The organism is Stutzerimonas stutzeri (assembly GCF_024448695.1).
Taxonomy (GTDB): domain Bacteria; phylum Pseudomonadota; class Gammaproteobacteria; order Pseudomonadales; family Pseudomonadaceae; genus Stutzerimonas; species Stutzerimonas stutzeri_T.
Genome location: NZ_JAMOHY010000008.1, coordinates 57224 through 114433, shown reverse-complemented (window position 1 = coordinate 114433; position 57210 = coordinate 57224). Strand labels below are relative to the sequence as shown.

At 62.2% G+C, this 57210-nt stretch carries 54 protein-coding genes and 1 pseudogene (2 of these 55 only partly in view); 23 read left to right on the top strand and 32 right to left on the bottom strand.

Annotated elements, in window-relative coordinates; all coding sequences use genetic code 11:
• The 5 genes and pseudogenes from asnB to NAV32_RS09205 form a co-directional block, all read left to right on the top strand.
• On the top strand, positions 1 to 809 hold the 3' end of the coding sequence (gene asnB / locus NAV32_RS09225; protein ID WP_256052492.1) for an asparagine synthase (glutamine-hydrolyzing). It extends 1045 nt beyond the left edge of the window; only the last 809 of its 1854 coding nucleotides appear in the window; the start codon falls outside the window, past its left edge; its stop codon occupies positions 807 to 809.
• A 54-nt stretch (positions 810 to 863) separates the two neighbouring features.
• On the top strand, positions 864 to 2069 hold the full coding sequence (locus tag NAV32_RS09220) for an MFS transporter (RefSeq protein ID WP_256052491.1): 1206 nt from the start codon (positions 864 to 866) through the stop codon (positions 2067 to 2069).
• 18 nt (positions 2070 to 2087) lie between these two features.
• Positions 2088 to 3003 (top strand): annotated as a pseudogene (locus NAV32_RS09215) (LysR family transcriptional regulator).
• A gap of 74 nt (positions 3004 to 3077) precedes the next feature.
• The gene (parS, locus tag NAV32_RS09210) at positions 3078 to 3542 is read left to right on the top strand and encodes a type II RES/Xre toxin-antitoxin system antitoxin (RefSeq protein ID WP_003298103.1); all 465 of its coding nucleotides are present in this window, start codon (positions 3078 to 3080) and stop codon (positions 3540 to 3542) included.
• Entirely contained in the window at positions 3524 to 4009 is a 486-nt protein-coding gene (locus NAV32_RS09205) for an RES family NAD+ phosphorylase (protein ID WP_336604865.1), read from the top strand. The genes parS and NAV32_RS09205 overlap by 19 nt, the downstream gene beginning before the upstream one ends.
• Positions 4010 to 4258: 249 nt before the next feature.
• Here the strand turns inward: NAV32_RS09205 and NAV32_RS09200 are convergent, their stop codons facing one another.
• Complete coding sequence (locus NAV32_RS09200; protein WP_256052489.1) at positions 4259 to 5167, bottom strand: LysR family transcriptional regulator; 909 nt, start codon at positions 5165 to 5167, stop codon at positions 4259 to 4261.
• 306 nt (positions 5168 to 5473) lie between these two features.
• Between NAV32_RS09200 and NAV32_RS09195 the strand changes: the two genes are divergently transcribed.
• From NAV32_RS09195 to NAV32_RS09180, 4 genes are all read left to right on the top strand, one after another.
• On the top strand, positions 5474 to 5716 hold the full coding sequence (locus tag NAV32_RS09195) for a hypothetical protein (protein ID WP_256052488.1): 243 nt from the start codon (positions 5474 to 5476) through the stop codon (positions 5714 to 5716).
• A 46-nt stretch (positions 5717 to 5762) separates the two neighbouring features.
• Entirely contained in the window at positions 5763 to 6710 is a 948-nt protein-coding gene (locus tag NAV32_RS09190; RefSeq protein ID WP_256052487.1) for an acetaldehyde dehydrogenase (acetylating), read from the top strand.
• A complete protein-coding gene (gene dmpG / locus NAV32_RS09185; protein ID WP_256052486.1) occupies positions 6707 to 7744 on the top strand; it encodes a 4-hydroxy-2-oxovalerate aldolase in 1038 nt (345 codons plus the stop codon). The genes NAV32_RS09190 and dmpG overlap by 4 nt, the downstream gene beginning before the upstream one ends.
• Before the next feature lie 234 nt (positions 7745 to 7978).
• A complete protein-coding gene (locus NAV32_RS09180; protein WP_256052485.1) occupies positions 7979 to 9157 on the top strand; it encodes a multidrug effflux MFS transporter in 1179 nt (392 codons plus the stop codon).
• 50 nt (positions 9158 to 9207) lie between these two features.
• Here NAV32_RS09180 and NAV32_RS09175 read toward each other — a convergent pair whose 3' ends face one another.
• From NAV32_RS09175 to NAV32_RS09060, 24 genes are all read right to left on the bottom strand, one after another.
• Positions 9208 to 11124, bottom strand: coding sequence for a methyl-accepting chemotaxis protein (locus tag NAV32_RS09175; protein WP_256052484.1), 1917 nt, complete (start codon positions 11122 to 11124; stop codon positions 9208 to 9210).
• A 107-nt stretch (positions 11125 to 11231) separates the two neighbouring features.
• Positions 11232 to 12470 (bottom strand): NAD(P)/FAD-dependent oxidoreductase, encoded by a 1239-nt coding sequence (locus NAV32_RS09170; protein ID WP_256052483.1) that lies wholly within the window; start codon positions 12468 to 12470, stop codon positions 11232 to 11234.
• A gap of 36 nt (positions 12471 to 12506) precedes the next feature.
• Positions 12507 to 13286: an alpha/beta fold hydrolase gene (locus NAV32_RS09165; protein WP_256052482.1), complete on the bottom strand. Its 780-nt coding sequence runs from the start codon at positions 13284 to 13286 to the stop codon at positions 12507 to 12509.
• Positions 13287 to 13403: 117 nt separating this feature from the next.
• Positions 13404 to 14129: a hypothetical protein gene (locus NAV32_RS09160; RefSeq protein WP_256052481.1), complete on the bottom strand. Its 726-nt coding sequence runs from the start codon at positions 14127 to 14129 to the stop codon at positions 13404 to 13406.
• Between the two features lie 117 nt (positions 14130 to 14246).
• The gene (locus NAV32_RS09155; RefSeq protein WP_256052480.1) at positions 14247 to 15050 is read right to left on the bottom strand and encodes an SDR family oxidoreductase; all 804 of its coding nucleotides are present in this window, start codon (positions 15048 to 15050) and stop codon (positions 14247 to 14249) included.
• Positions 15051 to 15071: 21 nt separating this feature from the next.
• Positions 15072 to 16202, bottom strand: a complete 1131-nt coding sequence (locus NAV32_RS09150) for an FAD-dependent oxidoreductase (protein WP_256052479.1) — start codon at positions 16200 to 16202, stop codon at positions 15072 to 15074.
• Between the two features lie 124 nt (positions 16203 to 16326).
• Entirely contained in the window at positions 16327 to 17109 is a 783-nt protein-coding gene (gene dmpE / locus NAV32_RS09145; protein ID WP_256052512.1) for a 2-oxopent-4-enoate hydratase, read from the bottom strand.
• A 74-nt stretch (positions 17110 to 17183) separates the two neighbouring features.
• Positions 17184 to 18317 (bottom strand): FAD-dependent oxidoreductase, encoded by a 1134-nt coding sequence (locus NAV32_RS09140; RefSeq protein WP_256052478.1) that lies wholly within the window; start codon positions 18315 to 18317, stop codon positions 17184 to 17186.
• A 38-nt stretch (positions 18318 to 18355) separates the two neighbouring features.
• Positions 18356 to 19189: an alpha/beta fold hydrolase gene (locus NAV32_RS09135; protein ID WP_272890214.1), complete on the bottom strand. Its 834-nt coding sequence runs from the start codon at positions 19187 to 19189 to the stop codon at positions 18356 to 18358.
• 14 nt (positions 19190 to 19203) lie between these two features.
• A complete protein-coding gene (locus tag NAV32_RS09130) occupies positions 19204 to 19647 on the bottom strand; it encodes a lipocalin-like domain-containing protein (RefSeq protein WP_256052477.1) in 444 nt (147 codons plus the stop codon).
• A gap of 20 nt (positions 19648 to 19667) precedes the next feature.
• Entirely contained in the window at positions 19668 to 20558 is an 891-nt protein-coding gene (locus tag NAV32_RS09125; protein ID WP_256052476.1) for an alpha/beta fold hydrolase, read from the bottom strand.
• A gap of 42 nt (positions 20559 to 20600) precedes the next feature.
• Positions 20601 to 21572: a VOC family protein gene (locus tag NAV32_RS09120; protein ID WP_256052475.1), complete on the bottom strand. Its 972-nt coding sequence runs from the start codon at positions 21570 to 21572 to the stop codon at positions 20601 to 20603.
• Positions 21573 to 22005: 433 nt separating this feature from the next.
• Entirely contained in the window at positions 22006 to 22959 is a 954-nt protein-coding gene (locus tag NAV32_RS09115; RefSeq protein ID WP_256052474.1) for a VOC family protein, read from the bottom strand.
• A 63-nt stretch (positions 22960 to 23022) separates the two neighbouring features.
• On the bottom strand, positions 23023 to 23559 hold the full coding sequence (locus NAV32_RS09110) for a VOC family protein (RefSeq protein ID WP_256052473.1): 537 nt from the start codon (positions 23557 to 23559) through the stop codon (positions 23023 to 23025).
• Positions 23556 to 23792, bottom strand: a complete 237-nt coding sequence (locus NAV32_RS09105) for a ferredoxin (RefSeq protein WP_256052472.1) — start codon at positions 23790 to 23792, stop codon at positions 23556 to 23558. Before NAV32_RS09105 ends, NAV32_RS09110 begins: the two co-directional genes overlap by 4 nt.
• Positions 23793 to 23828: 36 nt before the next feature.
• A complete protein-coding gene (locus tag NAV32_RS09100) occupies positions 23829 to 24350 on the bottom strand; it encodes an aromatic-ring-hydroxylating dioxygenase subunit beta (RefSeq protein ID WP_256052471.1) in 522 nt (173 codons plus the stop codon).
• Positions 24347 to 25723 carry an aromatic ring-hydroxylating oxygenase subunit alpha gene (locus tag NAV32_RS09095; RefSeq protein ID WP_256052470.1) on the bottom strand — a complete coding sequence of 459 codons (1377 nt, stop codon included), beginning with the start codon at positions 25721 to 25723 and terminating at the stop codon, positions 24347 to 24349. The genes NAV32_RS09100 and NAV32_RS09095 overlap by 4 nt, the downstream gene beginning before the upstream one ends.
• Positions 25724 to 25758: 35 nt before the next feature.
• Positions 25759 to 28227, bottom strand: a complete 2469-nt coding sequence (locus NAV32_RS09090; RefSeq protein WP_256052469.1) for an efflux RND transporter permease subunit — start codon at positions 28225 to 28227, stop codon at positions 25759 to 25761.
• Complete coding sequence (locus NAV32_RS09085) at positions 28224 to 29309, bottom strand: WD40/YVTN/BNR-like repeat-containing protein (protein ID WP_256052468.1); 1086 nt, start codon at positions 29307 to 29309, stop codon at positions 28224 to 28226. The genes NAV32_RS09090 and NAV32_RS09085 overlap by 4 nt, the downstream gene beginning before the upstream one ends.
• A gap of 248 nt (positions 29310 to 29557) precedes the next feature.
• On the bottom strand, positions 29558 to 30910 hold the full coding sequence (locus NAV32_RS09080) for a DUF1329 domain-containing protein (protein WP_256052467.1): 1353 nt from the start codon (positions 30908 to 30910) through the stop codon (positions 29558 to 29560).
• 36 nt (positions 30911 to 30946) lie between these two features.
• Positions 30947 to 32617 (bottom strand): DUF1302 domain-containing protein, encoded by a 1671-nt coding sequence (locus NAV32_RS09075; protein ID WP_256052466.1) that lies wholly within the window; start codon positions 32615 to 32617, stop codon positions 30947 to 30949.
• Positions 32618 to 32699: 82 nt separating this feature from the next.
• A complete protein-coding gene (locus NAV32_RS09070; RefSeq protein ID WP_256052465.1) occupies positions 32700 to 34175 on the bottom strand; it encodes an NAD-dependent succinate-semialdehyde dehydrogenase in 1476 nt (491 codons plus the stop codon).
• 10 nt (positions 34176 to 34185) lie between these two features.
• Positions 34186 to 35205: a dihydrodipicolinate synthase family protein gene (locus NAV32_RS09065; RefSeq protein ID WP_256052464.1), complete on the bottom strand. Its 1020-nt coding sequence runs from the start codon at positions 35203 to 35205 to the stop codon at positions 34186 to 34188.
• A gap of 22 nt (positions 35206 to 35227) precedes the next feature.
• The gene (locus tag NAV32_RS09060; RefSeq protein WP_256052463.1) at positions 35228 to 36256 is read right to left on the bottom strand and encodes an ornithine cyclodeaminase family protein; all 1029 of its coding nucleotides are present in this window, start codon (positions 36254 to 36256) and stop codon (positions 35228 to 35230) included.
• A gap of 366 nt (positions 36257 to 36622) precedes the next feature.
• Between NAV32_RS09060 and NAV32_RS09055 the strand changes: the two genes are divergently transcribed.
• The 13 genes from NAV32_RS09055 to NAV32_RS08995 all read left to right on the top strand — a co-directional run bounded on the left by NAV32_RS09055 (position 36623) and on the right by NAV32_RS08995 (position 48618).
• Positions 36623 to 38578: a conjugal transfer protein TraG gene (locus NAV32_RS09055; protein WP_256052462.1), complete on the top strand. Its 1956-nt coding sequence runs from the start codon at positions 36623 to 36625 to the stop codon at positions 38576 to 38578.
• Positions 38575 to 39024 carry a CopG family transcriptional regulator gene (locus NAV32_RS09050; protein WP_256052461.1) on the top strand — a complete coding sequence of 150 codons (450 nt, stop codon included), beginning with the start codon at positions 38575 to 38577 and terminating at the stop codon, positions 39022 to 39024. The genes NAV32_RS09055 and NAV32_RS09050 overlap by 4 nt, the downstream gene beginning before the upstream one ends.
• A gap of 35 nt (positions 39025 to 39059) precedes the next feature.
• Positions 39060 to 40010, top strand: coding sequence for a P-type conjugative transfer ATPase TrbB (gene trbB / locus NAV32_RS09045; RefSeq protein ID WP_256052510.1), 951 nt, complete (start codon positions 39060 to 39062; stop codon positions 40008 to 40010).
• Positions 40007 to 40345 carry a TrbC/VirB2 family protein gene (locus tag NAV32_RS09040; protein ID WP_256052460.1) on the top strand — a complete coding sequence of 113 codons (339 nt, stop codon included), beginning with the start codon at positions 40007 to 40009 and terminating at the stop codon, positions 40343 to 40345. The genes trbB and NAV32_RS09040 overlap by 4 nt, the downstream gene beginning before the upstream one ends.
• Positions 40342 to 40614, top strand: coding sequence for a VirB3 family type IV secretion system protein (locus NAV32_RS09035; protein WP_003298112.1), 273 nt, complete (start codon positions 40342 to 40344; stop codon positions 40612 to 40614). The genes NAV32_RS09040 and NAV32_RS09035 overlap by 4 nt, the downstream gene beginning before the upstream one ends.
• Before the next feature lie 8 nt (positions 40615 to 40622).
• Positions 40623 to 43049, top strand: a complete 2427-nt coding sequence (trbE, locus tag NAV32_RS09030) for a conjugal transfer protein TrbE (protein ID WP_256052459.1) — start codon at positions 40623 to 40625, stop codon at positions 43047 to 43049.
• Entirely contained in the window at positions 43046 to 43783 is a 738-nt protein-coding gene (gene trbJ, locus NAV32_RS09025) for a P-type conjugative transfer protein TrbJ (protein ID WP_152419917.1), read from the top strand. Before trbE ends, trbJ begins: the two co-directional genes overlap by 4 nt.
• Positions 43780 to 43995, top strand: coding sequence for a hypothetical protein (locus NAV32_RS09020; protein WP_003298115.1), 216 nt, complete (start codon positions 43780 to 43782; stop codon positions 43993 to 43995). The genes trbJ and NAV32_RS09020 overlap by 4 nt, the downstream gene beginning before the upstream one ends.
• Positions 43992 to 45143, top strand: coding sequence for a P-type conjugative transfer protein TrbL (trbL, locus tag NAV32_RS09015; RefSeq protein ID WP_256052458.1), 1152 nt, complete (start codon positions 43992 to 43994; stop codon positions 45141 to 45143). The genes NAV32_RS09020 and trbL overlap by 4 nt, the downstream gene beginning before the upstream one ends.
• Positions 45144 to 45154: 11 nt before the next feature.
• Entirely contained in the window at positions 45155 to 45847 is a 693-nt protein-coding gene (gene trbF / locus NAV32_RS09010) for a conjugal transfer protein TrbF (protein WP_256052457.1), read from the top strand.
• Positions 45848 to 45858: 11 nt separating this feature from the next.
• Positions 45859 to 46866 (top strand): P-type conjugative transfer protein TrbG, encoded by a 1008-nt coding sequence (gene trbG, locus NAV32_RS09005; RefSeq protein WP_256052509.1) that lies wholly within the window; start codon positions 45859 to 45861, stop codon positions 46864 to 46866.
• Complete coding sequence (locus tag NAV32_RS09000) at positions 46863 to 48074, top strand: TrbI/VirB10 family protein (protein WP_036998431.1); 1212 nt, start codon at positions 46863 to 46865, stop codon at positions 48072 to 48074. Before trbG ends, NAV32_RS09000 begins: the two co-directional genes overlap by 4 nt.
• A 172-nt stretch (positions 48075 to 48246) precedes the next feature.
• Positions 48247 to 48618: a helix-turn-helix transcriptional regulator gene (locus tag NAV32_RS08995; protein WP_003298121.1), complete on the top strand. Its 372-nt coding sequence runs from the start codon at positions 48247 to 48249 to the stop codon at positions 48616 to 48618.
• Positions 48619 to 48631: 13 nt separating this feature from the next.
• On the opposite strand, the gene NAV32_RS08990 is transcribed toward NAV32_RS08995, so the two are convergent.
• The 7 genes from NAV32_RS08990 to NAV32_RS08960 all read right to left on the bottom strand — a co-directional run bounded on the left by NAV32_RS08990 (position 48632) and on the right by NAV32_RS08960 (position 55998).
• Positions 48632 to 49156: a helix-turn-helix transcriptional regulator gene (locus tag NAV32_RS08990; RefSeq protein WP_003298123.1), complete on the bottom strand. Its 525-nt coding sequence runs from the start codon at positions 49154 to 49156 to the stop codon at positions 48632 to 48634.
• Positions 49157 to 49160: 4 nt separating this feature from the next.
• Complete coding sequence (locus NAV32_RS08985; protein ID WP_003298124.1) at positions 49161 to 49436, bottom strand: hypothetical protein; 276 nt, start codon at positions 49434 to 49436, stop codon at positions 49161 to 49163.
• A gap of 60 nt (positions 49437 to 49496) precedes the next feature.
• Positions 49497 to 50753, bottom strand: coding sequence for a tyrosine-type recombinase/integrase (locus tag NAV32_RS08980; RefSeq protein ID WP_003298125.1), 1257 nt, complete (start codon positions 50751 to 50753; stop codon positions 49497 to 49499).
• Between the two features lie 301 nt (positions 50754 to 51054).
• Positions 51055 to 52635 (bottom strand): glutamine-hydrolyzing GMP synthase, encoded by a 1581-nt coding sequence (guaA, locus tag NAV32_RS08975; RefSeq protein WP_256052456.1) that lies wholly within the window; start codon positions 52633 to 52635, stop codon positions 51055 to 51057.
• 116 nt (positions 52636 to 52751) lie between these two features.
• A complete protein-coding gene (guaB, locus tag NAV32_RS08970; RefSeq protein ID WP_256052455.1) occupies positions 52752 to 54221 on the bottom strand; it encodes an IMP dehydrogenase in 1470 nt (489 codons plus the stop codon).
• Positions 54222 to 54320: 99 nt separating this feature from the next.
• Positions 54321 to 54878: a sugar ABC transporter ATPase gene (locus NAV32_RS08965; protein WP_256052454.1), complete on the bottom strand. Its 558-nt coding sequence runs from the start codon at positions 54876 to 54878 to the stop codon at positions 54321 to 54323.
• Between the two features lie 133 nt (positions 54879 to 55011).
• Positions 55012 to 55998 (bottom strand): diaminopimelate dehydrogenase, encoded by a 987-nt coding sequence (locus NAV32_RS08960; protein ID WP_256052453.1) that lies wholly within the window; start codon positions 55996 to 55998, stop codon positions 55012 to 55014.
• 158 nt (positions 55999 to 56156) lie between these two features.
• Between NAV32_RS08960 and xseA the strand changes: the two genes are divergently transcribed.
• A protein-coding gene (gene xseA, locus NAV32_RS08955) for an exodeoxyribonuclease VII large subunit (RefSeq protein WP_256052508.1) crosses the window boundary here: on the top strand, positions 56157 to 57210 show its 5' portion. 323 nt of this gene lie beyond the right edge of the window; the window shows 1054 of its 1377 coding nt (coding positions 1–1054); it begins with the start codon at positions 56157 to 56159; its stop codon lies beyond the right edge, outside the window.

Genomic DNA, 57210 nt, shown 5'->3' with positions numbered 1-57210 from the left:
GTGCGCTCGATTTGCCTCCGGCTTACTGGGGCGACATGTGGCCCTCTCTTTACCGACTGTTTCAGGAAGTGCGCAGGCACTCGACCGTTGCCCTGTCCGGCGAAAGCGCCGATGAAGTGTTTGGCGGCTATCGCTGGTTCCATGATCCGGTCGCGATCAAGGCCGAGACCTTCCCATGGCTGGCCTCCGTGACGGGCAAGTATTTCGACGGCAAGACGCTTTTCGACTCCGTACTGCTGCGACAGCTGGACATGCCGGGGTTTGTCGCCGACAGCTACCGCCAGGCAATCAGCGACGCACCGACGCTCCCAGGTGAAGGCCCGGTCGAGCAGCGCATGCGCCAGATGAGTTACCTGAACCTGACCCGTTTCGTGCAGACCCTGCTCGATCGCAAGGACCGCATGAGCATGGCCGTCGGGCTTGAGGTCCGGGTGCCGTTCTGCGACCACCGGCTGGTTGAGTACGCCTTCAACATACCGTGGGATATGAAGGCGTTCGACGGGCGCGAGAAAAGTATCTTGCGGGCAGCAACCCGCGACCTGCTTCCCGATTCGATCGCTGAACGGATCAAGAGTCCCTACCCGTCCACACAGGACCCGGCCTACGAACAAGCATTGCGCCGTTCGCTGGCCGCGATCATGGCCGACCCCAACGCGCCCGTGCGCGAACTGCTCGATGCGTCCCGTGTGACGGAAACGCTCGACCGCCCCCTGTCGAGCACCTCACCCATGTACGACCGCATGGGCATGGAGCTCGCCGTCGGGCTGAACACCTGGCTCATCGAGCAGGACGTCAGCCTCGCCCTATAACCTTCGGGCGCGGTCCTGCCGGACCGCGCCGCTCCTTTCATTGGAGTGTCATCCATGCGTCACACAACCTCCAGCCAGCTGCCCATCTACCTGATCGCCCTTGGCGCGTTCGCGCTCGGAATGGCGTCCTACGTGACGGCCGGGCTTATCCCCATGATCGAATCGTCGTTCTCGGTTTCAGTGGCCGTCGCTGCGCAACTGGTCACCGCCTTCACCCTGGCCTATGGGCTCGGATCTCCGATCTTCGTGGCCTTGACGCCACCTGACCGGCAACGAACCGGGCTGCTCGTCGCCCTGGGTCTGTTCGTAATCGCCAACGCCGCAAGCGCCTTGTCGGACAGCTTCAACACACTCATGATCTGGCGCGCCGTGGCGGGCATCGGGGCAGGTGTTTACCTGGCCATGGGCATCGGCGCTTCGGCCGCGCTGTCGACACCCGAGCGGCGCGGCAAGGCGATCGCCATCATCATGGGCGGCATGGCCAGCGGCGTGGTGCTGGGCGTCCCGGTCGGCCTTATGATCGCCGACCAGATAGGCTGGCAGGCCGCACTCTGGCTGGTCACGCTGCTGGGTTTGCTGGCCTTTTCCGGGTTGTCGATCCTGCTGCCGGCCCTGCCCGCAGCACCTACCAGCAGCCTGCGCCAGAAGCTGGCCATCCTGGCCGATGGGCATGTCGTGACCATTTTGCTGGTTTCCCTGCTGGCTGCGATTGCGAGCCTGGGCATGTATACCTTCATCGCGCCGCTGCTGGCCGATCCGGCTTACGGCGCGGTCCGCTCTGTGACGCCGTACCTGTGGATCTGGGGCATTGGCGGTGTACTGGGCAGCTTCTGCATCGGTCCGGTGGTGGATCGCGTACGAGGTCCAGTGCTGGTCCTGGTAATCATGCTGATGCTGTGTGCCTCGCTGTTCATGCTGCCGTTTGCCGCCGCGCTGGGTACCTGGCTGGCCATGCTACCCATCGCGATATGGGGCGCGGTTGGCTGGGCACTGCAGGTGCCGCAGAACAATGAGCTGATCCTGGCGCGTCAGGCCCAAGGAGACGGCAACCTGGCCATCGCACTGAACGAGTCAGCCTTGTACCTGGGCAGCGCCATCGGCGCCGCCGCCGGCGGCTTCGTCCTGCTGCTGCACATGCCGACCTGGACGCTGGCCGCCTGCGCAGGAAGCGTTGCCCTCATCGGTGCCGTGCTTCAGCTCGTCAACCTGCGGCGCCCGGCAGGTTCTCCAGGCACAGCCCAGCCCGCCCCTCATCACTGATCGACATGGGAGAGAAACGTGGAGCTTCGTCACCTTCGCTGTTTCGTCGTGGTAGCCGAGGAACTGCATTTCGCGCGCGCTGCGGCGCGCCTGCACATCGAGCAATCACCGTTGTCACGGATCATCAAGGACCTGGAGTATCGACTGGGCGTGCAGCTGTTTGAGCGAACGACACGTCGCACGCGGCTCACCTGGGCCGGCACCGTGCTGCTGGAGGAGGCGCGCCGCCAGCGTGCGGGGTGCTGCAACCGGCTATCGCGGACGACTGCGCGTGGCGCTGTCGGACGGCGTCCCCCAATCCCGATTGGCTGCCCTGCTCGCGCAATCCCGACAGCAGGACCCGGAGGTCGATATCTGCCTGTACGAGATGCCGTCCTCAATCCAGATAAAGGGGCTTGAAGAGGATCTCTACGATGTAGGCCTGACTCAAATCGCCCATCAAGGCGAAGGTCTCGTGGCAGTTCCCGTCTGGCAGGATCCGCTCGTCGTCGCTCTGCCCGCCCGGCATCAACTGCTGGCGTATCGTCAGATACCGCTGGAGGAAATCGCTCGACACCCGCTCGTCCTATGCGAACCTCAAGTCTGCGAGGGCTTCTGGCACCAGCTGCAGCCTGTGCTCAAACCGATCGAATCGCAGCTCATCGTCGCTGAACGTGTTCCAACGCTCGACCTGATGATGGCGCTGGTGGCGGCCGGCTATGGCTTGGGATTTTCCAGCCTGGCGCGGATTGCCGAACTCAACAACCCGGACGTCGTAACGCGACCTTTGGAGGGTGACACGACCATGCTCACCACCTATCTGGTTCGGCGCGAGGTCGAGCCGTCCGAGCAACTGCTTCGATTCATCGACAGAGTCATGCACGTCTCCCATGACGTTGCGGCGCCCAACGTTTCTGACTTGGTACCCGCGCAGGTTCAGGAGATACGGTCATAACCACGCCGGCGGAAAAGGCCTTCAAACGATGCTATCATTTGACGCATGATAGTACGTCATTTGAGGGCTACCACATGAGCACCGTCGCGAAACAGCCGATTAAACGATCCGCTAGCCGCCCAATAAAGCCCAATTTCTGGAGCATGGCGCATGAACTGGCGGCCTTCACCGAGCATGAGCGACTTGTCCGGATTCGGGTGGGGTTCGAGCCTTACTGGCTGGTGGCGACCAAGTCAGCGTTCGGCCTGACCATGCCCATGATTGCCGGCATCGCGAATGTCTCGGCATCGACGATCGAGCGCAGGCTAAAAAGTGACGAGGCCTTGGACTCGGTCGCCTCGGAGCGACTCGACCGCCTGGCCCAAGTGGCAGTGCTGGCCGAAGATGTGTTCGAGGACAAGGACGCAGCCAGCACATGGATGGCGACACCAAACGACGCGCTCGGTGGACAAACACCGCTCTCGCTGTGCGAGACGGAGCTTGGCGCACGGCAGGTACGACGGGTTCTTCATGCAATCGAATGGGGCGGCGCGGTCTGATGCGAGCCTGGCGTATATCCAAAGCCAAACGCGCCGAGGACCTGTCGGGGATGGGGGCCGCGCTTGAAGGGGGGCGCTGGAACGACGCCGAAGTGGCAGCCGTTTACCTTGGCCTATCGCCTGCCATCTGTTGCCTCGAGACGTTTGTTCATCAGACCCAGCGCCCGGTGATACCCATGAAAATCACCGAACTGGAATTGCCCGATGAGCAGGGGCTTTACCTTGAGCCCGATGTGAAAAGCCTACCGGTGGGTTGGGCGTCCTTGCCAGCAGATCGGCCCAGCATGGCCTTTGGTACAGCCTGGCTCATAAGCGGCTCCCATCTGGGGCTGATCGTGCCTTCTGCGGTGATGCCGCTGGAGCGCAACATCGTGCTCAATCCCAATCATCCCGCAATGGGGCATGTCAGGATCAGCCGGATACTGGACTTCGCCTATGACGACCGGCTGTTTGCCATACGGACGTGACTCGGTTGCAGCCATGGTGATTCTGGTGCCGTGGTTGTGTCACTCGCCCTCTCTGATCCAGGCATCCGGCTATGAGCATCCGTACAGCTAAAGCTCCTGATGACGTTCGTTGGGGTGGAAGATCAAGCGAACCATAAGAATTCGATTTCACCACCTCATGTGCAATGCGCTGCACTCGCTGTCGTAGTCGCCCTCGACGTTCCTTTCGAGCGAAAGAAGTGGCATGCGCTGGACTAGAAGAACCAACCGTCAGCTCAGCTGCCTCAGCAGTTGCGGGGCCTCCTGCTCAAGCATTTTCTGAACCGCCCGGGTGGCAAGGGTGTTGGGTCGGCGCAGTGAGCTGTTCAGGACAACGCTTCTTAACAGTTCGGGATTGACGATCCTGGACGTCGCCAGACGAGGATCATTGATGCGCTCAAAAATTCCCGATGTAATGGCGTAGCCACCGCCAGCCGCAACGATTTCCCACTGCAGACGAATCGAGTCGGCCTCAATTGCGTAATCAAAAACGAGGTTATGCGACTTTGAGAGCTTCTCAAGTCTTATCCGTAACGGATGCGGCTTGGACGGCAGCACCAGGGGTAGATTTTCCAGTTGAGCAAACTCGATGGTAGAACCAGCGACGGCGGGATCATCGCTGCGCCCGACGAGCATCAATCGTGGCTGCACGACGACGAATTCCTCGCTAGCTGACACATCTCCCTCACGGAGGAGGATGGCCATATCGATACGGCCCTCATTGATCAGCTCTTCCAGTTGCGAGCTGGTGCCCTCGTATAAGTGAAGTCTGATCCGGGGATAGCGCTCACGTACCAGGGAAAAGAACTTGCCCGCGAGGGGTACGACAGCGGACGGCAACAGCCCGACCCTTACCTCACCGACCGGCACACCGCCGGAAGTCCGGATGATGTCGGCCAGCTCGTCCGCCTCGTCGGCCAGTTCCTCGATGCGTGGCAATAACTCGCGGCCAAAATCAGTGAGCGTCACGCCCCGCCCGGTCCGGTTGAACAACCTTACGCCGCACGCCGTCTCAAGCTGAGAAATATGTCGGCTGATCATCGACTGGGGCACATCAAGCGCCACAGCCGCCTGAGTCAGGCTGCCCAGCTCAGCCACTTTGATGAAAACGTGCCACTTGGAATCTAGAATCGACTGCAAAACCTTTTTCTCCCTAAATCACCGCTCTCGCGAGTGGTCGCATTGGTCTTGACGACCGGCCCACGTATTTCCTTCACCCTTTTCGTTCGTAGCTCAACGCTACCCGCCCGCAGCAACCGGGCCGATTCTATCGGTGCTTTGTCTAGCGACAAGCAAGAGAAACCTGCCGTATTCAGAATCGCGATAGCTGCTTTGAGCGATTGCGTCTGGCTCGCAATCGAGCTGCGTTCCTAAGCTGATGGCACAGCATACCGCCACAGGCTGTAAAGGCGGCAACTCGAAAGTACACAACAAAAAGAGAAACCTATGAACCCCGTATTGAAAGAAGCAATCTCGGCCGGACTGGTCGGTGGCGCCATCGCTGCAGCGCTGTCTTTTGCGGTCAACATGTTCCTCACCCCTATCCCAGTCACGCTTATCGAGCACTCGCTGGGCAACGGCCTCAGTGGCTTTTTCAGCGGCCTGATGAGCGGCTTTATCGGCGTTTACCTGGCGCTGAAAAAGTTCTCGGCCAGCAGCCGGGCAAAATCCGAAACGCAGACCATCTAGCCCACCCATGAACAGGGCGCCTTCTCATGCATGCCCGAGGTTTTTCATGAAAAAACTCAAAGCCGCGATCATCGGTTCCGGCAACATCGGCACCGACCTGATGATCAAGATCCTGCGCAATTCGCAGCACATCGAAATGGCAGCCATGGTCGGCATCGACCCGGGCTCCGACGGACTGGCGCGTGCAGCGCGCATGGGCGTAGCCACCACCCATGAGGGCGTCGAAGGCCTGACGAAGATGCCGGCATTTGCCGATATCGACTTCGTCTTCGATGCCACATCGGCCTCAGCCCATGTGCAGAACGATGCCTTCCTGCGCGCGCTCAAGCCGGGCATCCGCCTGATCGACCTGACCCCGGCAGCCATCGGCCCCTACTGTGTGCCGGTGGTCAACCTCGAAGCGCACCTGAACCAGCTCAACGTCAACATGGTCACCTGCGGCGGCCAGGCCACCATTCCCATGGTCGCGGCGGTGTCGCGCGTGGCCCGGGTGCATTACGGTGAGATCGTCGCCTCGATTGCCTCGAAATCCGCCGGTCCCGGTACCCGCGCCAATATCGACGAGTTCACCGAAACCACTTCCAAGGCCATCGAGGTCATCGGCGGCGCGCAGAAAGGCCGGGCGATCATCATCATGAACCCCGCCGAGCCACCGATGATCATGCGTGACACTGTGTTCGTCATGTCCGAGCGGGCCGATCAGGCCAGGGTTGCCGCCTCCATCGAGGAAATGGTCGCCGCCATCCAGGCCTATGTGCCCGGCTACCGCCTCAAGCAGCAGGTGCAGTTCGACGTGATTCCCGAGTCGGCGCCGCTGAATATTCCCGGTGTCGGCCTGCGCAGCGGGCTGAAGACCTCGATCTTCCTCGAGGTCGAAGGCGCCGCCCACTACCTGCCCGCCTATGCCGGCAACCTCGACATCATGACCTCCGCCGCGCTGGCCACCGCCGAGCGCATGGCCCACTCCATGCTCACTGCAGGAGGTGCCGCATGAGCTTCGATCCGCAACGCAAACTCTATATCTCCGACGTAACCCTGCGCGACGGCAGCCACGCCATCCGTCACCAGTACTCGATCCAGAACGTGCAGGACATCGCCCGTGCGCTGGACAAGGCGAAAGTCGACTCCATCGAAGTAGCCCACGGAGACGGCCTGCAAGGCTCTACCTTCAACTACGGCTTTTCCGCGCACACTGACCTTGAATACATCGAGGCCGTGGCGGATGTAATCGAGCACGCGAAGATCGCCACCCTGCTGCTGCCCGGCATCGGCACGGTGCATGACCTCAAGGCCGCGTATGAGGCCGGCGCGCGCGTGGTGCGCGTGGCCACCCACTGCACCGAGGCGGATGTCTCCCGGCAGCACATCGAATACGCCCGCGAGCTCGGCATGGACACCGTGGGCTTTTTGATGATGAGCCACATGATCCCGGCCAAGGAGCTGGCCGCCCAGGGCAAGCTGATGGAAAGCTACGGCGCGACCTGCATCTACATGGCCGACTCCGGCGGCGCGATGAACATGCAGGACATCCGCGAGCGCATGCGTGCGTTCAAGGACGTGCTCGCTCCGGCGACCCAGACCGGCATGCATGCGCACCACAACCTCAGCCTGGGTGTGGCCAACTCCATCACGGCAGTGGAGGAAGGCTGCGACCGCATCGACGCCAGCCTCGCCGGCATGGGTGCCGGCGCCGGCAACGCGCCGCTGGAGGTGTTCATCGCTGCCGCCGAGCGCCTGGGCTGGAACCACGGCACCGACCTCTACACGTTGATGGATGCTGCCGACGACATCGTCCGCCCGCTGCAGGACCGTCCGGTGCGGGTGGACCGCGAAACCCTCGGCCTGGGCTATGCCGGCGTCTACTCCAGCTTCCTGCGTCACGCCGAAGTGGCCGCCGAGAAGTATGGCCTCAAGACCCTGGACATCCTCGTCGAGCTGGGCCGCCGGCGCATGGTCGGCGGCCAGGAAGACATGATCATTGATGTGGCGCTGGACCTGCTGGCCGCACGCAAGGCCTTCAACGCCTGATCACCAGCTGCGCGACGCAGGCGCTGTTGCGGGAGCGGGCTTGCCCGCGAGCTTTTGCCCACTGACTCCGTGCTGAGTCACAAAAGCAGAGCTCGCGGACGCGTCCGCCACCGTGTGGCCGGCCCAGATCGTGAGCCCGGCAACACATAACCTGAACATAGCCTTTCGAAACCCGTTCCCCCGCCGGACGCAAGCTCCCGACGGCGCTCCCCTGCTCCCGAGAAAGGAATATCGATGTCCACCACACTGGCAAAACCGGTTTCCGCCCCGCTACTGATCCTGCTTGGCAGCCTGGCCGCCATCGCTCCGCTGTCCACCGACATGTATTTGCCGGCCTTCAGCCTGATCCGCGAGGACTTGGGCCTTGCCGCCGGCGATGTCGAACTCAGCTTCGCCTCCTATTTCGTCGGCATGCTGATCGGCATGCTCTGTTACGGCCCGCTCAGCGATGCAGTCGGACGTAAACGCCCGTTGCTGTTCGGCCTCGGACTCTATGTGCTGGCCGGGTTCGCCATAACGCTCAGCGAAGGGCTGTCTGACCTAGTGTTCTGGCGCTTTATCCAGGGGCTGGGCGGCTGCGCCGGTGCGGTGCTGACCTTCGCCATCATCCGTGACCGCTGCGACATGCAGCAGAGCGCGCAGACTCTCTCGCTGATGATCCTGATCATGGGCGCCGCTCCGGTGATCGCGCCGCTGCTGGGCAGCCTTGCCCTGAGCCTGGCCGACTGGCGCAGCATTTTCCGCGTTCTGAGCGTGTTCGGCGTGGTTTGCTTCGCCTGTGCGCTGCTGATCCTGCATGACCTGCCGGCCAGCGAGCACGGCGTCGCGCCGCTCGGCTCGGCCCTGCAGCAATACCTGGAGCTGCTTGGCAGTGGCCGCTTTATGGTGTTCGTGCTGGTGCAAGCATTCGTCATGGGCGCGATGTTCGCCTATATCGTCGGCTCACCGATGGTGCTGCTGGATATCCACGGCATCGCCCCGGAGTATTTCGGCCTGTTCTTCGGCACCAACGCCATCGGGGTGATGATCGCCGGCCAGCTCAACCGCAAGCTGTTGCAACAGCATGCCCCGCAAACGCTACTAAAAGCCGGGTTATGGCTGCCACTGGCTGGCGGCCTGCTGCTGATCATCGACAGTCTGCTACCAGCCAGCAACCTCTGGCTGGTAGTGCCGGGTTTCTTCATTGCCGTATTCAGTGTCGGCCTGGTCAACCCCAACGCCACCGCATTGGCCATGCACGATCAGGCGCGGCGTGCCGGCAAGGCCTCGGCGATTCACAACAGTTTCACCTTCGGCCTAGGCATGCTGGCCGGCGTGCTGATCAACCTGCTGCACGACGCAAGCACCGCACCGGTGGCCTGGCTGATCACAACTTTTGCCATTCTCGCGCTTCTGGTCGGACGCAGGCTCTGACAGCAAACGGTGGACCGGGCACAAACCTACGGGTCCACCGCCGTTACCGATCAGGTACGGAAATCGCCCACCGCAGCACCCAGGGTTCCGCCCATCTGTTCCAGCTCACGCACAGAGCCTTCCAGCAAGCCGCTGGCCTGGCTGCTCTGCTCAGCCACATCCCGCATCCGCTGCATGCTCTGGCCGACCTGTTCGGCCACTGTGCTCTGCTGCTCAGCTGCGGCGGCGATTTGCTGGCTCATGCGCTCGACGACGGTCACGGCCTCGGCAATCTCGCGCAAGGCTTGCGAGGCCTGGGTCGCCAGCACAACGCTTTCGCGGGTCAGGGCCTGACTGCCCTGCAGACGCCCGGCGGCCTGGCTCGACAGCTGTTGCAACGTCTGGATGATTGCTGCAATTTCCTCGGTGGAACCCTGGGTGCGACGTGCCAGATCGCGGACCTCATCGGCCACCACTGCGAAGCCTCGGCCATTATCTCCAGCCCGTGCGGCCTCGATGGCTGCATTCAGTGCCAGCAGGTTGGTCTGCTCAGCCAGAGCCTTGATTACATCCAGCACTTTGCCAATGGCCCCACTCTCGCGCAGCAGCGAGTCCATGGCTTGCGCGCAACCGCCCATTTCCTCGGCCAGATGATCGATCTTGCCGCTCACCAGACGTACCAGCTCGTCCCCTCTACGCGCCTGTTCCCCGGCCTGCTCGACCGCATCACGGGTATCGCCGGCGTCACGGGCGACAGCCTGCGCAGTCGACGCCATCTGCTGCATGGCGGTGGCGGCCTGCTCGGTTTCGCTGCGCTGTTGCTCGACGCCCTGACTGGTACGCTCGGTTACCTGCACGAGACCACCCGCAGCACTGTTCAACTGACCCACCCCCTGACCGATCCGCCCCACCAGCCCGCGCAGGCTGTCGAGCATGCCGCCCACGCTGGCCAGCAACTGACCCAGCTCATCACGCCGCCCCTGGGCATCGATGATCGCACTGAGATCGCCGGAGGCCACGTCGCGGGTGAGCGATACCACCTGACGCAGCGGCTGCAGGATTTGCTGGCGAATTAGCAGGCCTGCCCCCAGGCAGAACAGCAAAGCCAGCACGACGATGCCGACCAATAACCGTGAGACCCGCAGGCTAAGCGCCTGCCATTCCTGCGCCTGGGCCGCGTTGACTACGCCCAGGCCCTCACTGACCCGCTCGGCAGCACTGCTCATCTGCGTCTGGCTGGCCTGAGCCTGGAGGCGACTGGCAGCGAAATGCTCGAACGCCTGGCGATAAGCCTCCAGCGCTTGCCGCGCCTGCTCCAGGGACTCCTGTTCACTGTCGACGAGCTGCCGTTCCAGCCCCCCGATATAGGCGCCCATCTCGGTCATCCGCGTTTCCCAACCATTTTGTGCCTGAGCGCTGCCATCGAGCGTGTAATACAGCTCGCTTTCGCGTAGGTCGGCCAGTTTGTCGCGCAGCATCGACGCCTGCTCAAGCAGGGACATGCGCAGCGCATCAGTCGGAAGCGCCTGTTCCGACAACAAACCGACGGCGTCCAACTGATCGAGCAGCACCGCCGTGAAGCGCTCACCCACTGCCTGCGCCTGCTGTTGCATGAGGATTCGCGCCTGCCGCGCCTCTCGCTGTGCTTGAGCATAACGCTCGAATTGCGCGAGGTAATGCTGAGCCGTGTCAACCGAATCGCTGCTGCCCTGCTCCTGCAGAGCAGTCAGCATCTGACTGGCAATAGCCGTCACTTGCTCGGCGGAAGCCGGTGCCAGCGCCAGACCAAACTCCTTCTCGGCCACCCGCGCTTGCAGCATCATCGAGCGAATGCTCCCCAGCTCGCGGATGGCCTCGCCACGGGTTTCCAGCACATGCAACGCATAGAGCGCCGTTGTCGCGACACCCAGGGTCGAGGCCAGCACCAGTGCGAAGCCGAGCGACAGTTTGATGCCAACGGAGAGGTTGCCCAGCACACGAGTCGACATGAGAACACCTGTTCAGGTAAAAGAGGAGCGCAACTGTCCAGACACGCTTCGGCAAACCCAAAGCGGGCGCTACGGGCTACCGGTATTAGGTAGCCAGCAGCCATGCATCAGCCCAGCAGTTGCTTGAGATCGGTGGCGGGATCGGCAATCAGCGCCTTGTCCGGAGAGATGCCGTTGCTCAGCAGCTTGCGGCTGTTGATGTGATCCATCGGCTGGTTGATGGAATCCACCGCAATCAGGGTCTCATCGCGGTAGTGGAAGACTGAAAAACGTCCCTGCGCCGGGTCGCCACGAGTGACGCAATCGGTACGCCCGATGGACAAACCGACCATCTGCAAGCGGATGTCGCCCTGATCGGACCAGAACCAGGGCACGCTGTGATAGCGGCTTTCGGCACCGCTAAGCACTTGCGCGACTACACGCGCCTGGTCGTTGGCGTTCTGGATCGACTCCAGGCGAATGCGCACCTTGCCGGCATAGTCATTCTCGTGGGCGGCGCAATCGCCGATGGCGAAGATGTTCGGCACCAAGGTGCGCATCTGTTCGTCGACGATAATGCCGTTGGCGCAGGCAATGCCCGCTGCCTCGGCCAGCTCGCTGTTAGGCACCGCACCAGCGCCGACGATCACCAGATCAGCCGGCCACTGCCGCTCGCCGCAGCGCACCGCCGTTACCCGCCCATGCGCGCCGATGAAGGAATCAACACCGGCGCTCAGCTCGATGGAGATGCCATTTCCACGGTGTCTGGCAAGGATGTATTCGGAAGTGACAGGCGCTACGGAACGCTCAAGAAGCCGTGATGCGGTTTCAAGCACTCGCACCTCCTTGCCCAACTGATGCGCTGTGGCTGCGACCTCCAGGCCGATGAAACCACCACCCACCACCAGCACTGAATTGCAGCCGGCGAGCCTTTCACGCAGGCGACGGGCGTGCACCAGGGTACGCAGTACCTCGACGCCTTCCAGATCGCTCCCGGGCAGCTGCAAGGTGCGCGCGCGCGAGCCGGTAGCCAGCACCAGATGCCCGTATTCGAGGCGCTCACCACTGTTCAGCAGCAACACATTCTGGGCAGTCTCGATGGATTCGGCCTGTGCATTGAGGCGCAAATCGATCCGGTTGTCCTTCCAGAAGCATTCGTTCTGTAAGTAAAGCTTGTTGTCGCCCCCATCCTGCCCCTTGTTGCTCATGAACGCCTTGGACAGCGGCGGGCGGTGGTAGGGGTAATCCGCTTCGTCACTGATCAGGGCAATGCTGCCCTCGTAACCGCTAGAGCGCAGGGCGGCGGCCAGGCTGCAGCCGCCATGGCCGGCGCCCACGATCACCACGTCGATTCTTGTTGTTGTCATTGGTATTCCTCCAGCCGCTTGCCAGCTGTATCGCGATCAGCCCTGAAAGAAGGCGTCGAGTATCCGCGCCACCTGCTCGGGCGCTTCGTGATTGCATATATGCCCCACCCCTTCAATGATCCGCAGCGAGGTGTTGGGGTTACGTTCGACCATTTCGCGCATTGCCGGCACTGGCCCACCGCCGTGATCGTGTTCGGCGGCGACCAGCAGGGTCGGCACGTCCAGGGCGGCGAAGGCCTCTTCCAGATCCATCTCGATAAAGGCGTTCACGTAGGCCAGATAGCCTTCCAGACTGGTGCGTTTCATCATCTGCCGCAGGGCCAGGTCGGTCTGCGGATGCGCAACACGGAAGGCCTCGCTCAGCCAGCGATCCACAGTCATGTCGGCCAGTTTGGCAATGCCCTGGGTCCGTGCCAGCTCGAGGCGTGCGCGCCAGAAATCACGCCGATCATCCGGCTGGCGCGGGCGACAGCAGAATGCGGCGAGACGGTCCACCCGCTGCGGGTATTCGATACCCAGTGCCAGCCCCAGTGAGCCGCCGAAGCCCAGACCGACCACGCTGCTGCGCTGGATGCCCAAGGCATCCCAGAGGCCGACGATACCCTGCACAATATCGTCGAAGCGGCAGTTCTCGGGGGGATTCGGGCTGTCGCCGTGGCCCCAAGGGTCGAAGCACAGCACCCGGTAGCGCCCTGACAGCGCTTCGGCCTGTTTGCTCCAGAACGACGCGTCATTGCCGATGCCGGGAATGAATGTCAGCCAGGGCGCATTTTCCGGCCCGCTGATCAGGTGATGGAAGCTCGGCAAGGTCTTCATTGAATCCTCCTTGTTGTTGTTGCGTCCGAGGATATGGAGTGCCGGCCATCCCAAGCCAGACGATGCGAACGAATACAGCTATGCAGCAGATGCATGGCTGATACGGGTATGCCTGCGTTAGCGATCGGCGGCCAGTTTGTCCAGCCGAGTGAGATTCTGCACGAGATAGAAATGCACGCCATAGGCGGCAAAGTCGTCACTGACCTCGAAGAACTTCGGTCGGACGAAGCGGTAGTTGCGCTGCACCGACTCGATCCCCGGCAACTCAGCCATGGCCTCCATACCCGCCACGATGCTGCCATCCAGGGACGTGAGCGTCTGCTCGTTGAGCTGCACACCGGGGTACATGACAAGGCCGCCGTAGGGACGCATCTGATAGAGCAACAGCATCCTCGCGCTGGCCAGGCTCAGCGCGTGCAGCCTGCTTTTGACACCCGCCGCATCCATCCCCGGCTGCACCGCATAGAGCTGGCTGGCACTTGCCAGCAATTGCGCCTGGCTCTGCAGCAGTTGGTTCAGCGCAGTCATCGGTATCTCGACGGGACTGGCATCCAGCTCGCGCACCGCCGTCGCAAATACCGTGAAATCGGCACGGATCGACGACAGGGGCTGGCTGTCGATGTTTTTCACCATGTCATCCAGGGTGCTCAAGTAATCACCGCTTCTGGCACGATCAAGGGTACGGGTGAAAGGATCGAAACTCAGCAGGATGGTGGACACGACCCGCACGCTGTCGCTGCGCAGCGACTGGATCCGGTCATGGACTCCATCACGGGCGCTCGCTCCAAAGCACGCGAACATCAGCAAAAACGTCATCAACTTGTATGCAATATTGTTTTTCATCGCAGATCCTTTCCGTGGTTTTTGTTGTTGTCATGGAATAGGTGCGCAACCAACCCCCGAGGGCTGGTTGAAAAGGAGGCCTTCGGCTCGCCGACCTCCCCGCCGGCGAGCAATGCGCTAACCCTTGAGGACTGCCCGATTAAGCAACCCCTGATCGGCCACCACGGTCTGCCCGGTCATGATCCGGTTGGCCTTTGAGGCAAGGAAGGCATACAGCGGTCCGTGGTCTTCCGGGGTCGGCAGCTCCTGCAACAGGCTCAGCGAACGGAACATCGAGAGAAAAGCTTCCTTGGGAATGTCTGACTGCTTCTGCTCGTCCAGCCCCAGCGCTTTCGGCCCCTTGAGCTGGCTGTTGGCGATGCCCGCAGGAGCCACTCCGTTGACCCGTATATTCGGCGCGCACTCGAACGCCAGCTGGCTGACCAAACTGCGAATCGCACCCTTGCTGGCGGTATAGAACACCCCGCCACCATCGGCGGCATAGGCTGCGGTGGAAGTGGTCAGCACAATAGCGCCCTGGCTTGTCTGCAAGAGGTCGAAGAACACCCGCGCCGACAACAGGTAGCCCTTCACGTTGACGTGCAGGATCTCGTCGAACAACGAATCCAGCCGTTCTTCCGGCACTTCACGCAGCGGTACGTTACCGTCGAAGATTCCTTGCACACCGATTAATGCATCGAGCCGCCCGTAGCGCTGGACGATGGCCTCGCGGCAGGCGCGCAGGTCCGCCAGTTTGGTCACGTCGCCCTGCATCGCCAGCACCTCGGAGCCGAATTCAGCCGCCAGCTGTGCGACCTTTTCCGCCGAAACATCGACGATCACCACTTCCGCGCCTTCGGCCCGGCAATGGCGCGCCACGCCAAGCCCCAGCCCGGAACCGCCTCCGGTCACCAGCACCACATGATCTTTAAGCAACTGCATTGGCCAATTCCTTGTATTGGGTCAGATGGGCTCAACCAGCGCGGCGAAGGAGTCATGCATGAGGCGTGCATGCTCGGCCTTGTCACCGCCCTGGATCTCGATTTCACCGAGACGCGCCGAGTTCTCCACCACCATCCGGCAACGCTCCCAGCGCCGCTGCTGCCACCCCTGCAGCGCCGCCTCAACGGTCGTCGCGCGCGCCAGTTCTTCAGCAAGGACAATCGCATCTTCGATGCCGATGCAGGCACCCGAGGCCAGATGCGGTGTGGTGGCATGCACGGTATCGCCAATCAGTACCACGCGCCCCCGATACCAGGGTTCAGGCACCAGCAGCCCTTCCAGGGGACGGAACACCACCAGCGAATGCGCATTCAGCTGCTCGCTGGCATGACGGATGTCCGGTGCGGAAAACGCTTCAAGCAACCCACGCAGACGGCTCAGAAATTCCTCGGGCGGCACAAAGTCATTGACCAGGCGGTCTTCGTTGACGAACAGGTACATCTCGCTCTGCGATACCGGGTTCAGCCCGACCTTCAGATGTTCGCCGATCCAGAGCATGGTTCGTTCTATGTGAGCCGGACGCGGCAACACGGCGCGCCAGACACCCTGCCCGCTGTAGCGCGGCTTCGGCGCATCGGGCAGCAGGGTCTCACGCATCTTCGAGTAGAGGCCGTCGGCACCGATGACCAGGTCGTAACGACGCTGACTGCCGTCGGTGAATTCGACATCCACGCCGTCGGCATCCTGGCGAAAGCCAGTGAAGGTACACCCCAGCCGGACGTCAGCACCTGAAGCACGGGTGGCATCGGCGAGGATCTTCGCCAGCACCGGGCGCATCACCGCACCGCTGCCAGGAACATCGTCACCCGCGATATGCGGCGTCGGGATCTGCGCCAGCAGCTGTCCGCCGGACGCATGGATGTCCAACCCGTCGCATGCATAGCCTTCTTCGAGGAAGCGCTCAAGAATGCCGAGGGTGCGGAACGCTCGCAGCGTCGGTCCGCCGATGCTGATCCCGGCACCGTAGCTGCGCCAGCCGGCATCGATTTCCACCAGATCGACGGCAATCCCCAGCTTGCGCAGCTCGATGGCCGCCGACATGCCGGAAAAACCGCCACCCACGATCAGGGCATTGCGAAGGGGTTGAGTCATTTTTTCCGTACCTCTTTATTGTTCTTTTCGGTTGATTCAGCCGTGTTGGGGTATGGCTTTTCAGGTTCGCCGCAAGTCCGCCCAGTGGTTCGCCACCCGGTGGATCGGAGAAGCATGATCCACCCTACGTGAAACGAACCGAGCAACTGCCAATTCCATCAATAGATACCCGCAGGTTGTCGCCCACCCCCACCGGAATCATCGGCCCCAACGAGCCGGAGAGGATCACTTCACCTGCCTTCAGCGGCATGCCCAGGCGACCCAGCATATTCGCCAGCCAGGCCACAGCGACCGCCGGCGAGCCCATGGTTGCCGCGCCAGCGCCCGTGGCGACGACCTCGCCATTCTTTTCCAGCACCATGCCGCACAGGGTCAGGTCCACTTCCTGTACCGGCACCAGCCGGTCGCTGAGGACGAACACGCCGCAGGATGCATTGTCGGCGACGGTGTCCTGAATCTTTATCTTCCAGTCGCGAATCCGCGAGTCGACGATCTCGAAGCACACCATCACGCCTTCGGTGGCGCGCAGCACATCGGCCACGGTTACGCCCGGCCCGACCAGATCATGCTTGAGCACGAAGGCGATCTCACCCTCGGCCTTGGGCTGAATCAGCGAGGCCGCAGCAATAGCCTGGCCGGAGTTGTAGGTCATGGCATCGGTGAGAATGCCGAAATCGGGCTGATCGACGCCGAGCAGACTCATGACCGCCTGGCTGGTCACACCGATCTTCTTGCCGACCACTCGCTCGCCGTCCCGCAGGCGCTTGGCAATCAGGCTCTGCTGGATCGCATAGGCATCATCGATGCTCAGTTCGGGATAACGCGTGGTCAGTGGCTCAATGGACTCAGCCTGGCGTAGCGCGTGGTAAAGGTCGTTGCTGATGTCGTGCAGCATCGATTGATCGATAGTCATCCGCTCAAGGCTCCATTGTCATTCAGGTTGGTGCGCCACTATGAGCACCGCCATGTACACGCAGGCCGTCAGATAGGCTCGCTAAGTTTGAGCAGCGCATGCTCAACCACTGCCGTCTGCGCTTCGACCGGGGCACGCTCCTGCTCCAGTCGTCCCAGCTCCATTGAGCTGCTGGTCACCAGTCGGCAACGCGGCTCGCGGCGCTCCATATAGCGCGCAATAACCTCTTCGAAGTTATCGGATAGGGCCAGCTCCTCGGCCAGTACCAGCGCATCCTCGATCCCCATGCCAGCACCGGAAGCCAGTTGCGGCGTGGTCGGGTGCGCCGAGTCGCCGATCAGCAGCACGCGGCCCTTATGCCAGGGCGCCGGCAGGATGAAAGCTTCCAGGGGGCGGAAATTGATCGCCGGATTGTCCTCGACACTCAGCGACTCGCGAACCTTGGCCAGTACGCCACCGTAGCCCTCCATACGCTTGGCCAGTTCACTATAAAATTGATCCGGCTCGATGAAGACCTGCGGCGTGCGCTCCAGTAGGAACATGTACATGTGCGTGGCCGAGACCGGGGTGAAACCAACCTTATGTGGTCCACCGAGGAAGTAGGTGCGCCGATCAATGCTGGCCGGACGTTTGAGGAACAGACGCCAGCAGCTCTGACCGGTATAGGTGGCCTTGGGTGCATCCGGGAAGATCATCCCGCGTATCTTTGAGAACACCCCATCCGCGCCCAGCACCATGTCGTAGCGGTCCTGGCTGCCATCGCTGAATGTCACATCGACGCTGGCGCCATCCTGCTGCAGCGCATCAACGGTCAGCCCCAGACGGATCGGCACCCCGGCAGCTCTGGCATGCCGCGCAAGAATGTTGTGTAGAGTCGGGCGCATGATGCCGCCACTGCTTTCGGTCGGCGTATCAGCCGGCATGGGCGTGCTCAGTCTGCGCAACGGCTGACCCTGGGTATCGCAGACTTGGATACCTTCACCGACATAGGCCTCATCAGCCATATCCGGGTAGACCCCGAGCTGATACAGCGCACGCAGGGTCGGACCGGTAATGGTCAGGCCAGCACCCAGTGCGCCCCATTTGGGGTTGTTGTCGATCAGATCGACTTCGATGCCGATGCGTCTCAAGGTGATGGCCGCCGACATGCCAGCCGTTCCAGCGCCGACGATCAACACTTTCTGTGCGGCTTTAGTAACCATGGTGCTATGTCCTTTTTATTGTTGTTGAGCGGTATGCATTAGTCCGCCTTGAGAAAGTTCGAAGCCAGCTGGCAGAAGGCTGCCGCGTGCTCGATCTGGGTCCAGTGGCCGCAACGGCCAAAGATGTGCAGTTGGCTGTTATCAATCCATTCGAGCATCGTCAGCGAGGTAGATAGTGGGATCACCTTATCGTCGCGGCCATGCACCATCAGCGTCTTGTGCTTGATGCTGCGTACATCCGCTTCCGGGTGCGCCATCGCCTGGACCCAACGCTGGCGTGGTGCCGGAAACATGCTCGAATAGGCTTCCTGCACACCCGTACGCTTACTCGCCTCATAACGCATGCGCACCAAATCGTCGCCGATCAGCGACTGGTCATAGGCGAAGATGCGCATGATGGCGCGCATGTTGTCTTCGGAAGGCTCGTAGCCCCACACCGCATCAAGACCAGGTGTCAACTCGAAAGGCACGCCGACGCTGCCCATCAGAAGTAGCTTGTTGACGCGCTCGGGATGATGGATGGCCAGTGCCAGCGACATCGAACCGCCAAAGGAATTGCCGATGACATCGACCTTTTCCAGCCCCATGGCGTCGAGGAAGTCCACAATCTGCTTGAGCCAGAGCTGGCGAGAGTACTCGATGCCGTCTGGCACCTGGGTATAACCAAACCCGGCTAGATCCGGTGCCAGTAAACGGAAATCGCCCTGCAGGCTCTGGATCGGTAGACGCCAATTGGCCCAGGCACTCACGCCCGGCCCCGAGCCATGCAGCAGCAGCACTGGCGTGCCGCTGCCAACATCGTGGTAGTTGGTGACGATTGCACCGGTCTGGATACGCTGACCGATTTCGGGATTGTTTGCCAGGGCATTCATGGATTACTCCTTCTTCAGTTCGTGGCGGCACGGCGCCAGACCAGGCGAGCGGTACGGGCTTGGGCCGTGTCCTCTTCCAGGCGGGCACTCAAAGTCAGGGTTCCATCGGCGTTGACCTCGCAGCGCCGCTTCTGCACACCGCCCTTCCAGTTGGGAAACATGCTGATCTCGACCTTGTGGCTGATCACATCACCGTCCACTTCATAGCTGCCGCCATAGGCCAGCATGCTGGTGTAGGCACCGGCCTTTTCAGCGTCGCTGGCGTTCCACTGCCCGCCGGTAACGAAGTTGGCGCGCTCGGCCCGTGCCAGCATGCAAGCCATGCCGCCATCCTCGGTGTACTGGATGAAGCCGTGCAGAGCGTCGCCCATCGGCAGTTCACGCCGACCATCATCAAAGGCTTGCTCCCAGGAAATGATTTCCCAGCGCCCGACCAGATCGTTCTTGCTTATAGACATGTTGAGTTTCCTTGACTGATTCAATCCTGAGCCCTGAGAAAGTCGCTCACGACCCGGTTGTGCTCCGCCGCGCTCTCGTACTGCGCCCAGTGCCCGGTGTCGCTGGCGCAATGAAAGCTGCCGTTCTGTACGGTGGCGGCGATGTGCTGACCGAGCGCAGGTGGTGTACGGTTGTGGTCGCCCCAATAGACCAGGGTCGGCTGGCGGATACCGCGCGCCATGGCATCGGTGATCCGTTGCCGGGCAATGCTGCTGCCTGACAGGTATTCGGTGATGAACAGCCGCTGCACCTCGGCCAGCTCAGGTTGCTGGTACAGCGCCTGGCGCACCATCACAGCCTCATCGGTCAGCCGCTCGGGCTTGGCTAGAATGCGTGCCATGCGGGCATGCACGTTGTCGAAACCGGGGTCGCGCAGCACCTCCAGCGAGCTCGGCAGATTGGCTGCCCAGTCCGGCTCGACGTAACCGGCCACTGCCCCTTCGTCGGGCGTGTAGCCCATAGGCGTGGTCAGCACCAGCGCCCGCACCCTCTCGGGATGGCTCAGCGCCAGCTGCATGGCGACCCAGCCACCCATGGACTGGCCCTCCAAGAAGGCCCGATCCAGCCCCAACTGGTCCATGACATCGACGACCTGATCGACCAGTGCCGGAATCACACGTGGGTCGTAACCCTCGGTCTGTGACTTGCCATGCCAGAGAAAATCCAGCGCCACCACATGGAAGTCCTTCGCCAGCGCGGCAATATTGCGTGCGTAATTTTCCGCATGGCCGCCGGTACCATGCAGCAGCAGCAGCGCCGGCCCTGAACCCGCCTCGATGATGCGCGTGCGATACTTACCCTGAATCTGGCGCACCTGCGCATCAATCAGCTCAATCCAGTAAGGTTTTTCAGCAGCATTATTCTCGGACACTTCGCCATTCCTTAGTTATCAGCCAGGCCGTTCAACAACCCGTCAGAGCTTCTGCGCCTTGCTGGCGGAAATCGGCCCCTTGAGGGTGCCGTCTGATTTATCCAGACCGAAGGTCCATTCCGAGAAGATGTGCGAGGTGGCGGCGAAGTCTTGACACTGCCACTCATCGGTAACCATGTCCTCATCGGCGGCGTACTCCCAGGCACCGCCGAAGGGCGACAGGAAGTACCAAAAACAGGCCGAGGAAATGATGTGGCGACCAGGACCGGCGAAGGTTTGCCAACCTAGCCCGTCGAGGTGCTGACCACCACCGATCACTTCATGGATATCGCGTACCTTGAAGGCCAGATGGTTGAAGCGGGTGCCCGGCACCTTCGCATTCATGAAGAACACATGGTGATGGTTGCCCATGGGCGAGCAGCGCATGAAGATGCCGCGATCGGCGTAACGGTCGGAGATGATGAAGCCTAGGCGCTGCGTATAGAACTGCGCGGCAAAACCGGCATCATCGACGCCGATGGCGATATGGCTGATTTCCCGTGGCGCGGCGGCGGTATAGCGCGGTGCTCTTCGATTGAGGCGATCAGGATTGCCCGGTGCGTTGTAGCACGTCAGGTCATAGGCTTGGCACTGGCGCCGGGTAACCCGGAAAGCCAGGCGAATACCCAGGTCATCGATACTGTGCAGGACGCCTTCGGCATCGAATTCAGCGCTGCGATCCTTGCGCAGCTCGGCAGCCAGCTCATCCAGCACGGCGCTATCCTCAACCCCCCAGATCACTTCACACAGGCCGCTGCCTCCACCGATGGGCGTCGTCTCGGAGCATGTCTCGTCAGACTGGACAATTTGCACCTCGGAACCATCGACGGCACGGAACAGCTGTACGGCGGGATCACTGGAAGCCACTACCGCCAACCCCCAGTCACGGGCGAAACGGCAAGCATCATCCAGGTTCTCTACCGCAAACCTGACGCCATCGACGCCTGTGAAGCGAAAGCGATTATCCGTTCCCATAGTTCTTCACCTTTATCGTCTGTCTGGAAACCTAGGCACTTACCGCACCAGGTAGCGGCACTGCCGCCCCTCACTGGAGCCTGACGCTCAGGCCTCTGTTGCAACCGATTCTATGAACTCGCTTGCCGCGCACCTACCGATGCAGAGGTAATACAGCTATCCGTAATACGTATGACTGGGCACATGTAATCCCGACTGAATTGCACAGCTATCGCGATCGAAACGGACGCATCAACTGGCTTTCCGGCTGCGAGCGGATGGACGGAACCCGGTATCGAGCTGGCAAAAGATGGGAAGTGAACGGAAGGCTCGGTCAGTGACCGCCAGGCCGCTTTGCACAACCTGGGAAAAAAGCCGGAAGCGCGGAACGCGCTTCCGGGTCGCTCAATGTGTCCAACGAGGGTTGCAGCGACAAGGCATTCGTATGGACTGCTCAGGCGGCGGGTTTGCTACCAGATTTCGGACCATCGAAGGGTGCCCAGTTCTTGCTGAGCATTTCCATCAGATAGGCTTGGGCGTTGTCGGCATGCAGCGGCATCTCGCGCGGCACCCAGTTGTCGTCGTGCTTGTCCATATCGGCGTCGTACTCGAAACGGCAGCCCAGCGGGCTGTCGAAGTACCAGAACCAGTTGGAGCCGAAGGTATGCCGGCCCGGGCCCCAGAAACTCGCATAGCCTTTGTTACGGAAACGATTGCCAGCCATCATCACTTCACTCGGCCCACCCAGGTGGAAGGCGATGTGTTCGATACCCTTGAGCTGCGGCGGCGCCTGAATAAGGAACTGGGTGTGATGCTCGTCCGAGCCCTTGCAGCGCATGAACGGCCCACCACCGAGGCGGTCGTTGACGCGAAATTGCAGACGCCCGACGTAAAAGGCCTCGGCCTTGGCCGCATCCGGCACGAACAGGGCGAAATGGCCCATATTGCGCGGCTGGATCGGCGCGTCGAGATCGACGCCGACGCAGTTGACTGGTCGCTGCAGTGGCGCACCGGGGGCGTTGACCTTCTCGGCCGGCATGTCGATGTCGCGGCGGCGGGTCAACTGAAATACCAGCGGGATGTCCGAGTCATCCAGCGCCTCGCAGCTGCCATCGTCGAACAAGCGTACTTCGCGGTCCTTGCCTAGCTCGGCAGCAATAGCCTTGAGGCTCTGCTCGTCGGCCACACCGTAGACAATCTTGCGCAGCTTGTTGGTCGGGCTGAGCGCCGGTGACGTGCTCGGGTCATTGGCGTCGCAGATGATCACGCCGGTGCCGTCGAGGGTCTCGAACAGCTGGCCGTGACGGTTTGTGCCGGCATCACGCAGGCCGTAGTCGAGCATGTAGCGGCTGGTAGCCTGCAGGTCTTCGGTCGCAAATACCAGCGCGTCCGGTCCGATAATGTTCATAAGTGTCACTCCCTCGAATAGTAAGGTCGTGGCCTGCCCGGCATGCGCCGTGCAGACCTGAAATCAGGAGGTAATGCTGACGTTTTGGCCGCTGCGCAAAGCCTGCATGCGCTCGTTCAGCTCACCATCGACGTAGTACAGCTCGGTGTAGAAGCCGATCTGTGCACGGGTATCCCAGTAGCTCCAGCGGCAGTTGCCGAAGGGGCCTTCGAAGAAGCCAGCCATGGCCTTTTCGATGCCCATCGTGCGGTAATGCACTTCGGCCTGGGCATACTCGTCAGCATCGCTCTGGCGGAAGCCGATGTGATGCGGGCCATAACCGCGCTCGTCGACCCAATCCTTGTAGAGGCTGCGCCCGCCATCGTGGCGTGCCAGCTCGATCAGGGTGTCGCCGGCGAAGCCGTAGGCACAGCTGAACTGGAAGTCACCGGGCTGGCCACGGTATTCCTTCTGGGTCTGCTCCTTTGCCAGGTCGTAGGCGACGTTCCATACTTGAACGCCGTTGGTCTTCTTCCACATCTCGATGGCAGCCTCGATATCAGGCACCACAAAGCAGATTTGGTCGAACTTGCGGCCAATCAGCTGGCTGGCAATGCTCATGCCTGTTCCTCCTCGGACGCAGTGGCCACCACCCGGCAGGAAATCGCTCCCGCCGGGCAATCGCGCACCAGTTGTTGCATTTCATCGAGCCGTGCCACGTCGACAAAACGCTTTTTCAGCACGGCCAGGGTGCCGCTGCTATCCATCTCGAAAACATCGTCCGAACCCAGGCATAGGCCGTAGCCCTGGCACTTCTGGGCATCCAGCACGACTTCAACTCTCTCGTCAGACATGATTTCGTCCTCTTCTTGTTCTTGCAGGGCCAGCGGTTACAGGAACACGCCCAGATTGGGGGTATGCAGCACGGTTTCGGTGATCAGCGCGCGGCGCTTGAGCAGCTTCACACCGCCATCGGTGATCTTCAGCAGGTCGTGGCGGCGCACCGGGATCACGTCGCCGAGATCATCACTGCCGCGCTGGCGGTAGAGGATCATCGCGCTGATCACCTCGATCACATCCGGCCGCTCGGTAGCCTCGACCAGAATGCTGCCGACCACGCGCAGGGTGCGTGATGGTGGAATCTCGGCCCAGGCGTGATCGCTTTCCAGGCGCAGAATGCGGTTTTCGATATGCGCCCAGGCGTCGTTGATGCGGTACGCCCCCTCGGGGAACTCGTCGGCATAGTCGCGCATGGCGATACGCACCGGCACTTCGTACTGGATCTGCTTGTCGAGCGTGGCGAACCAGTCGCGGAAACGGCGCTCATCAAGCAACAGCGCTTCACGGGCGAGGAATTCGGTGGCGATTTCGCGCATTTCGGCGCGTGTGTGGAGACTGGCTGGCTGGCTCATTGGTTGCACCCTCCTGTGGAAGCCGGCTTTTTGTTTTTCATCTCGCGCAACCAACGACGCCAGAACTGCTCCTGGCAGTATTCCCCGTAGATCGAGGGGTGGTATTCACCCGGCCCCTTCCAGTCCGGGTCTGCCCCGCCGCGCTTCTGCTGGTAGTGCAACTGGGTGCCATGGGCACGGTTCCACGGGCTGCTGGCCGCCTTGGCGATGCCCTCCCAGACAGCGGTGTCGTCCTGTTCGAATATGCCGCCCGAACCGAAGCCGAACTGGCCGGCCAGGTAGGCCTTGTCGTGGAACTCCTGCGGCAGGAAGGCATATTCCAGCTCGTAGTTCCACAGCTCCATCACGCCCGGCGCAATCGGCTGCCACATGCGGATGCTGGTGAAGGGAATAGGCATCTCACCGGGCACTGCCGGCTGCGGGAACCGCAGGAAACTGAAGTTGGGGAACAGCGTGCCAATGGTCGGTGGCACGGTCTTGAGCATTTCGATCTGGGTTTCATCCAGGTTCGACAAATCGAACTGATCGCGATACTCCTTCGGATAACCCCAGAACTCGAACATAGGGGCGATCAGTTCCGGCAGAGCGTGACCGATAAAGCTGTTGCCGTTGCCGAAGTCGTAGCCGCTGGCCATGCTACTGACTTGGTTGACCCCTGGGATGAACTCGGAAAGCGCCGCCGACAGGTGGGCGGTACTGACATGGTAGGCGTCGCCACTGAAGTTCTCGGCCCCGCTTTTCCAGTCGGCCTTGACCACGAAACGCTCAGGCTCCTTGAGCACCTTCATGCCATCGGGATGCAGCCCAAAGATGGCGTCCATCATCCATACCGCACCGCCGAGGTGTTCGCGCAGCGTCGGCACGTCCTGAGACAGCGAGGCAAAGATGAAACCGTGCAACTGCTCAACCTTGGCCGCGCGCAGCAGGCCCCATTCCTTCTTGTCCAGCGCGCCGCCGTAGGCGTCCTGGCTGTGCGGCGCACCGGCCCAGTCGCCGTTGTTGCGGTAGACCCAGCCGTGGTAGGGGCATTTGAAGGTACGGGTATTGCCCTTATCGTGCTGGCAGATTTCGGTGCCGCGGTGGCGACAATGGTTGAGCATTACATTGATTTCGCCGCTGTCGTCGCGAGTAACGATGACCTTGTCCAGACCCAACCTACGCAGTACGTAATCGCCCTTGTTAGGGATCTCGGAAACGTGGGCGACAAACACCCAAGTGCGCGTAAAGATGCGCTCCATTTCGGCCTTGAACACCTTGTCGTCGCGGAAGACTTCTACGGGCAGCAGGCCTTCATCCATACCCTTTTCGACACGGTCGCAAAGGTCATCGAGAAACTGGTCGGCATTGCCGGGGTAAATCAGGTCGTAGTTCATTTTCAAACATTCCTTCTATTTATTTTTATCAACAGTCATTGAGCGGCCTGGAGGTTCTGCATTTCCTTGGTCGCTTGTAGCGGGGCGGGGACACTGCCGCCCTTCTCCACGGTTTGCTCGGCGGCTTGCTGCGCGACCTTGCAGGGCTTGAGCAGGAAGTGCGCCAGAGCGGGAACCAGAATCATCGCGCCGAGCATGTTCCAGAGGAACATGAACGCCAGCAGCACACCCATGTCGGCCTGGAACTTGATCGGGCTGAAGATCCAGGTGGCCACACCCAGGGACAGGGTCACGCCGGTCAGCATCACCACCTTGCCGGTGAAGGTCAGCGAGCGGTAATAGGCTTTGGAGAGCGACTCACCTGACTTCAGATGCACCAGCATCACCGACATGATGTACAGCGCGTAGTCCACGCCGATACCCACGCCGAGCGCGATCACCGGCAGCGTGGCCACCTTGACGCCCATGCCCAGTGCGACCATCAGCGCCTCGGCCAGGATCGAGGTCAGCATCAGCGGCAGGATCGCCACGATCACCGCGCGCCAAGAGCGGAAGGTGACCAACGCCAGCAGCGCAACCATGGTGTAGACCAGAATATTCATCTTCATCCAGGCATCGCTGACCACGATATTGGTCGCGGCCTCGATCCCGGCGCTGCCGGCCGCCAGCAGGAACTGCACGTCGTCAGTGTTGTTTTCGGCAGCAAAGGCCTCGACATGCTCGACCACGCGGGTCAGTGTCGCGGCCTTGTGGTCGGCCAGGTAGACATAGAGGGTCAGCAGCGAACAGCTGTCGTCATACAGGCCGCGCGGCGCACCGGCGGTTATCGCGTTGAGCATCGACTGGTTGGGCACGAAGTCGTACCACTTGGGGTTGCCCTCGTTCATCGCGGCAGTCATGCGGCGGTTGAGCAGCGCCAGGGTGTTGGTGCTCTCCACGCCGGGCAGCTGGCGCAGCTCCCACTCCAGGGCATCAACCTTCTTCAGCGTCGAGTACGCCGAGCAGTAACCGGCAGGCGTCTTCACCATGATCGCCATGACATCACTGGCGGCACCGTAGTGAGCGTTCAGATAAGCCATGTCGAGGTTGTAGCGGCTGTCCTGACGCAGCTCCGGCGCGCCCGGATCAAGGTCGCCTACCTGCAGATGGGTGGAAACCGCGATGCCCGCCAGCGCCAGCACACTGGCACCGGCAATGGCCCCGATCGCCCACTTGCGCTGGGTGAAGCGGTCCAGGCAGCGCCACAGCAGGTGCTTGGCCTCACCGGCCTGCTCACCCTTCTCGGCGCGCAGGCTGCGCTGTGCCGCTTTCTGGCCCACGCCGATATAGCTGAGGATCACCGGTAGCAGGATCAGGTTGGTGAAGATCAGCACCGCCACACCGATGGAGGCCGCCAACGACAGTTCGCGGATGGCTTGGATGTCGAATACCAGCAGCACGCCGAAGCCCACCGCATCGATCACCAACGCTGCCAGACCGGCGCCGAACAGACGGCGGAAGGTCAGGCGTGCAGCAAGTTGCCTGCTCGATCCGCGACCAACGTCCTGCAGGATGCCGTTCATCTTCTGCGAGCCGTGGCTCATGCCGATAGCGAAGACCAGAAACGGCACCAGGATCGAATACGGGTCCAGCGCATAGCCCAAGGTCGGCAGCATACCCAGCTGCCAGACCACTGCCACCAGCGATGAGCTCACCACCGCTGCCGTGGAGCGCCAGCAGCGCGTGTACCAGAAAAGCACCACAGCACTAAGGCCCACTGTGATAGCAAAGAACACCAGCACTGCACGCACGCCCTCGATCAGATCGCCTACCAGCTTGGCGAAGCCGGTGATGTGCATGTCATAGCCACGCGCTTCGTATTTGCCTCGCAGTTGCTCCAGCGCCTCGGCCAGCACCGCGTAATCCAGCGGTTTTCCGTCGGCATCGGTGGACAGTAGCGGCACGAAGACCATGCTGGAGGATAGATCGGTCGCTACGCTGCGGCCGATCTCGCCGGAGCGCATGACGTTGGCGGACAGCTGCTGCAGGCTGGCCGACGAGCCGTCAAAACCATCCGGAATCACCGGACCGCCTTCCAGGCCGTCCTCGGTCACGCCGGCCCAGCGCGTGGTCGGCGTCCACAGGGACTTCATCTGCATGCGGTTGACGCCCGGCAGCAGGAAGATCTCATCACTCAGCTCACGCAGCGCCTCCATGTACTGCGCGTCATAGATACTGCCTGTCGGGCTGGCGAGCACGATCCGTACCGCATTGCCCAGGCCGACCAGGTCATTCTGGTGCTTGGCGTAGTTCTGGATGTAGGGATGGTTCTGCGGAATCATCTTCTCGAAGCTGGCCGACAGCTCCAGACGCGACAGCTGGCTGGCGAAGAACACCGTCAGCGCGGCGCACAGCAGCGCAACCACCAGACGGTTGTTGAAAATGCTGCGCTCGACCACCGAACCGGAACGTGGATCGAAATCAGCCGGCGCTCTCTGCGATTTTTCGGGATTTTCCAGCTTCATTTCAGGCTTACCTCCGCATGCTCGGAGAGACGCAACGTAGAAACGCCACGCGTACTCAGCAACACGACCTTCTGATCATTGATGGGCAGTACCGCATTGAGAGCAGGCTGTGGTTTGCTGTTGGTCTGCGCCAACCCACCGCGCGCCCAGATCATGACCCGTCCCGCCTGATCGGCCAGATACAACGTGCCGTCCGCAGCCAGTGAAGAGGCGGTAAAGGAGGCCTGCACGTGGTTCTCAACCTGCGTCCAGCTCTGCCCGCCGTTACGACTGTGCAACAGGCTGCCCTTAAGGCCGGCGACGATCATTTCGTCCCGGGACAGCAGTTCCGTGGTGAAGAAGCTGCCGGCATAGGGTGTTTCGATAGCCGAGAAATGTTCGCCACGGTCTTCGGAACGCAGCAGCAGACCCCGTTCCCCAGCGATGACGATGACCGGCCCACGCTGGCTCACCGAGTAAAGATGCAGGCCTTCGGGGTTGTCCAAGCGGTCCATCCAAGAGGTCCAGGTCTTGCCAAAATCACTGGAAACCAGCGCCAGGCCATAGGCGCCGACTGCGAGAATACGGCCATCTTCATGCAGCGCAACGTCAAGGAAAGGCTTGTCCGGGCCTTCCTCCAGCATCAGCTGCGCATATTCGAGAAGCTCGGGATTTTTGCCGGCCTTAGCGTTGAGCATCACCAGCTCGGCGGCGCGTCGGCCATTGAGGCTCAGCGACCAGCTTTCACCACCATCGGCGCTGATCAGCACCACACCGCCATGGCCTACCGCGACTCCATGCGAGCCGGCGAAACGCACAGCGGTGAGGCTTACGCTGACCGGCACCGGGACCTGGCGCCAGCTTTCGCCGGCATCGTCGGAGAGCACCACCAGGCCACGCTCGCCGACTGCTACCAGACGCCGGTTCTCACTGATGGCCACGCCGAGCAGCACGGAATTTTCCGCGTGCTCGACAGCCAGTGCGGGGCGCCGCAGCGCTTCTACTACCGTGCCAGCAAGGGCTTGTGGTGCAGCCTCGGCTGCAAGGCCTGCCAGGGCCGCACTCAATACACCAAAGCGCAGTGACTTCAGGTTCCAGTTCATGGACGTGCCTCTGGATTTTTTATTCTTGGTTTCAGCCGTTCCCGGAGGGTTTTCCGACTGGTCTGGACCTGAGTGTATGAACTGCCAACAGCACCAGCTACGCGCCATGGCCTATTTCAGATATCTATAAAATGAAGGACTCGAGCGCTGCTGAACCGCAACATCAGCATCCACAAAGATACCCGGCGGAAACGACAAAGGGGCCTTTCGGCCCCTTCGCGGTATTGCGGTGGATCAGTGCTGCAGCATCAGCGAATGCTGCGGCCTGCCAGCCCAGCTGGCGTGAACTGGTTGTCGTCTGGCTTTTCCTTGACGTCATATTGCAGCGGCTTGGTATTAGGCAACTGCGCTACAAAGCCGGTGCCTGATAGAAGATCGTAGTAGCCAAAGCTGGTAATCACTGTGGCCGGCAGTTCCGGTACCACACTGGTCATCGACCACATGCTGCGCCACAGCTCACCATTGCCGTCCCAGCGATCAGCCAGCACGCAGATCCAGGTATCCTCGTCGCAGTAGTAGCGGCTGCGGGCTGCCTGGTGGCGCTGGCCATCACGCACGCTGGCCTCGACCACCCATACGCGATGTTTCTCCCAGCGCACGTGATCGGGGTTGAGATGCCCCTTGCCCAGCACGTCTTCATCCTTTGGCGTCTGCGTCAGGCCGTTGGTGTTGTAAGGAATGTACATTTCCTTCTTGCCAAGCGTCTTCCAGTCGAAGCGGTCCATGCGCCCGGTCCAGGTGTACATCTCATCGAAGGTCATCACCCCGGCGGCGGCAGGCGTCGGCGTATCACAGCAGCCGTTCGGCAGCTTGCGCACGCGACGCTGACCCTTAAGGTAGACCCAGGTCTGCAGCTTGTCGGAGTCCAGATACTCATGGGCCAGCAACGCCTCACCTGCGCGCAGTGGCGGGCCGACATTACGGATCACCAGCTGCCAGAAGGGTTTGCCCTGCTGGTAGAAGTCCTCAATGGTGCTGTCTTGATAGTAGTAGGGCAGCTGCTCGTGGAGCACAGCATCGGTCACCAGTACGGCACGACCGTCAGCCAGGAACTGGTACCAGTTGTTGTGATGCTCGAAAGCCGTACCGCGCCAGCGCAACACGTGGTTCCACATCACCTCTTCGCCACTCTGCGGGATCGCATAAGGAATGCCGCCGTAGACGTTCTGCGGCACGCCCTTCTCCAGAGTGCCGCGGGTGGCGTTCGCAAAGGTGTTGTCGTAGACCCACTGCGGCGCTGCGGCGGTACGGTGGGTTTCGAAAACATCGACACGGAAGCTGTCCGGGTACTTCTTCAACATCGCCTGGGTGCCTTCGGTCAGCTGCTCCGCGTACTGCGCCATGTTCTGCGCGGTGATGGAGAACAGCGGCTTTTCACCCTTGAACGGATCGGCAATACGGATGCCCGAGTCAATGCTGCCGGCCATGCCGCCATTCCAGGCCGGGATGGAGCCATCGGCATTACCGGCCTTTTCGGCACCGAAGGGGGTCAGTTCGCTCTTGAGTTTTTGTGCCTGCTCGGGACTCACCGCCGCCTGCACGCTGGCCACCGTGCTGGCCAAAAGCGCCAGGCTCGCGCCGAGGACAAGTAGTTTTTTCATGAAAGTCTCCTCCATTTTCTTGTTGTCGTAGAGCTGTCAGAAGCTGTGCCGCACGGTGAAGGAAACAAAGTCGCGATCCTTGCGTGCCTGGCGGTAGCTGTATTCGTTGTTGGCATCAAGAAACTCGCCGCCCGGGCCGAAGAAGTTGACGTAGGCCAGGTTGAATTCCCATTCGCTCATGTAGGTCCCGCTCAGGCCGATGGAGAAATCACCACCGCCTTCTGCTGGTACCGCCGAGGAGCCGAGGATGTTGCGCGAACCATTGGGGCTGAAGCCAACGCCCATCGGTATGCCTACATCCCAGCCGGCAAACAGCTGGCGGTAGGTGGGCTCGAACACGGCGCGCATCGACCAGGAATCACGGGTGACGTTGCCGTCGATGGCGTCGCAGCTCTGCTTGCATTTGAGCAGGCGTGTCCAGGCCACTTCCGTGACCATGTTTGCTTCGTTCCAAAGCGGTGTACGCGGCATGCTCCAGATGCTAGAGACGTTGACGTGCGCGGTATCGCCTACGGCGTAAGCCGGGTTGTCCTTGTTATCCGGGCGCGGGATCACGCCTGCTGGCGCAAGGCCCGAGGCGTCGGCGGCATGGGTACTGGCCAGGGACTGATCCTTGCGGATCGAGGCTTCCATTGCCAGGTTCACCGTGCCGAAGCTGCGGCTGACGCTGAATCCATAGAGCGTGGTGTCTTCGTGATAAGCGAGGTAGTAGTTGGTCGGTGCCGGTGGCGCGAAAGGCCCGAAGGGCTGACCCAGGCGCATCACCTGCTGGAAGTCCTTGTCATGGAAACGCAGCGCATAGAAGCCCAGATCGTATTCGCCGAGCAGCCAGCGCACCTGCAGACCGAATTGGCCGGAGTCGCGGGCGTCCATGTCGGAATCGCGCTCGGCGGCTACCTGCCCAGGCACCAGCCACAGACGCTCCGCACCCTCGCCGACCACGTCGGAGAAGGAGAAGAAGCTGCCCGCCGCCGGAATGCGGTTGTAACGATGGCGGAACTGGTAATAACCACCGATCGAAAGGTCCTGGTTGATCTGCAGCTCTGCGGAGATCTGCGGTACCGGCAATACGAATTCCTTGGCCTCGGAAGTTGGGTCATCGAGCAGACGGGTGATGTCGAACGGGCTCTGCGCACCGGCGATGGCGTTATTGGCGAAGAACAGGCTTTCACCCCAAACCAGCGAGTGCTGCCCCAGGCGCACACCCAGCGGCATGCCGGCGACCTCCACGCTGCCGAACAGGAAGGCGTCGCGGATCTCGGCATCGCGACCGTGCTGGTTGCGGGTTTCCTTGGTGAATTCGTCGTAGTCGCGGGTGTTGTGGTTGACCGTGCCGCCGGGGTTGTCATTGTCACGGTTATAAACAGTGTCATACCAACCGAGGGCGCTGACCCGGCCACCGAAACCGTTGTTGGCGACTACGTCCAGCTCCGAATACAGCTCCAGGCGGTTGGAGATCAGGCCGGTGCTGAAATTCTGGTTGCCGTCGTCCAGGTTCGGATTGGCGGTCAGATCGCTGTCGCGGCCACTGACCCTGGCGGCGGCCGAGTAGCGAATCGCATTGCTCCAGTTGACGTTTACACCGTCGACCACCTGCCAGTTGAAGTCCGCATGGCTTACCGTAGGTAGCATCGAAGTTGACAGGAAGGCGGCACCGAGCGCGACATGGTAGCGGCTGTTCTTGTTGTTGTTTTTCAAGCAAAACATGGCTTTCCCTCTGCTCATTTGTCGTTGTTTTTAGTGAAAGCAATCAGATGCAGTCGGGATTGGCTGCACCGTTTCCCGTCTATCAATCCTTTGGCTGCAGGCCGTCCCAACACAGGTATTTGATTTCCAGATACTCATCGATGCCGTACTGGGAACCCTCGCGACCCAGGCCGCTCTGCTTGACCCCGCCGAATGGCGCGACCTCGCTGGAGATCAAGCCGGTATTGACGCCGACCATGCCGGTCTCCAGCGCTTCGGCGGTACGCCAGACACGCTGCGCATCGCGGCTGAACAGGTAGGCGGCCAGGCCGAAGTCGGTGTCGTTGGCCATGGCGATGGCCTCGGCGTCATCATGAAAACGCAGCAGCGGCATCACCGGACCGAAGGTTTCCTCGCGGGCGATGGTCATGCCGAGATGAGCGTCTGCAACCACCGTCGGCTCGAAGAAGGCGCCACCCAGTTCGTGGCGACGACCACCGACCAGCACGCGCGCGCCCTGGGAAACCGCGTCGCTCAGGTGCTCCTGGATCTTGGCCACTGCCGCCTCATCGATCATCGGACCGATCTGGGTCGCCGCATCCAGACCGTTGCCCACCCGCAGCTCGGCGGTGCGCGCCACCAGCCGCTCGGCCAGTTCGTCATAGATGCTGTCGTGTACCAGCACGCGGTTGGCAGCGATGCAGGACTGCCCGGAGTTGCGGAACTTGGCCACCAGAATGCCCTCAACGGCAGCATCCAGATCGGCATCCTCGAAGACGATCAGCGGCGCGTTGCCACCCAGCTCCATGGAGCACTTCTTGATGGTGCTGGCCGACTGTTCAAGCAGGATGCGACCGACTTCAGTAGAGCCGGTAAAGGTGATCTTGCGCACCAGCTTGTGGCTGGTCAGTACGCCGCCGGTGGCTCGGGTAGAGTTGCCGGTGATCACCGAAAAGAGTCCAGGCGGAACCCCGGCACGCAGTGCCAGTTCACCCAGCGCCAACGCGGTCATCGGCGTCTGGCTGGCCGGTTTGACCACCATCGAACAGCCGGCTGCCAGTGCCGGGCCAGCTTTGCGAGTGATCATCGCCGCAGGGAAATTCCACGGAGTGATCGCCGCGCAGACGCCAATCGGCTGCTTGAGGGCAAGGATGCGTTGGCCCGGTTTAGTCGCCGGAATCACGTCGCCGCGTACCCGCTTGGCTTCCTCTGCGAACCACTGCAGAAAGGATGCGGCGTAATCGATTTCGCCACGGGCTTCGCTCAGCGGCTTGCCTTCTTCCAAGGTAATCAGCGTGGCCAGGTCTTCCTTGTTCTCCATGACCAACTGGTACCAGCGGTTGATCACCTCGTAGCGGTGCTTGGCTGTGGTCTGGCTCCAGGCGCGAAACGCCCGGTCAGCAGCCTCAATGGCCGCCTCGGTTTCCGTTTCCTTGCAGATCGGCAACTCGACCAGCACTGCGCCGGTTGCCGGGTTATTAAGGCTGTATGTGCCATGCGGCGTTTCGGTGACCCACTTGCCATCGATGAGGGCACCGGTGCGCCACAGGCCACGATCTTTCAGCAGCTCGACTGACATCATTCAATCCTCAGCAGGGGAAACGGCCAATCAGGAACTGGCGGTCGTCGTCGGAGGTGCACTCAAGCTTCGATGCCACCAGGCCCTGGCGCAGGGTTTTCATCATGCGGTCCGGGATGCGTGAGGTCGGCGCACGCAGTGGGCCGCCGTTGAAACCGGCCAGCCAGTCCATGTACTTCCAGTGGGTGCGGTTGATGAAGTTGGACCCGGCCATGTAGGCACCCGTGGCGGCACCCACGGCGGCACGCGCCGGTTGCGCCTGCCAGTACAGCTCCATGGCTTCTTCCCACCTGCCTTCGCGGGCCAAGTTGAAGGTTTTCGGGAAGTGGTCACCCATCCACTGGGTGTAACTGGTGCCCGAGAACTGCAGATTCATGAACTTCATCAGCGGGATGATGTCGCTCTCGATCGGGCAGCTGATGATCACGTCGTCCTTGAAGCGGTGATAGGACTCCACCAGCCCGCCGATATGCGGGAAGCCCTGCTCGGCCTTGAGCGACACGATGTTGGGGCACTCGTCGATCAGGCGACGGATCAACTCTGGCGACATGCCCTGCGGATGTACGCGTTCGAAGCCCCACAGCGGAATAGCGAAGAGCATCACGGCAAGGTCCGTGGCATCACAGAAGGCCTTGGTGTAGTCGTAGATTTCCTTCTCACTGGTCGGCCAGAAGTTCGACGGATAGGACAGCAGGACGATATCGGCGCCGGCCTTTTCGGCCAGTTTTACGGCTTCGATATTCTCGGCCAGGGTGCCGAAGCCAGCATGGAAGAACAGGCTCAGGTCATTGCCGGTGGTGTCTTTGGCCCAGGCGGTGAACTGCGCGTTCTCTTCCGGGGTGATGTTCACTTCGGTGCACAGCAGGGTCGACTTGAAACCCAGGTCAGCGACTTTCTGGATGTCGTGACGGATGCCCTGCTCGTTCAAGCGCTTGAGGTCAGCGCTGTAGCTGGGGATGGTCACGCCGGAGCAGCCCACCAGGCATTCCCAGGCCCAAGCACGGGCATCTTTGCGATTGTAATTCGCCATTTTCTTTCTCCTTGTATTGTTTTCAGCGGTCGATGGTGACGATGCCGGCAGGAAGCAGTTCGTACTTGTTGCTAGCCAGCGCTTCGCGCAGAAGCATTTCGGCGATCACCACGTCCTGCAGAGCCGTACCGACCGATTTGTAGATAACGATGTCCGTCGGGGAGCGGCGCGCGGGTGCCTGACCGGAAATCACATCTCCCAGACTGACGGTCTTGCCCGCCAAATCGACTCCCTCGCGCACGGCTTCCAGCGCATCACCGGTTTCATGCAGCACTTCTTCAGGCATGTCGGCGATGATGACGTCGGCGCGCTCCATGGCCGCGACGTCGACTTCACGCTGTTCGGGCAAGGTGGAGCCGACCGAGAGGACGACCACACCGGGCTGCAACCACTCACCCAACAGCACAGGTGATTCGTCTCGGCTACGCGCAGCGCAAACGATGACATCCACATCCTTGAGCGCCGTTTGCGGGCTCTCAGCCGCCTCGATGACCAGCGCATGGGAAGCCTTGAAGCTATCGGCAAAACGGTGGCGGCTCGCCGGGGTTGGGCTGTACACCCGGGCCAGCGACACTTCGCGCACCGCCAGAAGTGCAGTCAGAATGCCATTGGCCAATGCGCCCGATCCGATGATGCCAACCCGCAGCGCCCCGCTCGGCGCGGCGGCATTGGCTGCTACCACGGCGGTCGCGGCGGTGCGGATATCGGTGATGCGGTTGCCATCGACCAACGCCGCCAGTTGCATGGTGCGCTGATCAAACAGTGAGATGAGGTAGCTGGCACGCTTGATCTTGGGTGAAGCGGAAATCAGCTTGCAGCCCATGTACTCCCCGGATGGAGATACTGCACACAGGCTGCGCAGCCAGAAACCATCACCACGCGCCATGATCCGCGCCGGAACCATGGCCGGTTTGATCGGTTTTGCATACGCCTCGGCGAGCGTCGTGACAGCTTTCGCCCAGTCGGCCAGATCCGCGACATCCGAGTCGCGGATAAAGGGGGTGGTGATTTCAGTGTCGTTATTGATTTCGATAGAAACTGCCGCGTCCATAGAACTTCTCCAGTAGCGTTGGGCTGGAGTGTATGAACGGCATTACGGCTGAGCTACGCGAGGCGGGCTAATACAGCTATCTAAAAAATGGAGGGCCAGGCGCCTACTGACTTGTCGGAACGCGATGCCGCCCATCCCCTCCTTGCAGCTTATTGACAAGGGTGCCTAAGGGCCTATTGTGCTGCCTAAGCACACGTATTGCCCTACCCCGCAGCGAGCTGGAGCTGGCCCAGACACCTCAAGCTCCACCTATGCCTGCAGAAGCCATAATCCCCGCCAAATCGGTCTTTGATGTCTTTTCGCTGATTACCGACCCTCTCGCTCGCGGCACATTGGCGTGCCGCGCTGACGAGGGTTGGTGCTGCGGTGAAACAGGCGACGAATGTGCTGTACGGACAGGTGACGGTGGTCGTCGGCATCGTTTGCGGTGCTGTCTGGTGTGCTACCCAGTGGGCGGCCCATGCGCTCGACTACCCGCCTTTCCTGGGTGCCCACTGGTTCGAGCTGTCCCGCACGCCGGTCTATTTGCCCTGGCAGGTGTTCGAGTGGTGGCTGCTTTATGGTGCCTACGCACCTCGGGTCTTCGATACAGCAGGTCTGATCGCGGCATCGGGCAGTGGGCTGGCCGTGCTGTTCGCGATTGGCATGGCGCTCTGGCGCGCCCGCCAGTCGGGAACCGTCACCACCTATGGGTCGGCGTGCTGGGCCGACGCACGAGCGGTACGCAAGGCCGGCCTTTGTGCGGCTGACGGCGTTTTCCTCGGTCGATTCGGGAACCGTTATCTGCGTCATGCAGGTCCCGAACATGTGCTGGCGTTTGCTCCGACGCGTTCGGGCAAGGGCGTCGGCCTGGTGGTCCCCACCCTCCTCTCCTGGCCGGCCTCGGCGGTCATCCATGACATCAAGGGTGAGAACTGGAACCTGACGGCCGGCTGGCGATCGCGGTTCTCGCACTGTCTGCTGTTCAACCCGACCGATCCGGCGTCGGCTGCCTACAATCCGCTGCTGGAGGTACGTCGCGGCGTCCACGAAGTGCGCGACGTGCAGAACATCGCCGATATCCTGGTCGACCCCGAGGGCGCGCTGGAACGACGCAATCACTGGGAGAAGACCAGCCACGCCCTGCTGGTCGGTGCCATCCTGCATGTGCTCTATGCCGGTCGTGACAAGACGCTCGGCGGCGTGGCCACCTTCCTCTCCGACCCAACCTGCACCTTCGAGTTGACCCTGCACCGGATGATGGCCACGGCCCATCTCGGTGACGAACCCCACCCCGTCGTGGCGTCAGCCGCGAGGGAGGTGCTCAACAAGAGCGAGAACGAACGGTCCGGCGTGCTCTCCACCGCCATGTCGTTTCTGGGCCTGTATCGCGATCCAACCGTCGCTCAGGTGACGTCGCGCTGCGACTGGCGCATTGCCGACTTGATCTCGGCGCCCCATCCGGTATCGCTGTACCTGGTCGTCCCGCCATCGGACATCAGCCGTACCAAGCCCCTGATCCGCCTGATCCTGAACCAGATCGGGCGGCGCCTGACCGAATCGCTGGACGGTGCGGACGGGATCGAACGCAAGCACAGGCTGCTGCTGATGCTCGACGAGTTTCCGGCGCTGGGTCGACTGGACTTCTTCGAGTCGGCATTGGCCTTCATGGCCGGCTACGGCTTGCGCGCATTTCTCATTTCGCAGTCGCTCAACCAGATCGACAAGGCCTACGGCCAGAACCATTCGATTCTGGACAACTGCCACGTGCGCATCACCTTCGCCACCAACGACGAACGAACCGCCAAGCGAATCTCGGAGACCCTGGGCACCGCCACCGAACTGCGGGCCCAGCGCAACTACGCCGGCCACCGTCTGGCGCCCTGGCTGGGGCATCTGATGGTGTCTCGCCAGGAAACGGCCCGTGCGCTGCTGACCCCCGGTGAAGTCATGCAGCTGCCGGTTGATCAGTCGGTTGTGATGCTGTCCGGCCACCCGCCCATCCGTGCGCTCAAGCTGCGTTACTACGAAGACGCCAACTTCACGCAGCGGCTGCTGCCAGCACCATCGCTGCGGCCTGGCTGCTACCTCGACGCGCCGCCGCCCCGGCTCGATGACTGGGCCGGCCTCGCCGCAACCGCTGACGTGTCCGAGCCCGAATCGCTCGCGGTCACCCAGGACGGCGGGCCGGCCCGCGAGTGGTCAACCGGACCGTTGGCAGCCAGCGACTTCGACCTGCTGGATGACGATGAAACCACGCCTTCCTCCGCCCGGCCTGACATGCAACGGATCGATGCCGCGCGCATGGCCTCGCTTGACCCTGACGACGGAATCATCCTATGAGCCGAGCACGCCTGAACCTGTTCATCGACCCCGAGCACGCCAAGCGGCTGAACGAGCTGGCCATCAAGAAAGGCGTCTCCAAGTCCTCCCTCGTGGCGGCCGCAGTGGCGGCCTGGCTGTCACCTGCCTCCGGCGACCAGCGAGACACCGCGATGGCCAAGCGCCTGGACCGGTTGTCACGGCAGTTCGAACGGCTGGAGCGGGACCAGAACATCCTCATCGAGACCGTAGCGCTGTACGTGCGCCACTACCTGACGGTCAGCTCGCCTATCCCGGAGGCGCACCAGGAAGCGGCCAGGGCCCAGGGCCGTCTGCGTTTTTCACAGTTCATCGAACAGGTGGGGCGGCGCCTGCAGAAAGGCCGCCGCCTGTTCGATGAGGTACAGGCCGATACGGTCCTCGACCCGTCGCGGCCTGAAGCCTTCGCCGAACGCGAGGACTCGTAATGACCGCGCCAATCCTTTCAGATCGGCGCGTGCTGATGTTGCGCACCGCTATGGGCCCGTTGATCGCCGATGCCCTGGACGACCCGGACGTGCTCGAGATCATGCTCAACCCCGACGGTCGGTTGTGGGTCGACAGGCTATCGAGCGGACGCTCGCCCCTTGGCGCCCTGGCCGCTACCGACGGTGAACGCATCATCCGCCTGGTGGCCGCCCACGTGAACAGCGAGGTGCATCGGGCACGCCCCCTGCTGAGCGCCGAACTGCCGCAGTCCGGCGAACGCTTCGAGGGGGTGCTGCCACCGGCATCACCGGCCCCGGCCTTCGCCCTGCGCAAGCGGGCCAGGCACGTCATTGCACTGGAGCAGTACGCGAACGACGGCATCCTCACACCGGCACAGGTCGACCTGCTGCGCGATGCCGTGCGCAAGCGGCTGAACATCCTTGTCGCGGGAGGCACCAGCAGTGGCAAGACCACCCTGGCCAATGCCCTGCTGGCCGCTGTCGCCGAAACGGGTGACCGAGTGCTCGTGCTGGAAGACACCGTCGAGTTGCAATGCGCGGCGCAGGATCAGGTCAGCCTGCGCACACAGGACGGAGTTGTGAGCATGGCGGACCTGGTGCGCAGCACCCTGCGCCTGCGCCCCGACCGCATCGTCGTGGGTGAAGTCCGTGGAGCAGAGGCGCTGGACCTGATCAAGGCCTGGGGGACCGGGCATCCGGGCGGCATCGCCACGCTTCATGCCGGATCCTGCCAGGGCGCACTGCTGCGACTGGAGCAACTTATCCTGGAGGTCGCACTTGCCGCGCCACGGTCGCTGATTGCCGAAACGGTGAACCTCATCGTGTTTCTGGCCGGTCGTGGCCGTGCACGGCGCGTACAGCAAATCGCGCAGGTCATCGGCTACGACGACCAGGGCTACCGGCTGCAGCCGGTCGGCTGCCCTGCCAACCCCACCCTCATCGATATCCATGGAGCCACGCCATGAACCGACACCTGTCCAGCGCCTGGTGCCGAATCTCACCACGGCAAGGCGTGATGCTCGCCCTGTTGCTGATGATTGCCATGCCCGCCCTTGCTGCCGGATCAGGCATGCCCTGGGAGGGCCCGCTGCAGTCAATTCTCGACTCGGTGCAGGGTCCGGTCGCCAAGATCGTCGCGGTGATCATCATCATTACCACGGGCCTTGCGCTCGCCTTCGGCGACACCGGAGGGGGTTTCCGCAAGCTGATCCAGATCGTCTTCGGGCTCTCGATCGCGTTCGCCGCCTCCTCCTTCTTTCTCAGTTTCTTCAGCTTTGCAGGGGGCGCGGTGATCGCATGAATGCATCGGATCAGCCCCTGCAGGGCTTCGAGCTGCCGCTTCATCGCTCGCTCAGCGAGCCCATCCTGCTGGGCGGTGCGCCGCGCAGCGTGGCCATCGTCAACGGGACCATTGCTGCCGTAGTCGGTCTGGGTCTGCAGCTATGGCTGCCAGGCCTGGCGCTCTGGCTGGTCGGTCACGCACTCGCCGTCTGGGGGGCGCGCCTCGACCCGCAGTTCATGCAGGTCTTTGCCCGCCATATCAAATACCCCTCCCTCCTGGACGTCTAGGACCCACGATGCTCAATCTTCGTGAATACCGCGACCGCCCGGCTCGCCTCGCCGACTGGCTTCCCTGGGCCGCGCTCGTTGCGCCTGGCGTCGTGCTCAACAAGGATGGCGCGTTCCAAAGGACGCTTCGCTATCGCGGGCCGGACCTCGACAGCGCCACCGAAGCCGAGTTGGTGGCCACCACGACGCGTCTGAACAACGCGCTGCGCCGTCTCGGCTCCGGCTGGATGCTCCACGTCGAGGCCGATCGCCAGGTCGCTGCGCATTACCCCACCAGCCGGTTTCCCGATCCGCTGTCCTGGCTGGTCGACGAAGAGCGGCGCGCCACGTTCGGATCGCCCGACAGTCATTTCGAGAGTTGCTATCGCCTGACCCTCACCTACCTGCCCCGCGAGGAGGTTCACGCGCGGGCCGCCAGCCTGTTGTATGCCGACAAACCTCGAACCGGTGTGGACTGGCGTCAGCAGATCACGGCTTTTGTGACCGAAACCGACCGCTTCCAGGACCTTCTGCAGGGCACCATCCCCGAGGCCGGCTGGCTCGATGACAGCGAGACCCTCACCTATCTGCACGGCACCGTTTCGACTGATCGTCACGCCGTGGCGGTACCGGAGGTGCCCGTTCACCTGGACGCCCTGCTGGCCGACTGCGCATTGACGACGGGACTCGCGCCGATGTTGGGCGATCAGCACTTGCGGGTTCTGTCGGTTCGCGGTTTTGCGACTTCTACCTGGCCGGGCGTGCTCGATGAGCTGAACCACCTGAATATCGGTTATCGCTGGTCGACCCGTTTCATCTGCATGGACAAGGAGGAAGCCCTCACCGAGCTGACACGCCTGCGTCGCCAGTGGTTCGCCAAGCGCAAGGGTGTGCTGGCCCTGCTGCGCGAGACCCTCTTTCAGCAGGAAAGTCCGCTGGTCGACAGCGACGCTGCCAACAAAGCCGCCGATGCCGACGCGGCCCTGCAGGAACTGGGTGCCGACGAGGCCGCCTACGGCTACATGACCGCGACGGTCACGGTGTTCGACGAGGATCCGCAGCGAGCGGACCAGAAGCTGCGGCTGATCGAGCAAGCCATCCAGGGGCGCGGACTGGTCACCATCGCCGAGCAACTGAACGCGGTGGAGGCCTGGCTGTCGTCCATTCCCGGCAACGCCTATGCGAATGTGCGCCAGCCCATCATCTCCACCCTCAACCTCGCTCATCTGATGCCGGTCTCAGCGGTCTGGGCCGGTCCCGTCCGCAACGCCCACCTCGACGGCCCGCCCCTGATGGTCACTCGCACCGAGGGCTCAACCCCCTTTCGGCTGGTCACCCACGTCGGCGATGTCGGCCACACGCTGGTGGCAGGCCCGACGGGGATGGGCAAGTCCGTCCTGCTGGCCACCCTGGCCATGCAGTTTCGACGCTATGCCGGCGCCCGCCTGCTGATCTTCGACATGGGTCGTTCCCTGCGTGCCGCTACCCTCGGGCTTGGCGGCGACCACTACGACCTGGGACGGGACGGCAATATCGCCTTCCAACCCCTGGCGCACCTCGAACATGAAGGACAGCGCACCTGGGCCAGCGAATGGATCCAGGCCAGACTGCAGCAGGAAGGCGTCGACCTGGGGCCGGACCAGAAGACGGCCATCTGGACGGCGCTGCACAGCCTCGCCGGTGCGCCAATTGGTCAACGCACCCTGACCGGCTTCGCCGTCCTGCTGCAGGATGCTCACCTGCGCGAGGCGTTGCAGCCCTACGTGCTGGGCGGCGCCCACGGCCGGCTGCTGGACGCCGAAGAGGAGCGCCTGGGCACGGCGGATGTGCAGTGCTTCGAGCTGGAGGAGCTGATGCACAGCAAGGCTGCCGTGGCCGCCGTGCTCAGTTACCTGTTTCATCGGTTCGAGGCGCGCTTCGATGGCGCGCCCACATTGCTCATGCTCGATGAGGCCTGGCTGTTTCTCGACGAGCCGCTGTTCGCAGCGCGCATCCGCCAGTGGCTCAAGACGCTGCGCAAGAAAAACGTCTCGGTCATCTTCTCGACCCAGTCGCTGGCCGACATCCAGGCCTCCAGCATCGCCAGCGCGGTCATCGAAAGCTGCCCCAGCCGCATCCTGCTGCCCAATCCCCAGGCGCACGAGCCGCAAGTACGTGACCTCTATCGCGCCTTCGGACTCAACGCCCGACAGATCGACATCGTTGCGCGAGCGACCCCCAAGCGCGACTACTACTTCCAGTCCCGCCAGGGCAATCGCCTGTTCGAACTGGAACTGGGGCCCGTTGCGCTGGCGTTTGCCGCTGCTGCCGGTCCCGCCGATCAACACCAGATCGACCGGTTGCTGGCGGAACACACCAGCCTCGACTTCGCCAACGCCTGGCTGCGCCACCGTGGACTCGACTGGGCCGCCGAGCTGCTTGCCAGTCACTGCCCTCAACAGGTGGAGCCGACATGAGCCGGCGCATGCGTGCGCCACACACCTGTACCCTGCTGCTCGCCGGGCTGGCGCTGCTCGGACGCGCCGACGCGATGACCGTGATCGACCCGACCAACCTGCTCCAGAACACCCTGACCGCCCTGCGCACCCTGGAGATGACCAACAACCAGCTCAGCCAGCTGCAGAACGAAACGCAGATGCTGCTGAACCAAGCGCGTCACCTGGCCTCGCTCGATTTCAATGCGATCAACCGGCTGAGGCTGTCGCTCGCCCGAAGCGAGCAGTTGCTCGTCCAGGCCCAGGGGTTGGCCTATGAGCTCAGCCAGCTCGACCAGGCGTTTGCACAGCTGTATCCAGAGCAGTACGGGCAGTCGGCAACCGGCGCGGATCTGGCCCAGCAGCGCATCGAGCGCTGGCGGCAGGAGCGCCAAGGCCTGCACACCGCGCTTCGCATGCAGGCACAGGTGGCCGACAACCTGAGCATGGACCAGGCCGTGCTGACTGATCTGGTCGCCCAGAGCCAGTCGGCAGTGGGTGCGCTGCAGGCCAGTCAGGCAACCAACCAGCTCCTGGCGCTGCAGGCCAAGCAGGCAATCCAGGCTCAGCAGATGGCGCTCACGCAGAATCGGGCCGTGGCAATCGATCATGCCCGGCAGGTCGCCGACGAACATGAAGCGCGCGAGCAGCGCCGCCGTTTCATGGGTTCAGGCACCCTGTATACGCCTCACCCCGTCCGGCTGTTTGGGCCATGAGGCGCACGATCCGCTGGGTGCTCGTGGTGACAGGCGCGCTGATGCTCGGCGGCTGTGAAGCGGATCAGCCGCAGGCTCCGACGTCGCCCGAACCGGCTCAGCCGGACGCCGTTGCGCAGCGCTTTTTTGCGGGCCCCGCGCTGCCAGGCGAATTCCTCACGCTGCAAAGCCTGCCTGCGATCCCGGCGAGCTTCGAGGAGGCGCCGCGATGAACGATGTGGGTGTGATCGACCGATTCCTGGCGGTTTTCTCACGCTACATCGACTCCGGTTTCGGCCTGCTGGGGCCCGAGATCGCCTTCCTGTCGGCCACGTTGGTGGTGATCGACATGACCCTGGCGGGCCTGCTCTGGGCCACAGCGGGCGACGACGTCATCGGCAAGCTGCTCAGAAAGACGCTCTACGTAGGGGCGTTCGCCTTCATCATTGGCCACTTCAACTGGCTGGCCGAAATCATTTTCAACTCTTTCACCGGCCTGGGGCTGCTGGCCTCGGGGTCGTCGCTGCCGCCTGAGCAATTTCTGCAGCCCGGTCGACTCGCCGCCATCGGCGTCGAGGCAGGACGCCCCCTGCTCGACCATATTGCCAGCCTGACCGGCATCACCAAGACGGTGAGCAACCTGGACAGCATCGTCGTGCTGTTCCTGGCCTGGCTGGTGATCCTCATCAGCTTCTTCATCCTCTCGATCCAGCTGTTCGTCACACTCATCGAATTCAAGCTGACGACCCTCGCCGGTTTCGTTCTCGTGCCCTTCGCGCTCTGGAACAAAACGGCCTTTCTGGCCGAGAAGGTCCTCGGCAACGTCGTCTCCTCCGGCATCAAGATCCTGGTGCTCGCCGTGATCGTGGGAATCGGCAGCGGGTTGTTTGACGAGTTTCTCGCAGCGCCCGAGAACCCCTCCATCGACCATGCCCTGGCCACGATGCTGGCGGCACTGGCGCTGCTCGGGCTGGGCATCTTCGGTCCGGGCATAGCCGCCGGCCTGGTGTCGGGTGCGCCGCAACTGGGCGCCGGTGCAGCAGCCGGTACGGCACTGGGGGCTGCGGGCGTGGCGGCGGGTGCCGTGGCCATTACCACCGGTCTCGGCGGTGCCGCCATATCCGGGGCACGCATGGCACCGCGCATCGCGCGTGCTGCACAGGGCGGCCTTTCAGGCCTGGCGCGCACTGGCTCATCCGCTGCTGCCGCTACAGATCTGCCGCTCGGACCGTCGGCTTCACCACAACCGGCGTGGGCCAAGCAACTGCAGCGCCGACAGCGGGTCGCCCAGGCGGCATCCACCCTCGCCCATACGCTACGTGGCGGCGATGGCAGCGGCTCCGCCACAGGACCGCGACTTCAGGACTCATCCGATACGTAAAGGAGAGGCACATGCGCTTCAAGCGAGCCCGCGTTCGCTATTCGGACACACCCCAGCCCGTCACCCCCTACCAGGCGGCCGCCCAGGTCTGGGATGAGCGGCTGGGCGCCAGTCGAGTCCAGGCCAGAAACTGGCGCCTGATGGCTTTTGGTTGCCTGGGCCTGGCGCTGCTGATGGCAGCGGGTCTGGTCTGGCGCTCGTCACAGTCGCTGGTCACGCCCTATGTGGTTGAGGTCGACAGCACGGGACAGGTTCGTACGGTGGGCGAAGCCGCCAGCGCGTACCAACCCGCAGACGCCCAGATCGCCCACCACCTGGCGCGCTTCATAGGCCAGGTGCGGGCCTTGCCCATCGATCCGGTCGTGGTTCGGCAAAACTGGCTACAGGCCTATCAGTACACCACTGACCGGGGTGCCGCCACGCTTAACGAATACGCCCGCAGCAACGATCCCTTTGCCCGGGTCGGCAAGGAATCGGTGACCGTCGAGGTCACCAGCGTGGTGCGGGCCAGCGAGGATTCATTCCAAATGCGCTGGGATGAGCGTCGCTATGTCAACGGCGCGGCTGCCGGCCTTGAACGGTGGACCGCCGTTCTCTCGGTCGTGCTGCAGCCCCCACGCACCGAAGAGAAGCTGCGCAGCAACCCGCTGGGCATCTACGTCAACGGCCTGTCGTGGAGCCGTGAACTGGACACCTCACAATGAGCCAAGCCCCCATGAACACCCTGAAGAACTCCAAGCACCTCGCCAGGCAGTACGCCTGCCCGCTCCTGCTCGCAGTCCTCACCGGCTGCTCCGGTCGCAGCGTTCCACCACCGGTCGTGGCCCTGGACGAACCCATACGCGCCGAGCGCCTTCCCGAAGCGGTCAAGCCCATCGAGGTGGTGACCGTGCCGCAACCGTTGGCCCTACCGGCCCAACTCAAGCCCCTACCGCCTGCAAGACAGGCCCCCGAGGTTGCCGACGCGCGCACCCGCGTGACTCGTGCGAATAACGCGGCGCAGGTTGGCCCCGACCCTGAAGGCTATATCAATGCGATCCAGGTCTGGCCCTACTCTGACGGAGCGCTGTACCAGGTGTATACGAGCCCCGGTCGGGTGACTGCCATCAACCTGCAAGCCGGCGAGGAACTGGTCACGGTCGCGGCCGGCGATACCGCGCGCTGGATCGTCGGCGACACCTCCAGCGGCGACGGCGATGAGCTACGTACCAGCGTGCTGATCAAACCGACGCGCGTCGATCTCAACACCAACCTGGTGATCACCACCACGCGCCGCACCTACCTGATCGAGCTGAGTTCCACCGAACACGCCTGGATGGCTTCGGTGTCCTGGGACTATCCCGCCGATCGAATGCTGGCGCTGCAACGGCGAGCAGCAAGGGCGGAGGCGGCTGCACCGATTGATGCCGGATTGAGCCTGGAGCAGTTGCGCTTTCGCTACGCGATTATCGGCAGTCGCCCCGCCTGGAAACCGCTGCGGGCATTCGACGACGGTCGCAAGGTCTACATTCAGTTCCCGGCAGGGATTGCACAGGGCGAGCTACCGCCGTTGTTTGTCGTCGGACCGGAAGGTGACGGCCAACTGGTCAACTACCGTTTCCGCTCGCCCTACTACATAGTCGATCGTCTATTCGGCGCTGCCGAATTGCGTCTGGGTGCCGATAAGGGCGATGTGGTGCGAATCGAGCGCACTGATGGCGTGGCGCGCAGGCCAGGAACATGAACCCATCTGCGCCCCTTCCGGACAGCGAGCGCCCAGCGCAGCCCCAAAAGGTAGCGCCGGAGTCCCTCGAGATGCGTGCGCGACCGCAGCCGGTGACCCGCCTGAACCCTAGGACACTGGCAGTGGTCGCAGGCGGACTTGTCACCGTGGTGCTGGGAGCGATGCTGTGGTCACTGCAACCGCAGCAACGCCGTCAGGGTGTCGAGCCCAACGAGCTATACAATGTCGATCGCATCACCCGCTCCGAGGGGCTGAGTCAGCTGCCCTCGGACTACAGCCAACTGCCTCCGGACCCGATACGGGACGCGCCGCCTCCAGCGCCACCCGGCGAGCCGGACGTTGCCCTTCTTCCGCGTGACCACCAGGGCGAGGCGGCGGGCTATCCACTCGCCGGATCCAACCCCGCAGCACTCGAACACCAGACAAGATTGAAGGAAGCCGAGGAAGCAGCCCTGTCACCGGTCTTCTTCCGCTCTACTGGCGGTGGGCGAAACGCAGTGGGCCAGGCAGGACCCGGTGCGATGACGGCCGATCGTCTGTCCGCCAAGGCTGAGCGTAACGACCACCGTGATGCGTTTCCCGGTAAATCCGTAAATACTGAAGTCCGCAATTCCGGGTTTGTGCAAATGCCCGAATCGCCCTATCAGGTCATGGCCGGCACGGTGATCGCGGCCGCTCTGGTAACCGGCATCAAATCCGATCTTCCCGGCGACGTAATCGCCACGGTGACCGAGCCGGTTTATGACAGCGCCACCGGTGAGCATCTGCTGATCGCGCAGGGTTCACGCCTGCTGGGCCGCTACGACAGCCAGGTCAGTTACGGGCAGCGACGCGTGCAGGTGGTATGGCAACGGATCATCCTGCCAGACACCTCTTCCTTCCAGTTGGACGACCTGGTCGGCACGGATGCCTCGGGATACTCCGGCCTGGAAGATGGCGTCGACTGGCACTGGGATCGCATCGTCGCCGGCGCTGCCATGACCACCCTGCTGGGCATCGGTACCGAACTGGCCGCACCATCGACGCGTGGCGAGGGTGACCGGATCATCATTGCCGGGCGCGACAGCCTGCAGGATACGGTGAACCAGGTCGGCCAGGAGATGACCCGACGCAACCTGGACATCAAGCCAACGCTCACCGAGCGTCCCGGCCTGCCACTTCGTGTGATCGTCAATCGAGACCTGGTCCTGCAGCCCTATCGAAACTGATGCCGGCTCATGCTGAACTGCCCGTGGCATGGCGCGGGGAATAAATATTGCGCTCACTACATCTAAGAGTGATAGACGCGATGCCGATTTGCCCCACTACGCTCCAGCAAGTTCTCTCGATAGCCACAGGACCTCACAGTGTTTCCAAGTGACCAGACTCCTGGAGTTTGAGATGGAATATGTATCGCCTACATCCAGTGCTTCAATCGCCGAAACCAGCCAGCCTCTTCCGATACCCGGCACGGAAGCCTACGAAGCACTGCCACAGTTCCCGAAGCGCAGCCCCCTGCCCTTCCGGCGTACCATTCGGAGACAAGAGCTGAGACAGATCATTCCCCTGTCCGAGACCACCATCTACGAGATGGAGCGCCGTGGGGAGTTCCCCCGGCGCTTCAAGCTGACCTCGCGCTGCGTGGTGTGGGACTTAGCCGAGGTCGAAGCCTGGATCGAGGAGCGCAAGCAGGCACCTCACAGGGGGGGCAGCGGCCCGGATGTCCGCCTACGGAAAACTCGCCCGATTCGGGCGGGTGCGGATCCGGAATGAGCCGACAATGGCCTCAGCCAACAAGAGCCTCCAGCTCCTTGGAAGTTGATCGTGGTAGACGCCGAAATTCCTTGACCAGATTGACCTGCAAGGCCACTCGGGCCACCTCCAGAACACCCTTGGCCAGCGAGTAGCTACCCCTGACCTGCAACCAGGCCAGCACATCTGCCAGGTGCCAGATCGACGCACTGCCCTCGTGCACCGGTGCCGGGAAACTTCCCGGATTGGCCAGCATCAGCTTGCGCATGTTCTGTCGCGACACCCCAACCATTTCAGCCACATCGGTGAGGCCGACCAGATCCGGGGCTACCTCGATGAGCTTGGCCGACGGCACTGCATTACGCACATCGGCCAGTGCGCTGCGCACAGCCGCATCTGCGCTCTCGGCCTCGCGGGTGAACTCCAGCGCTAGCCGCCCAGGCAGGCCGATGCCGACCAGGGCATCGTCGCAACCAGCTTCGCCAAGTCGTTCAACCAGTACGTCCGGGTCACGCTCATTGTCGGCGAGTTGGTATTTCAGAGTGAAGGTGTATTCCATCGTCCTACTCCTCTGCACCGTCGCCAGCATCCTGCTGCTGACGGTGCGTGGTGCAGTTGTCCACGACGCGCCGCAAGGCGCGTGCATGGTTGCTGGGATTCTTTGGCGTGCTCCATACGCTGGTGATGCAGAACTCGCCGCAGCGGCATTCCTCATCGTTGTAGGGACAGTAAATCCGCCCCCAGGCGTGACTGCCACCAACTTCCACGCGCCAACCCTGCCCTTCGGCATGCCTAAGCGCTTCTTCGACCTCTTTCTTCGAGTGCGAGGGACGGGCCATCGGTGAACTCCATTATGGGGATGACCGGCAAGGTTGTCAAATGACAACCTTGCCAATCCTTCAGGCCAGCGCGCTCAGCGCCGGCACGACCACGTTGTTTGGCATCAGCCTGGGCACGTAAGTCTGCCCGCCTCCCCAGGCATCGACCAGGTTGCCCCACTCCTGCAGCATGTGGCGCCGCTGCTCCGCGTACTCGGCCTTGTTGTAGACCGAACGTGACGAACGCCCATCCTCGTGCGCCAAGCACTTCTCGATCCAGTCGCGGTTGAAGCCGATTTCGTTCAGCAGCGTCGAGCCGGTACGACGCAGGTCATGGACGGTGAACGGGTGCAGCGGCAGCCCTTTGGTTTTCGCGGCCTGTACCACGAGCTGTGTGACCCGATTCAAGGTCGCATTGGACATACACCGCTCGGCATCGTAACGAGACGGAAAGACGAATCGGGAACCCGCCGCGCAGGCATGCAGGGTCACGAAGATATCGAGCGCTTGGCTCGACAAGTAGACCACATGCGGATTACGCCCCTTCATCCGCTGCTTAGGAATCGTCCAGGTGGCACTCTCGAAGTTGACCTCATCCCAGGTGGCCTGGATCAGTTCGCTCTTGCGCACCAACGTTAGCAGAATCAGGCGCAGGGCCAGCCTGATAGTGGGATAGGTTGCCACCGACTCCATCTGCTGAACCATCAGCCGGATCTCCAGCGGCGACAAGGCACGGTCTTTCGGCACGAACGTGGCGATCGAAGCTGCCTTCACGCTGTCCGCAGGGTTTTCTACCTTCTCACCGTGGGTGATGGCGTAGATATAGACCTGCTTCACGATGTCGCGAATCTGAACCGCAGTGGCGGGTGCCCCACGCTCCTTGACCTTGTTGCACAAGGCCCGCAGGTCTTCGGCTTGAACCTCGGTCAACAGGCGATTGCGGAATACCGGCAGGATGTCGCGGTCAATGATGTGCTTGCGCATGGCGCGGGTGCTGTCGGCCAATCTGGCATTGGCCAGCCACGCCTCCATCGCGGTGCCGAAGGTTTTGATGTCGACCACCCGGCGCTTCTCGCGCTGCTTTTCAAGCGCGGGCGATACGCCGTTGAGAACGGTTTTCCGCGCTTCCAGAAGCAGTTCGCGCGCCATCGCCAGTGAAATACCGCCAGGACCATAACGCCCGAGGGTCAGCGTTTCGCGGCGACCGTGGAGACGGTAGTCGTAGCGGAACGTGACGGTACCGCTGGGCGATACCGTCACGTACATCCCGTCTCGGTCAGAAACCTTATAAATCTTGGACTTAGGCTTCAGATTTCGCAGTGCAGTGTCCGTAAGCATCGAGGATTTCCTCCGGTTTTCTGACGGCTTTTACCGTCAGGGAGCTGGAGACCTGCTGATGCCCGGAAAGCCGCATGAAACAAGCTTTCCCGAGAAAACTTTTACCGTCAAAGACGGTAAAAGTCTCAATAGTGAACGAGAGTGTCTTAATTCGGCCTCGATTTTTACCGCCAGCGCTACCGTCAACTTATTTTGCTGGCCGGCGATAGCCACCGATAGATGCCGTGACGTATTTCCCTAACAGATCAACACGTTACGGCGACTTTTCGATAGCTGGCGATAGTCCTCGAAGGACGTAAATTCACTCCCACTCAATGGTCGCCGGCGGCTTGCTCGACACGTCGTAGGTGACGCGGGAGATGCCTTCGATCTCATTGATGATGCGGTTGGAGACCTTCTCCAGCAGCTCGTAGGGCAGGTGCGCCCAGCGGGCCGTCATGAAGTCGATGGTTTCCACGGCGCGCAGCGCGACGACCCAGGCGTAACGGCGGCCATCACCCACCACACCGACCGACTTGACCGGCTGGAACACCACGAAGGCCTGGCTGGTCTTGTGGTACCAGTCGAAGTTGCGCAGTTCCTCGATGAAGATGTGGTCGGCACGACGCAGCAGGTCGGCGTATTCCTTCTTCACTTCGCCAAGAATGCGTACACCGAGTCCCGGGCCGGGGAAAGGATGGCGATAGACCATGTCGTAAGGCAGGCCGAGTTCGAGACCGATCTTGCGTACCTCATCCTTGAACAATTCACGCAGCGGCTCGACCAGCTTGAGGTTCATCTCCTCCGGCAGGCCACCGACGTTGTGGTGCGACTTGATCACGTGAGCCTTGCCGCTCTTGGCACCGGCAGACTCGATCACGTCCGGGTAGATGGTGCCCTGGGCGAGGAACTGGATATTGTCGAGTTTGCTGGCCTGGGCATCGAATACGTCGATAAAGGTGCGACCAATGATCTTGCGCTTCTTCTCCGGGTCGGCCTCGCCTTCCAGGTTGCCGAGGAACTGGGCCTCGGCATCGGCGCGGATCACCTTGACGCCCATGTTCTCGGCGAACATCGCCATCACCTGGTCGCCTTCGTGCAGGCGCAGCAGGCCGTTGTCAACGAACACGCAGGTCAACTGGTCACCGATAGCCTTGTGCAGCAGCGCCGCGACCACCGAGGAATCGACGCCACCAGACAGGCCCAGCAGCACGTTGGCCGAGCCGACCTGAGCGCGGACCTGTTCGATCAGATCATCGACGATGTTGGACGGAGTCCACAGGGCTTCACAGCCACAGATATCCAGCAGGAAGCGCGAAAGGATGCGTCCGCCCTGACGGGTGTGGGTCACTTCGGGATGGAACTGTACGCCGTAGTAGCCACGCGTATCGTCACCCATGGCAGCGATCGGGCAGCTCGGGGTGCTGGCCAGGATATGGAAGCCTTCCGGCAGATCGGTGACCTTGTCGCCGTGGCTCATCCAGACATCGAGGGCGAACATGCCGTCGTCGTCCATGTGATCCTCGATGCCATCGAACAGCTTCGACTTGCCGACCAGATCGACACGGGCATAACCGAATTCGCGCTCATCGGAACCCTGAACCCTGCCGCCAAGCTGCTCGGACATGGTCTGCATGCCGTAGCAGATACCGAACAGCGGCACGTTCAGATCGAACACCGCCTGCGGCGCGCGTGGGCTGCCTTCGGCATGCACGGACTCAGGGCCGCCGGCGAGGATGATCCCGCGCGGGTTGAATTCGCGGATGTCCTCATCGCTCATGTCGAAGGGATGCAGTTCGCAATAGACGCCAAGCTCACGCACGCGACGCGCGATCAGCTGAGTGTATTGAGAGCCGAAATCGAGGATGAGAATGCGATGGGCGTGAATGTCGGGGTGAGACATGGGCTTTCCTTCGGAAAAAGCTTGAAGCTGAAAGCCAGAAGCTGGAAGCAGAGGCCCGAAGTTACGACTTCCAGCATCCAGCTTCCAGCTTCCAGCGCCTGTTAATCGAGGCTGGATCAACCGACCCGGTAGTTCGGCGCCTCTTTCGTGATCTGCACATCATGCACGTGCGATTCGGCCATACCGGCACCCGTGATGCGCACGAACTGCGGCCGGGTACGCATCTCGTCGACAGTGGCGCAGCCGGTATAGCCCATGGAAGCACGCAGGCCGCCCATCAGCTGATGGATGATTGCCGCCAGCGAACCCTTGTATGGCACACGACCTTCGATGCCTTCGGGTACGAGTTTCTCGGCGCCTGCAGAGGAATCCTGGAAATAGCGGTCCGAGGAGCCCTGGGCCTGGGACATGGCGCCCAGCGAGCCCATGCCGCGGTAGGCCTTGTAGGAACGGCCCTGGAACAGTTCGATTTCACCCGGCGCCTCTTCGGTGCCGGCAAACATCGAGCCCATCATCACCGCGTTGGCGCCGGCAACGATGGCCTTTGACAGGTCGCCGGAGAAGCGGATGCCGCCATCGGCGATCATCGGCACACCGGTGCCCTGCAGCGCAGCAGCCACGTTGGCGATGGCTGAAATCTGCGGTACGCCGACACCTGCAACGATACGCGTGGTGCAGATCGAGCCTGGGCCGATACCCACCTTGACACCATCAGCACCGGCCTCAACCAGCGCCAGCGCCGCTTCGCCGGTGGCGATATTGCCGCCGATCACCTGTACCTGCGGGAAGTTCTGTTTCACCCAACGCACGCGGTCGAGCACGCCCTTGGAGTGGCCGTGAGCGGTATCCACCACCACCACGTCTACACCGGCAGCGGCCAGCGCCTCGACACGCTCGGCAGTGTCCGCGCCAGTGCCCACGGCAGCGCCGACACGCAGGCGCCCCTGCTCATCCTTGGATGCCAACGGGTAGGTCTTGGCCTTCTCGATATCGCGAAAGGTCACCAGGCCGCGCAGGTGGAAGTTGTCGTCGACTACCAGCATCTTCTCGATGCGGTGCTCGTACAGCTTGGTCTTGATTTCTTCCAGGCCGGTGCCTTCGAGCACGGTGACCAGCTTGTCCTTGGGCGTCATGATTGCCGCCACGGAGTCTCCGGCGTTCGGTGTGAAACGCAGGTCACGGCCAGTAACGATGCCTACCAGTTCCTTGCCGGACACCACCGGGAAACCGGAGAAGCCCAGTTCGCGTGCCTTGCGCAGCAACTCGCTGATCTTGGTTTCCGGCGTAACGGTGACAGGATCATGAACGATGGCCGTTTCGTGGCGCTTGACCTTGCGCACTTCGATGGCCTGCTGCTCGATGCTCATGTTCTTGTGAATGATGCCGATGCCGCCTTCCTGCGCCATGGCGATGGCCAGGCGGGCTTCGGTGACGGTGTCCATGGCTGCGGAAACCAGGGGAATATTCAGCTCGATCCCGCGGGTCAGGCGAGTTTTGAGGCTGACATCTTTGGGCAGAACCTCGGAATATCCGGGGATCAGGAGAACATCATCGAATGTCAGAGCTTCTTGGCTGATACGCAGCATGGTGGGGCTCCCCAGGCGGGAAAAAGGAAGCGCGGCATTATACCTGCCAGAGCGGCTGCACTCAACGCGCCTATGACCGCATCGTCGCCCCCTGACAATTCAGAGGCGCACTCTGACCTGGCGAATCGGAAAACCTAGCCTGTCGCTGAACTCGTCGAGAAAGCCTCGCAGGAAATATTCGCCCGGCCAGTTGTTGAAGATGAATCCCAGATCGCTGAAGGCGCATGGCTGAGGAAAGATAAACCCGTTGATGTCATCCTCGAAGGCACATTCCGGGCACTCGAAATTGTCGGTTTCCCCCGGCATCCAGGTTTCCAGATGCTCGAACAGAGCCTCGCCTATCTCGCGACGACAATGCGGGCAACCAGCCTCTTTCTCGAAATCACGTTCCGGCATGAAAAGACAGCGATCCGTAACAATTTCCAGCCCGCTACGGGGCTGCCCCAGGGGCAGGCTGTGACCCACAGGCAGATCCAGCACCCGCTCAGCCCCCGGCGCCATCGCATAGCCGAGCGCACCAGGACGCATGCCACAAGCGCTGAGTTGCGGCTCGACGACACCAAGCCCGCTCAGCCAGCGCAGAATCTTGCGTGCCTGCGTCCGCGATCCGGGATAGCTGGAAACCTGTGGCGCAATGATGAATTGCCGGTTGTTCATGAACATTCCTGACTGAAATACCCTGCCCACTTCCGCCAGTGTGGGCCGTGCGCGCGAAAGGTCCAACACACGCAGCGTGGCACCTTTCGCAAGCAGGAGCGGCGCCTGCGGAGCGTGAAACGCAGACTGTGCGTTACAGCAGTTCGGCGCGCAGTTGCTCCGCGGTTTTGGGCGACAGCAAACCGGGCGCTACGTCGAAGGCTGTCTTCGCGCCAAACTGGCCTTGCTGGTTCAGCCGGTAGGCCGCGCGCGCATAGGCCACCAGCACACTGGCGGTGAATTCGGGGTTGCTCTCCAGTTGCAGTGAATACTCGATGACCTGGGCGTGCGCTTCGCTGGTGTTACCGCTGCGAATCACGAAGCCCCCGTGGGGCATGCGCTGATGATCCCGACGCAGCTGCTCTTCGCTGATGAAGTTGACGCTGGTGTCATAGTCGGCGAAGTAGTTCGGCATGCTGACGATGGCCTGCTCCACGGCGCCTGCATCGGCCCCAGCGGCAAGCACCACAAAGCATTCGCGGGTGTGCTTTTCCCGCGTGGTCAGCTCGGGGCGCGCGCCGCTGCGCACGCGGTCGATGGCTACGGGCGAAGGCAGCGTGTACTGCACGCCGGCCTTGACACCCGGCACCCGGCGCACGGCATCGGAATGCCCCTGGCTCAGTCCTTTGCCCCAGAAAGTGTAGGTCACGCCATCAGGCAACAGCGCTTCGCCATACAGGCGGTTGATGGAAAACATACCCGGGTCCCAGCCAATGGAGATCAGCGCCGTCTTGCCGTTGGCACGCGCAGGCTCGTCCACCGCTGCGAAGTATTCGGGAATACGCGCATGGGTATCGAAACTGTCCACGGTGTTGAACATCGCCGCCAGCTGCGGCCCCTGCTCGGGCAGGTCATCCTTGGAGCCACCGCAGAGAATCAGTACATCGATGGCCTGGCGATGCTCGTCCAGTTCACTCATCGGATAAACAGGCGTATCGGCAACCAGCGGCACCAGATCTGCGGGGGCACGGCGCGTGAAAATGCCCACCAGCGTCATGTCCGGGTTCTTGCCGATGGCGGCTTCGACGCCCCGACCGAGATTGCCGTAACCGGCGATACCAATACGAATCTGCTTGCTCATCGAACACAGCTCCTGAGTGGATGAATACCCTCGGCGGCAACGCGACCTCTTTGGGTAAAAGCGACCGATGGTACGGTGCCGCACAGATTTCTGCAGCCTGATTGCGCACCGAAAGAGATTTTGCCCCTCACCACCTGCAAGGCTTTATCATGCCGCCCATGCTCAAAGACCCGTTCCAGCGCCTCAACCTCGACCGTGAAGTCCTTACCGTCAGCCAGCTCAATGGCCGTGCCAGGCTGTTGCTCGAAGACGTATTTGCCCAGATATGGGTCGAAGGCGAGATTTCCAATCTGGCCCGCCCTGCTTCCGGACACATCTATTTCACCCTCAAGGACAAGAACGCCCAGGTGCGTTGCGCCCTGTTCCGGCAGAACGCCCTGCGGGTGCGCCAGGCGTTGCGTGACGGGCTGGCCGTCAAGGTGCGCGGCAAGGTTTCGCTATTCGAGGGGCGCGGCGATTACCAGCTGATTCTCGACTCACTGGAGCCGGCTGGCGACGGCGCCCTGCGTCTGGCCTTCGAAGCGCTGAAGGACAAGCTTGCTGCCGAAGGGCTGTTCGACACCGACAGCAAACGCATCCTGCCCGCTCACCCGCGGCGCATCGGTATCGTCAGCTCGCCCACCGGCGCGGTGATTCGCGACATCATTTCGGTATTTCGCAGGCGCGCCCCCCATGTGACGCTGACGTTGATACCGACCGCCGTGCAGGGACGCGAAGCGACGCCGCAGATCGTCCGCGCCATCGAACTGGCGGATCGTGGAGGTTTCGATGCACTGATCCTGGCGCGTGGTGGCGGATCACTGGAAGACCTCTGGTGCTTCAACGAAGAGTCTGTCGCGCGCGCCGTGGCGGCCTGCCAGACACCCATCATCTCGGCGGTCGGCCACGAAACCGACGTTTCCATTGCCGATTTCGTGGCCGATGTGCGGGCACCGACGCCCTCTGCCGCAGCCGAACTGCTCGCCCCCAGCAGCACGGATATCCGCCAGCGTCTGGAAAGCCTGCGCCAGCGGCTCCTACTGCGTATGCGCGAACGCCTCTATCGTGAACACTCGCGCCTCGAAGGTCTGAGCCAGCGCTTGCGCCATCCCGGTGAGCGTTTGCAACAGCAATCCCAGCGCATTGATGACCTCGAACGACGTCTGTTACACGGCATCGAGCGCCGCCTGGGCGCCAGCCAGGAACGGCTGGCCCGACTCGACACTCGCCTCG

Excerpts from the sequence above, each read along its gene's own strand:
- NAV32_RS09220 (WP_256052491.1), top strand. The coding sequence starts at position 864 with ATGCGTCACACAACCTCCAGCCAGCTGCCCATCTACCTGATCGCCCTT.
- parS (WP_003298103.1), top strand. The coding sequence starts at position 3,078 with ATGAGCACCGTCGCGAAACAGCCGATTAAACGATCCGCTAGCCGCCCA.
- NAV32_RS09205 (WP_336604865.1), top strand. The coding sequence starts at position 3,524 with ATGGGGCGGCGCGGTCTGATGCGAGCCTGGCGTATATCCAAAGCCAAA.
- NAV32_RS09195 (WP_256052488.1), top strand. The coding sequence starts at position 5,474 with ATGAACCCCGTATTGAAAGAAGCAATCTCGGCCGGACTGGTCGGTGGC.
- NAV32_RS09190 (WP_256052487.1), top strand. The coding sequence starts at position 5,763 with ATGAAAAAACTCAAAGCCGCGATCATCGGTTCCGGCAACATCGGCACC.
- dmpG (WP_256052486.1), top strand. The coding sequence starts at position 6,707 with ATGAGCTTCGATCCGCAACGCAAACTCTATATCTCCGACGTAACCCTG.
- NAV32_RS09180 (WP_256052485.1), top strand. The coding sequence starts at position 7,979 with ATGTCCACCACACTGGCAAAACCGGTTTCCGCCCCGCTACTGATCCTG.
- NAV32_RS09175 (WP_256052484.1), bottom strand. The coding sequence starts at position 11,124 with ATGTCGACTCGTGTGCTGGGCAACCTCTCCGTTGGCATCAAACTGTCG.
- NAV32_RS09170 (WP_256052483.1), bottom strand. The coding sequence starts at position 12,470 with ATGACAACAACAAGAATCGACGTGGTGATCGTGGGCGCCGGCCATGGC.
- NAV32_RS09165 (WP_256052482.1), bottom strand. The coding sequence starts at position 13,286 with ATGAAGACCTTGCCGAGCTTCCATCACCTGATCAGCGGGCCGGAAAAT.
- NAV32_RS09160 (WP_256052481.1), bottom strand. The coding sequence starts at position 14,129 with ATGAAAAACAATATTGCATACAAGTTGATGACGTTTTTGCTGATGTTC.
- NAV32_RS09155 (WP_256052480.1), bottom strand. The coding sequence starts at position 15,050 with ATGCAGTTGCTTAAAGATCATGTGGTGCTGGTGACCGGAGGCGGTTCC.
- NAV32_RS09150 (WP_256052479.1), bottom strand. The coding sequence starts at position 16,202 with ATGACTCAACCCCTTCGCAATGCCCTGATCGTGGGTGGCGGTTTTTCC.
- NAV32_RS09140 (WP_256052478.1), bottom strand. The coding sequence starts at position 18,317 with ATGGTTACTAAAGCCGCACAGAAAGTGTTGATCGTCGGCGCTGGAACG.
- NAV32_RS09135 (WP_272890214.1), bottom strand. The coding sequence starts at position 19,189 with ATGAATGCCCTGGCAAACAATCCCGAAATCGGTCAGCGTATCCAGACC.
- NAV32_RS09130 (WP_256052477.1), bottom strand. The coding sequence starts at position 19,647 with ATGTCTATAAGCAAGAACGATCTGGTCGGGCGCTGGGAAATCATTTCC.
- NAV32_RS09120 (WP_256052475.1), bottom strand. The coding sequence starts at position 21,572 with ATGGGAACGGATAATCGCTTTCGCTTCACAGGCGTCGATGGCGTCAGG.
- NAV32_RS09115 (WP_256052474.1), bottom strand. The coding sequence starts at position 22,959 with ATGAACATTATCGGACCGGACGCGCTGGTATTTGCGACCGAAGACCTG.
- NAV32_RS09110 (WP_256052473.1), bottom strand. The coding sequence starts at position 23,559 with ATGAGCATTGCCAGCCAGCTGATTGGCCGCAAGTTCGACCAAATCTGC.
- NAV32_RS09105 (WP_256052472.1), bottom strand. The coding sequence starts at position 23,792 with ATGTCTGACGAGAGAGTTGAAGTCGTGCTGGATGCCCAGAAGTGCCAG.
- NAV32_RS09100 (WP_256052471.1), bottom strand. The coding sequence starts at position 24,350 with ATGAGCCAGCCAGCCAGTCTCCACACACGCGCCGAAATGCGCGAAATC.
- NAV32_RS09095 (WP_256052470.1), bottom strand. The coding sequence starts at position 25,723 with ATGAACTACGACCTGATTTACCCCGGCAATGCCGACCAGTTTCTCGAT.
- NAV32_RS09090 (WP_256052469.1), bottom strand. The coding sequence starts at position 28,227 with ATGAAGCTGGAAAATCCCGAAAAATCGCAGAGAGCGCCGGCTGATTTC.
- NAV32_RS09085 (WP_256052468.1), bottom strand. The coding sequence starts at position 29,309 with ATGAACTGGAACCTGAAGTCACTGCGCTTTGGTGTATTGAGTGCGGCC.
- NAV32_RS09080 (WP_256052467.1), bottom strand. The coding sequence starts at position 30,910 with ATGAAAAAACTACTTGTCCTCGGCGCGAGCCTGGCGCTTTTGGCCAGC.
- NAV32_RS09075 (WP_256052466.1), bottom strand. The coding sequence starts at position 32,617 with ATGTTTTGCTTGAAAAACAACAACAAGAACAGCCGCTACCATGTCGCG.
- NAV32_RS09070 (WP_256052465.1), bottom strand. The coding sequence starts at position 34,175 with ATGTCAGTCGAGCTGCTGAAAGATCGTGGCCTGTGGCGCACCGGTGCC.
- NAV32_RS09065 (WP_256052464.1), bottom strand. The coding sequence starts at position 35,205 with ATGGCGAATTACAATCGCAAAGATGCCCGTGCTTGGGCCTGGGAATGC.
- NAV32_RS09060 (WP_256052463.1), bottom strand. The coding sequence starts at position 36,256 with ATGGACGCGGCAGTTTCTATCGAAATCAATAACGACACTGAAATCACC.
- NAV32_RS09050 (WP_256052461.1), top strand. The coding sequence starts at position 38,575 with ATGAGCCGAGCACGCCTGAACCTGTTCATCGACCCCGAGCACGCCAAG.
- trbB (WP_256052510.1), top strand. The coding sequence starts at position 39,060 with ATGTTGCGCACCGCTATGGGCCCGTTGATCGCCGATGCCCTGGACGAC.
- NAV32_RS09040 (WP_256052460.1), top strand. The coding sequence starts at position 40,007 with ATGAACCGACACCTGTCCAGCGCCTGGTGCCGAATCTCACCACGGCAA.
- NAV32_RS09035 (WP_003298112.1), top strand. The coding sequence starts at position 40,342 with ATGAATGCATCGGATCAGCCCCTGCAGGGCTTCGAGCTGCCGCTTCAT.
- trbE (WP_256052459.1), top strand. The coding sequence starts at position 40,623 with ATGCTCAATCTTCGTGAATACCGCGACCGCCCGGCTCGCCTCGCCGAC.
- trbJ (WP_152419917.1), top strand. The coding sequence starts at position 43,046 with ATGAGCCGGCGCATGCGTGCGCCACACACCTGTACCCTGCTGCTCGCC.
- NAV32_RS09020 (WP_003298115.1), top strand. The coding sequence starts at position 43,780 with ATGAGGCGCACGATCCGCTGGGTGCTCGTGGTGACAGGCGCGCTGATG.
- trbL (WP_256052458.1), top strand. The coding sequence starts at position 43,992 with ATGAACGATGTGGGTGTGATCGACCGATTCCTGGCGGTTTTCTCACGC.
- trbF (WP_256052457.1), top strand. The coding sequence starts at position 45,155 with ATGCGCTTCAAGCGAGCCCGCGTTCGCTATTCGGACACACCCCAGCCC.
- trbG (WP_256052509.1), top strand. The coding sequence starts at position 45,859 with ATGAACACCCTGAAGAACTCCAAGCACCTCGCCAGGCAGTACGCCTGC.
- NAV32_RS09000 (WP_036998431.1), top strand. The coding sequence starts at position 46,863 with ATGAACCCATCTGCGCCCCTTCCGGACAGCGAGCGCCCAGCGCAGCCC.
- NAV32_RS08995 (WP_003298121.1), top strand. The coding sequence starts at position 48,247 with ATGGAATATGTATCGCCTACATCCAGTGCTTCAATCGCCGAAACCAGC.
- NAV32_RS08990 (WP_003298123.1), bottom strand. The coding sequence starts at position 49,156 with ATGGAATACACCTTCACTCTGAAATACCAACTCGCCGACAATGAGCGT.
- NAV32_RS08985 (WP_003298124.1), bottom strand. The coding sequence starts at position 49,436 with ATGGCCCGTCCCTCGCACTCGAAGAAAGAGGTCGAAGAAGCGCTTAGG.
- NAV32_RS08980 (WP_003298125.1), bottom strand. The coding sequence starts at position 50,753 with ATGCTTACGGACACTGCACTGCGAAATCTGAAGCCTAAGTCCAAGATT.
- guaA (WP_256052456.1), bottom strand. The coding sequence starts at position 52,635 with ATGTCTCACCCCGACATTCACGCCCATCGCATTCTCATCCTCGATTTC.
- guaB (WP_256052455.1), bottom strand. The coding sequence starts at position 54,221 with ATGCTGCGTATCAGCCAAGAAGCTCTGACATTCGATGATGTTCTCCTG.
- NAV32_RS08965 (WP_256052454.1), bottom strand. The coding sequence starts at position 54,878 with ATGAACAACCGGCAATTCATCATTGCGCCACAGGTTTCCAGCTATCCC.
- NAV32_RS08960 (WP_256052453.1), bottom strand. The coding sequence starts at position 55,998 with ATGAGCAAGCAGATTCGTATTGGTATCGCCGGTTACGGCAATCTCGGT.